The following is a 43,470-nucleotide window of genomic DNA, read 5'->3' as shown; positions in this document are numbered from 1 at the left end:
ATGCTTCAATCGCCTCAAGCATTTCCGCCGCATCGCCACACGCTTCGACAAGCTCGCACGCAACTACCTCTCCACCGTCGCCCTCGCCGCCATCCGGCTGTGGACACGGTTTGAGTCCAGGACCTAGGCTGATGCCGCCATGCCGCACATCGCCGTCGCCCGCCTGTGGTTCGAGGGGAACTCCTTCGCGCCCGTTCCCACGCCGCAATCCGCCTTCGAATCGCGCGAGTGGACCGCGGGGCCGGAGGCGCTGGCGCGCTACGCCGGCACGGCGACGGAGCTCGGCGCGGTCGCCGCCTTCCTCGCCGCGCGGCCGGGCTGGCGCGCGACCGTGCTGCGCTGCGCCGCCGCGCAGCCCGGGGGACCGATGGCGGATGCGGCAATGGCCGCCTGGCGGGCCGAGGTCGAGGCGGCGCTCCAGGCGGGGCGCTTCGACGGGATCTACCTCTCGCTGCACGGCGCCTGCGTGACCGAGAGCGACGCGGAGGCCGACCTCGCCACGCTCCGCCGCATCCGCTCCCTCGTCGGCAGGAACGTGCCGATCACCGCGAGCTTCGACTTCCACGCCAACATGGCGCCGGAGGCGGCGGAACTGCTCGACGGCGCCTCGGCCTACCGCACCTACCCGCACGTGGACATGGACCGCGCGGCGATGCGCGCCCTCGCCCTGCTCGAACGCGCCATCGGCGGCGCGCCGCGCGCCGCGGGGCACATCGCCAAGCGGCCGGTGGTGCTGCACAGCTTCCACATGCGCGACGAAAGCGGCCCGATGGCGGAGGTCTGGGCCGAGGCGGCGGCGGCGGAGCGGCCGCCGGTGCTGGACGCCTCGCTCTTCGGCGGCTTCGCCTGGGGCGACAGCCCCCATGCCGGCCCCGCCGCGATGGTCTGGGCGGAGGACGCCGGCGCCGCCCGCGCGCTGGCCGAGCGGCTGGCCGACTCGATCGCCGCGCGGCGCGCGCGCTTCGCCGTGACGCTGCCCGGCCCGGCGGCGGCGCTGCGCCAGGCGCTCGCCGCCCCGCCCGGCCTGGTGGCGCTGCTCGACCCGGCCGACAACCCGCTCTCCGGCGGCATCGCCGACACGCCGGGCCTGCTGCGCGCCCTGGTCGAGGCGCGGCTCGAGGTCCCGGCCGTGTTCGCCTTCCTGCACGACCCCGCCACCGTCGCCGCGGCGCGGGCGGCCGGCGTCGGCGCCCGCATCACCCGCCCGCTCGGCGGCCGGCTGACGGGGATGTTCGGCCCGCCCGTCGTCGTCGAGGCCGAGGTCGAGCGCCTCACCGACGGCCGCTTCGTCAACGAGGGCCCGATGGAGCGCGGCGCGCCGGTGGACCTCGGCGCGACCTGCGTGCTGCGCCTCGGCCCGGCACTCCGCGTCATCTGCACGGCGCGCAAGGAGGCGGCGGTGGATCCGGCCTTCTTCGCCCTGCACGGCATAGACCTCGGCGCGACGCGGCTGCTCGCCAACAAGGCGAAGAACCACTTCCGTGCCGCCTTCGCCGGGCGGTGCAGCGCGATCGTCGAGTGCGACTGCCCGGGGCCGGCCGCGCTCGACCTCGCCGCCCTGCCGTTCCGCCACGTGCCGCCCGCGTGGCGCCAGGCCTGAGCGGCCCCGCCGCGGCAGGGGCCGGCCGGCCGCTCAGGCCCCCTTGCGTGCCAGCTCCCGCAGCACGTGCTTCTGGATCTTGCCGGTCGAGGTCTTCGGCAGCTCCGTGAACACCACCGCGCGCGGCGCCTTGAAGTGCGCCATGCGCTCGCGGCAGAAGGCGATCAGCTCCTCGGCGGTGGCGCTGGCGCCCGGCTTCAGCTCGACGAAGGCGCAGGGCGTCTCGCCCCACTTCTCGTCCGGCTTCGCCACCACTGCGGCGAGCGCGACCGCCGGGTGCTTGAACAGCACCTCCTCGACCTCGATCGAGGAGATGTTCTCCCCGCCCGAGATGATGATGTCCTTGGAGCGGTCCTTGAGCTGGATGTAGCCGTCGGGGTGGCGCACCGCGAGGTCGCCGGTGTGGAACCAGCCGCCGGCGAAGGCGGCCTCGGTCGCGGCCGGGTCCTTGAGGTAGCCCTTCATCACCACGTTGCCGCGCATCATCACCTCGCCGAGGGTGGCGCCGTCCGCCGGCACGGGCCGCAGGGTCGCGGGGTCCATCACCTCCAGCCCCTCGAGGGCGAGGTAGCGCACGCCCTGGCGCGCCATCAGCGCGGCCTGCTCGGCGAGCGGCCGCGCCTCCCACTCGGCGTGCCACTCGTTCACCACGGCGGGGCCGTAGACCTCGGTCAGGCCGTAGACGTGGCAGACCGCGAAGCCCGCCGCGCGCATCGCCGCGAGCACGCTCTCGGGCGGCGGCGCGGCGGCGACGACGAACTGCACGGCGTGGGGGAGGGGGCGCTTCTCCGCCTCCGGCGTGTTGAGCAGCGTCGCCATGACGATCGGCGCGCCGCACATGTGGGTGACGCCGTGCTCCGCGATCAGCCGCCACATCTCGGGGCCCCGCACCGCGCGCAGGCAGACATGGGTGCCGGCGACGGCGGAGACGGTCCAGGGGAAGCACCAGCCGTTGCAGTGGAACATCGGCAGGGTCCAGAGATAGACGGGGTGCTTCCCCATCCCCGCCGACAGCACGTTGCCCACCGCCAGCAGGTGCGCCCCGCGGTGGTGATAGACCACGCCCTTCGGCCGCCCCGTGGTGCCGGAGGTGTAGTTCAGCGTGATGGCGTCCCACTCGTCGCGCGGCAGCGGCCAGGCGAAGGACGGATCGCCCTCGGCGAGCAGCGCCTCGTAGGGCACACCGCCCAGCGTCTCGGCCTGCGCGCCCTCCGGCGCCAGCGGGTCGTCCACCTCGATCACCATCGGGCGCGCCCGGCACTCCGCGAGCGCCGGGCGCAGCACCGGCATGAACTCCCTGTCCACCAGGACCGCCCGGGCCTCGCCGTGGTCGAGGATGTAGGCGATGGTGCCGGCGTCGAGCCGGGTGTTGATCGTGTTCAGCACCGCGCCCGCCATCGGCACGCCGTAGTGGCACTCCAGCATCGCGGGGATGTTGGGCAGCAGCGCCGCCACCGTGTCGCCGCGGCCGATGCCGCGCCGCGCGAGCGCATGGGCGAGGCGCACGCAGCGGTCGCGCAGCTCCCGGTAGGGCATGGCCCGTCCCGCATGCAGCACGGCAGTGTGGTCGGGGAAGACCTGCGCGGCGCGCTCGAGGAACAGCAGCGGGGTCAGCGGCTGGTGGTTGGCGGCGACCCGCGGCAGCGCGTCGTAGTCGGCGGCGGCCATGCTCAGCGGTCCTTCCACACCGGCTTGCGCTTGCCGAGGAAGGCGCCGATCCCCTCGGCGGCGTCCTCTGCCATCAGGTTCTCGACCATGGCGGCGGCGGAGCAGGCGTAGGCCTCCGCCAGCGGCCGGCCGAGCTGGCGGTAGAAGTTCCGCTTGCCGAGCCGGACCGTCAGCGCCGAGCGCGCGGCGATCCGCCGCGCGAGGTCGAGCGCCGTCGGCATCACCTCCGCGGGCGGCACCACGCGGTTGACCAGGTGGATGCGCCGCGCCTCCTCGGCCGGGATCATCTCGCCGAGCAGCAGCATCTCCATCGCCGGCTTCGGCGGCACGGCGCGCGAGAGGGCGACCGCCGGGGTCGAGCAGAACAGGCCGATGTCCACGCCGGGGGTGCAGAAGCGCGCCTCGGTCGAGGCCACCGCGAGGTCGCAGGTGGCGACGAGCTGGCAGCCGGCCGCGGTGGCCACGCCCTGGACGGCGGCGATCACGGGCTGGGGCAGCGCGGTGATGGCCTGCATCACCTCGGCGCAGCGCGTCATGGTGGTTTCGAAGAAGGCGCGGCCGCCGTCCGGGTCGGCGCGGCGGGCGGTGAGCTCGCGCAGGTCGTGGCCGGCGGAGAAGACCGGCCCCTCGGCGGCGAGCACCACGGCGCGCACCGCGGAGTCGGCGGCGATCTCCCCGAACGCCGCGGCGAGCGCGTCGAGCATGGCGAGCGAGAGGGCGTTGCGCGCCGCCGGCCGGTTGAGGGTGAGGACATGGACCCCGCCGCCCTCGTCGCGGCGCAGCAGGAGGGGCGGCGCGGCCGGACCGGCCTCGCCGGAGAGGGGCTGGAGCTGGGCCGACATGGGCATCTCCGCGTTGGGGACCGGCCGGCCCGGCGCCGGCGCGCCGGGCGGCCCGGTCGGATCGCCCCCTATATGCCGCCCCCGGGCCCGCCTTGTCAGCCTCGGCGGGGCGGCGCGGCGACGCCGGGATTGCGCCGGGGCCCGCGCCTGCGCTTCCCTAGCGGCGAGGCAGGAGCACGGCCGGCACCGGATCGTCCGGCCGGGGAGGAAGCGAGGAATGAGCCAGACCGTGGCGATGATCGTCAACGGCCGCCCCGTCTCGGTGACGGCCGATGATCCGCAGATGCCGCTGCTCTACGCGCTGCGCAACGATCTCGGCCTGACCGGGCCGCATTACGGCTGCGGCCTCGCCCAGTGCGGCGCCTGCACCGTGCATGTCGAGGGCGAAGCGGTGCGCTCCTGCTCGCTGCCGCTGGCGGCGGCCGCGGGCAAGCGGATCACCACCCTCGAGGGCCTCGGCACGCCGGAGCGGCCGCATCCCGTGCAGGCCGCGTTCATCGCCGAGCAGGCCGTGCAGTGCGGCTACTGCACCAACGGCATGATCATGGAGGCCGCCGCCTTCCTGGCGAAGAACCCCCGCCCGACGGAGGCGCAGGTCAGGCAGGCGCTGGCCGGCAACATCTGCCGCTGCGGCACCCATCCGCGCGTCGTCGCGGCGGTGCTGCGCGCCGCGACCCGGGGCTGAGGGAGGCGAGGATGGACGGGATGATCGAGCGGCGCGGCTTCCTCAAGGCGGCCGCCGCCGGCGGCGGGATGCTGGTCGCCTTCGCCCTCGGCGGCGCCCCGCGCGGCGCCCGCGCCTGGGCCGAGAAGCCGGTGGCGACCGACGAGGTGGACAGTTTCCTCGCCATCGACGGCGAGGGGCGGGTGACGGTCTATTCCGGCAAGGTCGACCTCGGCACCGGGGTGCGCACCGGCCTCGCCCAGATCGCCGCCGAGGAGCTGGACGTGCCGCTCGCCCGCGTCGCCGTGGTCGAGGGCGACACGGCGCTGACGCCGGACCAGGGACCCACCTACGGCTCGCTCTCGATCCAGAACGGCGGCGTCCAGCTCCGCCAGGCCGCCGCGACGGCGCGCCAGGCGCTGCTGCGCGAGGCGGCGCAGCGGCTCGGCGTCCCGGCCGAGGGCCTGCGCATCGAGGAGGGCGTCGTCATCGCCCCCGACGGGCGCCGCGCGAGCTATGGCGAGCTGGTCGGCGGCAAGGCGTTCCGCCTCAAGCTCGACGCCAACGCGCCGATCAAGCCGCCCGAGGCGCGGCGGATCGTCGGCCGCGCCGTGCCGCGGCTCGACATCCCGGACAAGGTGTTCGGCACCTTCCGCTACGTCCACGACTTCCGCCTCCCCGGCATGCTGCACGGCCGGCCGGTGCGCCCGCCGGCGCTCGGCGCGACCGCGCTCGCGGTGGACGAGGCGAGCGTGCGCGGCATCCCCGGCGTGGTGCGCGTCGTCCACCAGGGCGCCTTCGTCGGCGTGGTGGCCGAGACCGAGTGGGCGGCGATCCGCGCCGCGGGGGAGCTGCGCGTGCGCTGGTCCGACTGGGCCGGCCTGCCGGAGCAGGCGCGGCTCTGGGAGCATGTCCGCGCCACCCCTGTCGCCCAGCGCCAGGTGACGAGCGAGCGCGGCGACCCCGCCGCCGCCATCGCGGCGGCGCCGCGCAAGCTCTCGGCCACCTACGACTTCCCGATCCACACCCACGGCTCGATGGGCCCGTCCTGCGCGGTGGCGGAGTTCCGCGACGGCAGGCTCACCGTCTGGTCGGCGAGCCAGGCCACGCACAACCTGCGCAAGCAGCTCGCCCTGATGCTCGGCATGCCGGTCGAGCAGGTGCGCTGCATCTACATGGAGGGCTCCGGCTGCTACGGCCGCAACGGGCACGAGGACGCGGCGGCCGACGCCGCGCTTCTGGCGCGCGCCGTCGGGCGGCCGGTGCGCGTGCAGTGGATGCGCGCCGACGAGCATGGGTGGGACCCGAAGGGCCCGCCGACGCTGGTCGATCTGCGCGCCGGGCTGGACGCCGAGGGCCGGGTGGTCGGCTGGGAGAGCGAGGCCTTCATCCCCAAGGGCGCCGGCGGCAACGTCGATCTGGCGGCCGCCGAGCTGGCCGGCCTGCCGCGGGAGAGCCAGATCAACCCCGGCAACATCATCCACAACCTGGCCACGCCCTACGCCTTCCCGGCGGTGAGGACGGTCTGCCACCGGCTGGAGACGACGCCCTTCCGGCCGAGCTGGATCCGCACGCCGGGGCGGATGCAGAACACCTACGCCAACGAGGCCTTCCTCGACGAGCTGGCGGCCGCCGCGGGGGCGGACCCGATCGAGTACCGCCTCCGCTACCTGCCCGCCGACGACCGGCGCGGGCGGGAGGTGCTGGAGCGGGTGGCGCGGCTGGCCGGCTGGCAGACCCGCCCCTCGCCGCAGCGCGAGCGCGGCGGCGAGGTGCTGCGCGGCCGCGGCGTCAGCTACTGCAAGTACGAGCTGACGCGCACCTACGTCGCCGCGGTGGCCGAGGTGGAGGTCAACCGCCGCACCGGGGAGATCCGCGTCACCCGCTTCCTCTGCACCCACGACTGCGGACAGATCATCAATCCGGACGGGGTGAAGGCGCAGGTCGAAGGCAACGTCATCCACACGCTGAGCCGCACCCTGAAGGAGGAGCTGACCTTCGACCGCCGGGCGGTGACCAGCCTCGACTGGGCGAGCTACCCGGTGATCGGCTTCCCGGAGGTGCCGGAGATCGTCGTCGAGCTGATCGACCGGCCGAACGAGCGGCCCTGGGGGGCCGGCGAGCCGACGGCGGCGGTCGTGCCCTCGGCGGTGAGCAACGCGGTGTTCGACGCGACCGGGGTGCGGCTGCGCTCGGTTCCCTTCACGCCGGCGAAGTTCCGCGCCGCGGCGGCGGAACGGGGAGCCTGAGCGCCGGGATAGGCCGGCGGCGGGCCGGCGCCGGCGCGGCTCCGGCGCGCGGCTGGCCGGGCGGCAGGACCGGCGCGATGGGAAGCTTCTGCCGCGTGGGAAACGGGGCCTATCCCGCCGCTTCGCCCGGCGGGCGCCCGGCCCGTCGGGCGGCGCCGGAGGGATGGGGCATGCGGCGGTCGCCCGATCCCCTGCGGCCAGGTCGCCGAGGCTGGCGCCGCGCGCCCCCGCCCGGGCCCGCGGCCGTGCCTGCGGCTCCCCGCGGTGGGCGCGGACGGAGGCGCCGGCGACGCCTGCCGCCCTGGCCGGGGCGCGGCGCACCGGACTCCCGGCAGGGGGCGCGGGGGAAGCGCCGGTCGCGGCCTGGCGCGCGCCACCCCTGCCGCCCGGCGGGGCGCGGCGCCGGCGCGAGGGGCCTATCCGCGGCCGACGAAGGGCATCTTGGTCGCCATCACCGTCAGGAACAGGATGTTGGCGTCGAGCGGCAGCGAGGCCATGTGGACCACGGCATCCGCCACATGCCGCACGTCCATGGTCGGCTCGACCATCACCTCCCCGTTGGCCTGCTTCACGCCGCGCTGCATGCGCTCGGTCATCGGGGTGGCGGCGTTGCCGATGTCGATCTGGCCGCAGGCTATGTCGTACTTCCGCCCGTCGAGCGCGATGCTCTTGGTGAGGCCAGTGATGGCGTGCTTGGTCGCGGTGTAGGGCGCCGAGTCGGGGCGCGGGGCATGGGCGCTGATCGAGCCGTTGTTGATGATTCGCCCGCCTCGCGGGTTCTGCTCCTTCATCAGGCGGTACGCCGCCTGGGCGCAGAGGAAGGAGCCGGTGAGGTTGACCGCCACCACCCGGTTCCAGTCCTCGACCGCGAGGTCCTCGAAGGGCGTGCCGGGGACGTTCCCGCCGGCGTTGTTGAACAGCAGGTCGAGCCGCCCGAAGCGCTGCCGGATCGCGGCGAAGAGGGCGTTGACCGCGGCCGGGTCGGCCACGTCCGTCGGCACGACCAGGGTGCGGGCGCGGGCCTCCTCCGGGGCGAGGCCGACGGTCTCCTCCAGCGCCGCGCGGCGGCGGCCGGCGAGGGTGACCGTCCAGCCGGCGGCGAGCAGGCCGAGGGCGCAGGCGCGGCCGACCCCGGAGCCGGCGCCGGTGACGAGGGCGATCTTCTGGGCGGTGGCGGACATCGGGCGTTCGGCCTCCCTTGCTGCGCTGCGGATCGCCCGAGCATCCGCGCTGCCCGTTCCGAAGGCAACGCGGCGCGGCAGGGGGCAGGGATGGCGCGGCGCGAATCGGCGGAACCCGCCGCGGCACTGGCAGCGCACAGACCGTAGTGCTGCCAGGGACCCGCTTCCGGTGCATGGCGACGGGGCGCGGCCACGCGCAGACCGCTCGCCTCGGGGCCGAGCCCCGCTGTGGAAGCGGGACACAGGCTCCTGTCATGCAACCGCGCGGCGATGGCGATTTGGCCGGAAGGGGGAACTGTGGTGCCAACGGCGCGCTTGGTCGCACGAGTGCCACGGCGTTGTCGCATCGGCAACAACGTCGGTGGTATGATCAATGCAAGGGGGAGGCGATCGCGCGGCACGCCGCGGAAGGCGCGGCACCGCCGGGTCGGCCAGGGGAATGTCGGCCACGCGCAATTGACCCGGCGGACGCCAGCCAAGCAGTTCCGCGGGCGTTCCGGTGACGAACGCGCCGCCTCCGGAGGGCCGGTTGATGCTGACCATGTCCTATGCTGCGGACGACATCTTCGCGAGCTTCGCGCGCGGCTACGAGCAGAAGCGGGAGACCGAACTCTCCCTCGCCGAGTATCTCGAAGGCTGCCGTCGCGACCCGATGATGTACGCGAGCGCGGCCGAACGCATGCTCGCCGCGATCGGCGAGCCCGAGGTGGTGGACACCTCGAAGGACCCGCGGCTCGGGCGCATCTTCCTCAACCGCACGATCCGCCGCTACCCCGCCTTCTCCGAGTTCTACGGCATGGAGGAGACGATCGAGCGGATCGTCGGCTTCTTCCGCCACGCCGCCCAGGGGCTCGAGGAGCGCAAGCAGATCCTCTACCTCCTCGGCCCGGTCGGCGGCGGCAAGTCCTCGCTCGCCGAGCGCCTGAAGGCGCTGATGGAGGTCCATCCGATCTACGTGCTGAAGGCGGGCGACCAGCTTTCGCCCGTGTTCGAGAGCCCGCTCGGCCTGTTCGACCCGGAGCACATGGGCCCCGTGCTCGAGGACCGCTTCGGCATCCCGCGCCGGCGCCTGACCGGGCTGATGAGCCCCTGGGCGGTGAAGCGGCTCGACGAGTTCCGGGGCGACCTGTCGCTGTTCCGGGTGGTGAGGATCCACCCCTCGCGCCTGCGCCAGATCGCCGTCGCCAAGACCGAGCCGGGGGACGAGAACAACCAGGACATCTCCTCCCTCGTCGGCAAGGTGGACATCCGGAAGCTCGAGACCTATGCGCAGAACGATCCCGACGCCTACTCCTTCTCCGGCGGGCTGAACCGGGCGAACCAGGGCCTGCTCGAGTTCGTCGAGATGTTCAAGGCGCCGATCAAGATGCTGCACCCGCTGCTGACGGCGACGCAGGAGGGCAGCTACATCGGCACCGAGAACATCGGCGCCATCCCCTTCCAGGGCATCATCATGGCCCACTCCAACGAGGCGGAGTGGCAGACCTTCAAGAACAACCGCAACAACGAGGCCTTCATAGACCGCATCTACGTCATCAAGGTCCCCTACTGCCTGCGCGCCACCGAGGAGCGGAAGATCTACGAGAAGCTCGTGCGCGGCAGCGAGCTCGCCGGCGCCCCCTGCGCGCCCGGCACGCTCGAGATGCTCGCGCGCTTCTCCGTCCTCTCGCGCCTGCGCCGGCACGAGAACTCCAATCTGTTCGCCAAGATGCGGGTCTATGACGGCGAGAGCCTGAAGGAGACCGACCCGCGGGCGCGCTCGCTCCAGGAATACAAGGACGCCGCCGGGCCGGACGAGGGGATGGACGGCATCTCCACCCGCTTCGCCTTCAAGGTGCTCGCCGCCACCTTCAACCACGACACGCACGAGATCGCGGCCGATCCCGTGCACCTGATGTACGTGCTGGAGCAGCACATCCGCCGCGAGCAGTTCCCCGAGGAGGCCGAGAAGCGCTACCTCGAGTTCATCAAGGGCGAGCTCGCCCCGCGCTACGCCGAATTCATCGGCCACGAGATCCAGAAGGCCTACCTCGAGAGCTACCACGACTACGGCCAGAACCTGTTCGACCGCTACGTCGCCTACGCCGACGCGTGGATCGAGGACCAGGACTTCAAGGACCCCGACACCGGCCAGCTTCTCAACCGGGAGATGCTCAACCAGGAGCTGACGAAGATCGAGAAGCCCGCCGGGATTGCCAACCCGAAGGACTTCCGCAACGAAGTCGTGAAGTTCGCCCTGCGCGCGCGGGCCAACAATGCCGGGCGCAACCCCTCCTGGACCAGCTACGAGAAGATCCGGGAGGTGATCGAGCGGCGCATGTTCAGCCAGGTGGAGGAGCTGCTGCCGGTGATCTCCTTCGGGTCGAAGCGGGACAGCGAGACCGAGAAGAAGCACACCGAGTTCGTGCAGCGCATGGTCGCCCGCGGATACACTGAGCGCCAGGTGCGCCGCCTGGTGGAGTGGTACATGCGCGTGAAGCAGGCGGGCTGAGGCGCAGGCCGGCCGGAGGCCCACGCGGAGCGGAGTGGCGATGTACATCATCGATCGGCGCCTCAATCCGGGAGGAAAGAGCCTCGCCAACCGGCAGCGCTTCCTCCGCCGGGCCAAGGCGCTGGTGCGCGAGGCGGTGCGCGAGAGCGCGGGCAGCCGGAGCGTCAGGGACACCGAGCAGGGCGCCACCATCACGATCCCGGGTTCCGGCGTGCGCGAGCCGACCTTCCACCGCGCCCCGGGCGGGCGGCGCGAGCACGTCCTGCCCGGCAACAAGGAGTACATCGAGGGCCAGACCATCCCCCGGCCGCCCTCCGGCGGCGCCGGCGGCGGCCGCGAGGGCAGCCCCGACGGCGACGGCGAGGACGCCTTCCGCTTCGCCCTGACGCAGGAGGAGTTCCTCGACCTGTTCCTCGAGGACCTCGAGCTGCCCGACCTCGCCAAGCGCCGCTTCGTGGACGGAGAGGTGAAGTCCTGGCGGCGCGCCGGCTACTCGATCTCCGGCTCGCCGGCGAACCTCGCCCTGGTGCGGACCCTGCGCAACAGCCTCTCGCGCCGGATCGCGCTGCGCCGCCCGAAGCCCGAGGAGATCCTCCGCCTCCAGGCCGAGCGCGACGAAGCCGAGGCCGCGGGCGACCCCGAGCGGCTGGAGACCGCGCGCCGGCTGCTCGACGTCGCGCTGCGCCGCAGCCAGCGCATCCCCTACATCGACCCGATCGACGTCCGCTACCGCCAGTTCCAGCCGGAGCCGCGACCGATCGCCCAGGCGGTGATGTTCTGCCTGATGGACGTCTCGGGCTCGATGACCGAGCACATGAAGGACCTGGCGAAGCGGTTCTACCTGCTGCTCTACATCTTCCTGACGCGCCGCTACCGCCACGTGGACATCGTCTTCATCCGCCACACCCACGAGGCGAAGGAGGTGGACGAGGAGACCTTCTTCCGCAGCCCGGAGACGGGCGGCACGGTCGTATCGACGGCGCTCGAGGAGATGCTGAAGATCGTGGCGGCGCGGTACCGGCCGTCCGACTGGAACATCTACGCCGCGCAGGCCTCGGACGGCGACAACACCACCTCCGACAACGAGCGCACGGCGCGGCTGCTCGCCGACCAGATCCTCCCGATCTGCCAGTACTACGCCTATCTCGAGGTCGGGCGCGAAGACGGCCTCCACCCGGTCGGCTTCATCCCGCGCGAGAGCGACCTCTGGCGCACCTACAGCCTGCTGCGCAGGGAGGGCCATCCGCTCGCGATGCGCAAGGTCCGCCACCGGCGCGAGATCTACCCCGTGTTCCGCGACCTGTTCCGCAAGGACGCGGCGAAGGAGGCACAGGCCACGCCATGAGCGCCGACGGCGGGCCCGGCCGCCTGCTCTACCAGGGCGCCGACTGGGACTTCGCCACCATCCGGCGGGTCTATGACGCGGTCGAGGAGATCGCCCTCGGCGAACTCGGCCTCGACATCTACCCCAACCAGATCGAGGTGATCAGCGCCGAGCAGATGCTCGACGCCTACGCCTCGAACGGCATGCCGCTGCTCTACCGGCACTGGTCCTTCGGCAAGCGCTTCGCCCGGCACGAGGGCCTCTACCGCAAGGGCTTCCAGGGCCTCGCCTACGAGATCGTCATCAACTCCTCGCCTTGCATCTCCTACATCATGGAGGAGAACACGGCGACGATGCAGGCGCTGGTGATCGCCCACGCCGCGTTCGGCCACAACCACTTCTTCAAGAACAACTACCTGTTCCGCCAGTGGACCGACGCCGAGGGCATCCTGCCCTATCTCGACTTCGCCAAGAGCTACGTCGCGAAGTGCGAGGACCGCTACGGCCACGCTGCGGTCGAGCGGGTGCTCGACGCCGCGCATGCGCTGATGAGCCACGGCGTGCATCGCTACCCGCGCCGCAAGCGCCCCGACCTCCGCTCCGAGGAGCGGCGCGAGCGCGAGCGGCGCGAGCACGAGGAACGGGTGTTCAACGACCTCTGGCGCACCGTGCCGGGCAAGGGCGGCGGGGCCACGGCCCCCGCGCTCGACGAGGAGCGGCGGCGCGCCCTGCTCGAGCTGCCGCAGGAGAACATCCTCTACTTCCTCGAGAAGACCGCGCCCCGCCTCCAGCCCTGGCAGCGCGAGATCCTGCGCATCGTCCGCCACGTCGCCCAGTACTTCTACCCCCAGGCGCAGACGAAGCTGATGAACGAGGGCTGCGCCAGCTGGGTCCACTACCAGGTGATGCAGCGCCTGCACGAGCGCGGACGCATCTCGGACGGCCACTTCCTGGAGTTTCTCCACTCCCACACCAACGTCGTCTTCCAGCCGGAATTCGACGATCCGCGCTACTCCGGCATCAATCCCTACGCCCTCGGCTTCGCGATGATGGAGGACATCGCCCGCATCGCCACCGACCCGACCGCGGAGGACCGCGAGTGGTTCCCGGACTTCGCGGGTTGCGGCGACGCGCTCGGCGTGCTGCGCGACGCCTGGGCGAACTACCGCGACGAGAGCTTCGTCGCGCAATTCCTCAGCCCGGCCCTGATGCGCCGGCTGCGCCTGTTCCACCTGCTGGACGACCCGGAGGAGGACCACCTCCAGGTCGTCGCGATCCACGACGAGCGCGGCTTCCGCCGCCTGCGCCGCGCGCTGTCGCGCCAGTACGACATCGGCCACCAGGACCCCGACATCCAGGTGGTGGACGTGGATCTCGCCGGGGATCGCAGGCTGATCCTGCACCACCGCGCGCCCGACCGGCAGCTTCTGGACGCCGAGGACGCGCGCCTGGTGCTGCAGCACCTCGCCGACCTCTGGGGCTACGACGTGATGCTGAAGGAGATCGACCCGAAGACCGAGGCGGTGCTCAAGGAGCACCACGCCTCGGCGCGGCCGGGGATGTTCTGAGGGCCGCGTCCCGCCGCGCGGTCAGTAGGTCGCGCGGCCGCCGGTGATGTCGAACACCGCGCCCGTGGAGAAGGAACACTCCTCGGAGGCGAGCCAGCAGACCAGCGCCGCGATCTCCTCGACCCGCACGAAGCGGCCCATCGGGATCTTCGAGAGCATGTAGGCGATCTGCACCTCGCTCATCTGCCGGAAGATGTCGGTCTGCGCCGCGGCCGGCGTGATGCAGTTCACCAGCACGCCCGTGCCCACCAGCTCCTTGGCCAGGGACTTGGTCAGCCCGATCAGCCCGGCCTTGGAGGCGCTGTAGTGCGAGGCGTTCGGGTTCCCCTCCTTGCCCGCGACCGAGGCGATGTTCACCACGCGCCCGTAGCCGGCGCGGATCATCTCCGGCACGACGGCGCGGCTGACCAGGTAGGGCGCGACCAGGTTGACCTCGACCACACGCCGCCACTCGGCCGGCGCGATCTCCCAGGTCGGCGCGTTGCCGCCGGTGATGCCGGCGTTGTTCACCAGGATGTCTATCCGCCCGCCATGGGCGGCGAGGGTGGCGCGGGCCGCCGCCGCCACCGCCGCCTCGTCGGTCAGCTCGACCGCATGCGCGCTCACGCGCCCGGCCGGGGCGAGCGCCACGCGTGCCTCCTCGAGGCGCGCCGAATCGGCGTCCCACAGCGCGACCGCGGCACCCGAGGCGAGCGCCCGCTCCGCCACGGCGTAGCCGATCCCCCGCGCCCCGCCCGTCACCACCGCCACCCGGCCGGCGAGATCGATCCGGTTCATCCTGCCGCCCTCCGCTTCCTGCCGGCGCCGCCCCCGGCCGCACCGGGGCCGGAGCCCACCACGGCGCGCCGCCCCCGTCCAGCGCCGGCCCCGGGATACCGCTCGGCGCCGGCGCCTTCTATAGTCCGCCTGCCAGCCGGCGGAGACAGCCGGCGCCACCCGACGGACCCGATGGGAGGAACGTCCCGATGAACCGACGCGACCTGCTTGGCGGCATCGCCGCCGGCGCTGCCATCCTCTCCGCCCCCGCGGTTCTGCGCGCGCAGCAGGCCATCACCCTGAACGGCGCCAGCCAGTTCAACGACGAGCACGCCTTCACCCGCGCCATGGTGCGCTTCGAGGAGCTGGTGAAGCAGTACTACGGCAAGCCGGTCAACTTCGTCCTGCACAAGAACTCCAGCCTCGGGCTCGAGAAGCAGTACTTCGAGCGCATGGCCGAGGGCCGCGGCGCGGTGGACTACGCCATCGTCTCCCCCGCGCACATGTCCACCTTCTCCCGCGCCGCGCCCTTCATCGACGCGCCCTTCCTGTTCCGCGACCTCGCCCACTGGAACCAGGTCCTGGACCGCGACCTGCTCAAGCCGGTCGCGGAGGAGATCGAGCGCCGCGCCAACGTGATGCTGATCGGCTACGCCGGCGGCGGCGTGCGCAACATCTTCGCCAACAAGCGCGTCTCCAACATGGCCGAGATCCGCGGCCTCAAGATCCGCGTCCAGGGCGCGCCGATCTGGTCGCGCACCTTCCAGGCCGCGGGCATGTCGCCGACCGTCATCGCCTACAACGAGGTCTACAACGCGATCCAGAACAACGTCATCGAGGCCGGCGAGAACGAGGCCGCCGGCGTCGAGCAGATGCGCTTCTACGAGGTGGCGCCCAACCTCGCGATGACGCAGCACGCCATCACCATCCGCCCGCTCTGCTTCTCGAAGCGCAGCTTCGACCGGCTGCCCGCTGATCTGCAGGCCGCGATCCTCCGCGCCGGACGCGAGGCGGGCGCCTACGGCCGGCAGATCGAATCGAGCGAGGACGAGCAGAAGCTGGTCGCGCTCGAGCGCGCGGGGAAGCTGCGGCGCATCGAGTTCACCGACCGGGCCGAGATGAAGCGCGCCGTGGAGCCGGTAATGGCGGCCTATGCGCGCGAGATCGGCGCCGAGGCGATCTACAACCAGCCACCCCCGGGCCCCGTGGGCCCGGGCCGGGGGGGGGCCGCCCCCGCCCCGCGCCGCCGGCCGTGCCTTTCAGGAGCCTTCCCCATGACGTCGCAACCCGCCGCGCGGCGCGGCCTGCTCCGCCGCGCGGCGGCGGCCTGGAGCCGCCTGCTCTCCGCCCTGCTCGCGATCAGCGTCGCGATCCTGGTGCTGCCCGTCAGCCTGCAGATCTTCAGCCGCTACACCCACCTCATCCCCCACTACATCTGGACCGAGGAGATGGCGCGCTTCCTCCTCGTCTGGATGATCATGATCGGGGCGATGGTCGCGGTGCGCGAGGGATCGCACTTCACCGTGGACCTCTGGCCCCCGCTCCCGCCGCGTCCGGCGGCGCTGCTCGAGCTCCTCTCCGGCCTCGGCGTCCTCGCGCTCGCCGTGGTCTTCCTCTGGTGGGGCTGGGAGTTCACCGCCTTCGCCTTCCACCGCATCAGCGAGCTCGCCGAGTTGCCGCTCTGGCTGATCCACGTCGCCTGGCCGATCACCGGCCTCACCTGGCTGCTGTTCCAGGGCGAGCGCATGGCGGACGCCCTGCACACGCTGCGCACTGGCGAGCCGCGGCCGCTCGAGCACCACGAGGTCTCGGCGGCATGACCGGCGCCTCCGTCCTCTCGCCCGGTGCGGCCGCGGCGATCCTGTTCGGCCTGTTCTTCCTGCTGCTCGCGCTGCGCGTCCCCGTGGCCTTCGCGCTCGGCCTCGCCTGCCTGCCGATCATGCTGATCGAGCCGCGCCTCGCGCCGACCGACATCGTGCAGGAGACCTTCAACGCGTACAACTCCTTCATCCTGCTCGCGGTGCCGTTCTTCCTGCTGACCGCGAACCTGATGAACATCGGCGGCATCACGGAGCGGCTGGTGCGCCTCTCGCGCGCCATGGTCGGGCACTTCCCCGGCGGGCTGGCGCAGATCAACGTGGTGCTCTCGATCTTCTTCGCCGGCATCTCCGGCAGCTCCACGGCGGATGCGGCCTCGCAGTCCAAGATCTTCATCGAGGCGCAGCGCCGCGAGGGCTACGACGACAGCTTCTCGGTCGCGATCACGGCGGTCTCGGCGGTGCTCGCGGTGATCATCCCGCCCTCGATCCTGATGATCGTCTGGGGCGGCGTGCTGACGGTCTCGATCGGCGGGCTGTTCCTCGCCGGGATCGTGCCCGGGCTGCTGATCGGCCTGGTGCAGATGGCGACCGTGCACGCCTACGCCAAGGCGCGCGGCTACCCGACCTATCCCCGCGCCGGCTGGGGCGAGCTGTTCCAGGGCATCCTGGTCTCGCTGCCCGCGCTGTTCACGCCCTTCATCATCATCGGCGGCAAGATCTTCGGCTGGTTCACCGCGACCGAATCGGCCTGCATCGCGGTGCTCTACGCCGGCGTGCTCTCGCTCCTGGTCTATCGCGAGATGGACCTCAAGGGCCTCTGGCAGGCGCTCGGCGAGACCGGGCGGCTCTCCGCGGTGGCGCTGTTCTGCGTCGGCACCGCCTCCGCCTTCGGCTGGCTGCTCGCCTATTACCGGATCCCGGAGGCGCTGCTCTCCGGCGTGCAGTCCTGGGGCATGGGGCCGGTCGGCACCGGCTTCTTCATCGCCTTCGTCTTCCTCGTCGTCGGCTGCTTCCTCGATGCGATCCCCGCGATCATCATCGTCGGCGCGATCCTCCAGCCGATCGCGCAGTCGGCCGGGCTCGACCCGATCCACTTCGCCATGATCGGCATCGTCAGCCTGGCCTTCGGCCTGGTCACGCCGCCCTACGGCCTGTGCCTGATGATCGCCTGCCACGTCGCCGGGATGCGCGTCGGCGACGCCCTGAAGGACACGGTCATCATGCTGCTGCCGATGCTCGGCGTGCTGGCGCTGGTGATCGTCTGGCCCGAGCTGGTGCTGTTCCTGCCGCGCCTGATCTCGCCGGAGCTCCTGAACTAGCGCCGGTCGCGGTCGGCCGCGGCGGCCGGGAGCGGGGACCGGCCCCGGCGCGCGCCCCGCCGCGCCGCCGCCCGGCTCAGGCGAAGGCCGGGCGCCGGCCCAGCCGGCGCACGACCAGCCAGGCCGCGATCGCGATCGTCACCAGGTTCCACAGCAGCCCGTTGACGATCGCCGCCGCGTAGGATCCGGTGGCGTCGAAGATCGCGCCCGACAGCCAGCCGCCGAGCGCCATCCCGGCAAGCGTCGCCGCCATCACCAGCCCGATCCGCGTTCCCGCCTCGCGCGCGGGGAACAGGGTGCGCGCGATCATCGCGTAGCTCGGGACGATGCCGCCCTGGAAGAGCCCGAACAGGGCGGAGATCACGTAGAGCGAGACCAGCCCGTCGAAGGGCAGGAACAGCGCCAGCGCCGCCGCCTGCAGCGTCGCGCCGAGCAGCAGCGTCGCCGCCCCGCCGATGCGGTCCATGATCCAGCCGGAGGCGAGCCGGCTGACCACGCCGAAGGCCAGCATCAGCGCCAGCATCTCCGCCCCCCGCGCCGCGCCGTAGCCGAGGTCCACGCAATAGGCGACGATGTGCACCTGCGGCATGGACATCGCCACGCAGCACGACACCCCCGCCAGCATCAGCAGCCCTTGCAGCGTGTCGGGGCGGATCTCCGCCGGCGCCTCCCCCCTCCGCCCGGCGGGCGGCGGCTCCCGCGCCGCCTCGCCCCGCGCCGCGGGCGCCGGCACCGGGCGGCGCAGCGCGATCAGGGCGAGCGGCAGCATGGTCGCGAGACAGAACAGCCCGACGCCGAGATGCGTCGGGCGCCACCCCGCGGTGGCGACGAAGTGCTGCAGCACCGGCGGCCAGATCGCCCCGGCCAGGTAGTTCCCGCTGGCGCAGAGCGCGACCGCCAGGCCGCGCCGCCGGTCGAACCAGTGCGAGACATCGGCGATCAGCGGCCCGAACATGGCCGAGGTGCCGAGCAGCCCGATCAGCACGCCGTAGGCCACGGCGAAGCTCGTCAGGCTCCCGGCGAGCGAGACGGCGATGTAGCCGAGGCCGAGCGACAGCGTGCCGAGGACCACCGGCACCCGGATGCCGAACCGGTCGGCGAGCCGCCCCATCAGGACGCCGCCGACCACCAGCCCGAGCGCGACCAGCGTGTAGGGCAGCGCGGCGCCGGCCCGTGCCACGCCGAACTCCGCCTGCACGGCCGGCAGCACGACGACCATGGACCACATCCCGACGCCGCCGATGGCGCCGAGCGCCATGGCGGCGGCGAGGCGGAGCCAGGCATGGAAGGATTCGACGTCGCCTCCTTCCCGAGGCGCTCGCCGCGGCAGCACGGCGCCGGCTTGGCGGGACACGGTCGGCCTGCGCTCCTCGCTCTCGCGGTTGCCGATCGCCCGCCCGCGGCGCGGGACGATCGGCGCGAGCCTAGGGGGCGGCCCCCGGAGCCGGCAACGTTGCGCGCCGCATTGCTGGCCGGCGGCTGGCGCGGCCCATGCCGCCGGGCGGCAGCGCACCCCCCGGCGCGGCGGGCCGGACGGAACGACACGCCAAATCTTTCCCCTTCTCGCCTCCAATCTAGCCGGCTGGAGATTATCACGCTATCAAGACCCGCAAAAAGCGGAGGAATTCCCCCTTGGCTGCACCGACCGCTCTCGACCACACCGACCGCGTCATCCTGCGCCTGCTCCAGCAGGACGCCTCCCGCTCGCTCGCCGAGATCGCGGCCGAGGTCGGGCTGACCCCGACCCCGTGCTGGAAGCGCATCCGCCGCATGGAGCAGGCCGGCATCATCACCGGCCGCGTCGCGCTGGTGGACCCCGCCCGCGTCGGCCTGCCGATCTCGGTCTTCGTCGCGCTCGAGACCGGCGACCACTCCGCCGCCTGGATCGCCCGCTTCGCCGAGGCGGTGGAGCGGATGCCCGAGGTCGTCGAGTGCTGGCGCCTGGGCGGCGACGTGGACTACCTGCTGCGCGTCGTAGTGCCCGACATGGCTGCCTTCGACGCCTTCTACCGCCGGCTGACGGCGGAGGTGCCGTCGCTGCGCAAGGTCACCTCGCGCTTCGCGATGGAGCGGGTGAAGGCGACCACCGCGCTGCCGATCTGAGCGCCGGGCCGGCGCAGCGCCCGCGGCGCGGCCGGGCCGGGCCGGCGCCGTCCGTCGCGGGCACGAAACGAGGAACGGGACCCGGGGCACGGTTGTCCGGACGGGGGCATTGCGGCAGAACCATGACGTGGCCCGCTCTGCCGTCCGCATCGCCCCCTCGCTCCTCGCCGCCGACTTCGCCCGCCTGGGCGAGGAGGTGCGCGCCATCGCCGCCGCCGGGGCGGACTGGCTGCACCTCGACGTCATGGACGGGCATTTCGTCCCGAACCTCAGCTTCGGTCCGGCGGTGGTGCGGGCGCTGCGGCCGCTCGCCGCCATCCCCTTCGACGTGCATCTGATGATCGCCCCGGCCGATCCCTACCTCGCCGCCTTCGCCGAGGCCGGGGCCGACCTGATCTCGGTGCATCCCGAGGCGGGGCCGCACCTCCATCGCACCCTCCAGACCATCCGCGGGCTCGGCAAGCGGGCCGGGGTGGTCCTCAACCCGGCGACGCCCGTGCAGGCGGTGGAACATGTCCTCGATCTCGCCGACCTGATCCTGGTGATGACGGTGAACCCGGGCTTCGGCGGCCAGTCCTTCCTCGAGAGCCAACTGCCGAAGATCGCCACCCTGCGCCGCATGATCGACGCGACGGGGCGCGCGATCGCGCTGCAGGTGGACGGCGGCATCACGCCGGCCACCGCGCCGCGCTGCATCGCCGCCGGGGCCGACGTGCTCGTCGCCGGCACGGCGGTGTTCGGCGCCCCCGACTACGCCGCCGCGATCGCGGCGCTGCGGGGCGGCGAGAGCGCGCCGCCCCGCGCGCGGGAGGCATCCTGATGGACGGCCTGTTCCGTTCCGCCCGCCGCCGCCTCGCCCAGCTTCGGCCGGTGCGCGCCCCGGAGGCGCCGGCGCGCGCCTTCCGCGACCTCTGGCCCGGCGACGCCACGCGCGGCGCCCGCCTGCTGCGCGGCGAGTTCGAGGTCGCCGGCACCGCGCGCCGCCTCGTCCCGGCTGCCGAGGACGGTGGCGCCGGCGGCGCGGTCTGGGACGAGCGCGGCGGCCCGCCGCTCTGGCGCGCCGCGGCGCACGGCTTCGCCTGGCTGCGCGACCTGCGCGCCCTCGGCACCGACACGGCCCGCCTGCGCGCCCGGGCGCTGACCGCGGACTGGCTCGCCCGCGGCGCGCGCGAGCGCCTGGCCGCGGCGCCCGAGGTCGCCGGGGCGCGGATCTCGGCCTGGCTCGGCCACTGGGACTTCCTCGCCGCGACCGCGGAGGACTCCTTCCGCCGCCAGCTCATGCTCCGCATGGCCCAGGACGCGCGCGACGTGGTCGCGGCGCTGCCGGACGAGGCGGCGCACCGCGGGGCGCTGGTCGCGCTCAAGGGGGCGATGGCCGCCGCCGTCGCGCTGGAGGAGGAGGCCTGGCTCGCCCGCTGCCTCCGCTTCCTGCCGGCCGAGCTGGAGCGGCAGTTCCATCTCGACGGCGGCCATGTCGAGCGCTCGCCGGGCCAGCAGCTGCTCGCGCTGCAGGACCTGATCGAGATCCGCAACCTGCTGCACGGGGCGGGGGTGGAGGCGCCCGTCCATCTCGGCCTGGCGCTGGACCGGGCGGCGCCGGCGCTGCGGCTGTTCCGGCACGGCGACGGCGGCCTCGCGCTGTTCAACGGCACGCGCGAGGAAGGCTCGGCGCTGCTCGACGTGGTGCTCACCCAGGGCCAGGCGCGCGGGCGGGCGCCCGCGGCGCTGCCGGACACCGGCTTCCACCGCCTCCAGGCCGGGCGGACGGCGGTGATCGTGGACTGCGGCACGCCGCCGCCGGGCCGCGCCGGCGGGCCCGGGCCGGACGGCCTGCCGCGCGGGGCCGACCGCCTCGCCCATGCCGGCACGCTCTCCTTCGAGATGTCGGTCGGGCGCGACCGGCTGATCGTCAATTGCGGCGCCGCGCCCTGCGCCGAGCAGGCCTGGCGCGACGCCCTGCGCGCCACCGCCGCCCATTCCACCCTCGTGCTCGCCGACACCAACAGCGCCGAGCTGCGCGAGGAGGGCCTCGGCCGCCGTCCCGAGCGGGTCGAGGCCGACCGGCAGGAGGCGAACGGCGCGCAGTGGCTGGAGGCGAGCCACGACGGCTGGCGCCGCCCCTTCGCCGCGATCCACCGCCGCCGCCTCTACCTCAGCGAGTCCGGCGACGACCTGCGCGGCGAGGACGTGGTGGAGGCGGCCGACCCGCCGGCCTTCGCGCTGCGCTTCCACTTGCACCCGGGCGTGGCGGCCAGCCTCCAGCAGGACGCGAGCGCGGTGCTGCTGCGCCTGCCGAGCGGCGCCGGCTGGCGGCTGCGCGCCAAGGGCGGCCGCGTCGCGCTCGAGGAGAGCGTCTATCTCGCCGGCGAGCCGCGGCGGACGACCCAGGTGGTGGTCCACGCCGAGGCCGGGACGGGCGCGGTGCAGTGGGCGATCTCGCGCGTCAGCCTGCCGGCGCCGGGGGGCGGCGGGGGAGGGGCGGGCGAGCGGTAGCCCGGCCGGTCCGCGTCGCGTGAAGATCGCCCAGGTCACCAATGTGGACTTCTCGCTGCGGCACTTCCTGCTGCCGCTGATGCGCGGGGCGCGTGCGCGCGGGCACGAGGTGGTCGGGATCTGCGCGGACGGTCCGCTGCTCGACCTGCCGCGCGCGGAGGGTTTCCGGATCCTGCCGGTGCCGATGGCGCGCAGCCTGAACCCGCTCGCCCAGGCGCGCGCCTTCGCCGCGCTCCTCGCCCTCTTCCGTGCCGAGCGCTTCGACCTCGTGCACGCGCACATGCCGATCTCGGGCCTGCTCGCCCGCGCCGCGGCGCGGGCGGCCGGTGTGCCGCGCATCGCCTACACCTGCCATGGCTTCCTGTTCAACCAGCCCGGCCCCTGGTGGCGCCGGGCGCTGTCGCTGCGGCTCGAGCGCCTCGGCGGGCGGATCACCGACGTCTTCCTCACCGTCTCGGCGGAGGAAGCGGCGGATGCCCGCCGCCTCGGCATCCATCCGCGCGCGGTCGCGGTGGGCAACGGCCGCGATCCTGCGGTCTTCCGCCCCGACCCGGCGGCGCGCGCGGCGCTGCGCGCGGAACTCGGCGCGCGCGAGGGGGATTGCGTCGTCGTCGTCGTCTCGCGCCTGGTGCGCCACAAGGGCCACCCCGAGCTGCTGCGGGCGATGGAGCGCGCGCCGCCCAACGCCGTGCTCTGGGTGGTCGGCGAGCGCCTGCCCACCGACCACGGCGAGGACCTCGAGCCGCACTTCGCCCGCGCCGCCGCCGCGCTCGGGCCGCGCCTCAAGCGCCTCGGCTACCGGCACGACGTCGCGCGCCTGCTCGCCGCGGCCGACGTCTTCGCCCTGCCGAGCCATTTCGAGGGCCTGCCCATGTCGGTCATCGAGGCGATGCTGACCGGCCTGCCGGTGGTCGCGACCGACATCCGCGGCCCGCGCGAGCAGGTCGTGCCGGGCGAGACCGGCTTCCTCGTCCCGCCGGGCGCGGTCGCGCCGCTGGCCGAGGCGATCACGCGTCTCGCCGCCGACCCGGCGCTGCGCGCCCGGATGGGCGCGGCCGGCCGCGCCCGCGCGCTCGCGCGCTTCACCGAAGCGGCGGTGGTCGCGCGCACGCTCGATCTGCTGGGGCTGTAGAGGCCGGGGCGGGAGGGAAAGGGCGCCGGCGCCGCGCGCGACGGTCGCGGACCCGCCCCCCGAGGCGCCGTCCGCCCCCTGCCGGCGGCCGGTTCCGCCGTCCGGCGCCGCGCGGCCGCTTCGCCCTGCCGGCCCTAGGCCGCGGCGACGCGCCCGGCGGTGGGGTCGAGGCGGTAGCCGCCGCCCTCGGTGAGGAGGAGGCGGGCGTTGGCGGGGTCGGGCTCGATCTTCTGGCGCAGGCGGTAGATGTGGGTCTCGAGGGTGTGGGTGGTGACGGCGCTGTTGTAGCCCCAGACCTCGTTGAGCAGGACCTGGCGGGCGACCGGGCGGCCGCCGGCGCGGTAGAGGAACTTGAGGATCGCCGCCTCCTTCTCGGTCAGGCGGATCTTGCGGTTGCGCGCCGGCTCGAGCAGCAGCTTGGCGGCCGGGCGGAAGGTGTAGGGACCGATGGTGAAGACCGCGTCCTCGGAGTTGTCGAACACCCGGAGCTGGGCGCGGATGCGGGCGAGCAGCTCGTTGAGGCGGAACGGCTTGGCGATGTAGTCGTTGGCCCCGGCGTCGAGGCCCTTGACCACGTCGGCCTCGGCGTCGGCGCCGGTCAGCATGATGATCGGCATGCGCAGGCCGCGCCGGCGCAGCCGCGCGCACAGCTCGCGCCCGTCGCCGTCGGGCAGGCCGATGTCGAGCAGCACCAGGTCGAAGCGCGCCTCCTCGGCGGTCAGCCGCGCCTCCGCCTCGGCCAGCGTCGCCGCCTCCGCCGGCACGAACTCGCCCCCCACCGCCAGCTGCTCCGCCAGCGTCGCGCGCAGCGCCTCGTCGTCGTCCACGATCAGGATCGGGCGCGGTCCGGGCATCCCACCCCCCACCTGGGTGCCCTCCTCGCGAAGCTGTGTTGCCGCCTCGCGGGAAGATCGCAGGGTCACATCATCGGACATGGGGAACATGTTGCCACCCCCTCGGATCGGCGAGCAACCCTCGCCGGACGATCATCAAAGCGCCCGATCACGCTTCCGGTTTCCGAACATTCCGACGCCTCCGGCGGGGAACCGCGCCCCCCGCGCGACGGCCACGACATTGTGAACGCGGGCTTCCGGGCCGATGCGGCGGGCCAAACCGGTGCCACATTCGCTCCCTGGAATGCGCTGCCCCCTCCCTCTCGCCCGTTGCAGGAACCCGACCGCATGAGCCTCTCCTCCCGCGGCGACGCCGCCTCCGAACACCGCGCCGCCGGCGGCGGACGCTGCGGGTCCGACCGGCCGCGCGGCAGCGCCGTGGCCGCGCCGCCCGAGGCGGAGGAAGACCCGGGAGCACGGATCGCCCGCCGGTTGCGCGCGGTGCATCGCGCGGTGGGCGAGCTTCGCCGGGGCACGCCTGTGCTGCTGCGCGCGCCGGAAGGCCCCCTCTGCGTCGTGGCGGCGGAAACGGCGGGCGCGCGCGGCCTCGGCGCGCTTGCCGCCGCCGCCCTCGCGCCGCCGCTGCTGCTGCTCGCCCCGGCGCGGGCCGCCGCCGCGCTGCATCGGCCGGTGCCGCAGGGGGGAGGCGGGAGGGAGCCGCCCCCCGCGCCGTCGGCCGGGGAGCCGGCCGGCGTGGTGGCGCTGCGCCTTCCGCCCGCCCTCCTGTCGCCCGAGGCGCTGCGCGGCCTGGCCGACCCGACCGCCGAGGCGTTGCTGCCGCCCCAGGGAGCGCCGGCATCCGCCGGCAGCGCGCCGGCAGGAGCCCTGGCCGCCCCCGAGCTCGCCCCCGGCGCTCCGCCGCTCGCCGGGGCGGCGCTCGCCTTGGCCAAGCTCGCGCGGCTGCTGCCCGCCCTGCTCGCCGCCCCGGCCGCCGAGGCGAGCGCGGACCGGCTCGATCTGCTCGCGGTGCCCGCCGCCTGGGTGCTCGACTACCCGGCCACGGCGGCGACCAGCCTCGCCCGTGTCGCCGAGGCGGCGGTGCCGCTCGAGGACGCGCCGGAGGCGCGCCTCGTCGCCTTCCGCGCCGCCGATGGCGGCGTCGAGCACCTCGCGATCCTGGTCGGCCGGCCGGAGGAGCTGGCGGCGCAGGGCGAGGCGCCGCTGGTGCGGGTGCACTCCGAGTGCTTCACGGGCGACCTCCTCGGCTCGCTGCGCTGCGACTGCGGCCCGCAGCTCCGCGGCGCGATCCGCCGCATGGCCGCGGAGGGGGCGGGCGTGCTGCTCTACCTCGCCCAGGAGGGGCGCGGCATCGGCCTCGTGAACAAGCTGCGCGCCTACCGGCTGCAGGATGCGGGCCTCGACACGCTCGACGCCAACCGGGCGCTCGGCTACGGCGCCGACGAGCGCGACTTCCTGGTCGCCGCGACCATGCTGCGCGCCCTCGGCATCGCGCGGGTGCGGCTGATGACCAACAATCCGGACAAGCTCGCCGGCCTCGCCGCCTGCGGCATCGAGGTGGCGGGACGCGAGGCGCTCCGCTTCGAGGCCAACGGCGTGAACGACCGCTACCTCGCCACCAAGGCGCGGCGCTTCGGCCACCTCCTGGCCTGAGCGCCGCCGGCATGCGTCCGCCCGCCCCGCCGGGGGCGCGCCGCCCCGCGCCGGCACGGCCCGTCTCGACGCCGGACGCGCGCCGGGGCATCTGATCCGTCCGCGCCGCGCCACGCCCCGCTTGGAAGCCACGCCCCGATGCTGCAACGCCTCTACGCCCGGACCCTCGCCCTGGCCGGTCACTCGCGCGCCTCCGCCTGGCTCGCCGGCGTCAGCTTCGCCGAGAGCAGCGTCTTCCCGATCCCGCCCGACGCGCTGCTGGTGCCGCTCGCCCTCGCCCGTCCGGACCGCGCCTGGCGGCTCGCCTGGATCTGCACCGTGGCGTCGGTGCTCGGCGGCGCGCTCGGCTACGCGATCGGCTTCTTCCTCTTCGAGGCGGTGGCGATGCCGATCCTCTCCGCCTACGGCTACGCCGACGCGATGCACCGCTTCGAGGAGTGGTTCCAGCGCTGGGGCGCGGCGGTGGTGCTGATCAAGGGCCTGACGCCGATCCCCTACAAGATCGTCACCATCGCCGCCGGCGCGGCGAAGATGGACTTCGCCGTGTTCCTGCTGACCAGCATGGCGAGCCGCGGCATGCGCTTCTTCCTGCTCGCCTTCCTGATCCGCCGCTTCGGCCCGGCGGTGCGCGCCTTCATCGAGCGGCGGCTGACGCTGGTCACCACCTCCGCCGCGGTGGCGCTGGTGCTCGGCTTCGTCGCGCTGCGCTACCTGTGAGGGGGGAGCCGCCCGTGACCGTCGCGCGGGTCTTTCCCGACGGGCGGCTGGCGCTCGAGGGCGTGGGCGTGTTCCGCTGCGCCCTCGGCCGCGGCGGCGTGCGCGATCCGCGCGCGAAGCGCGAGGGCGACGGCGCCACGCCGGCGGCGCTGCTGCCGCTGCGCCGCGTGCTGTGGCGCGCCGACCGCGTCGCCAAGCCGCGCTGCGCCGTGCCGGCCGAGCCGATCGCGCCGGAGGACGGCTGGTGCGACGCCCCCCGGCATCCGGACTACAACCGGCCGGTGCGGCTGCCGCATCCGGCACGGTGCGAACGGCTGTGGCGCGCGGATGCGGTGTACGACATCCTGGGCGTGCTCGGCTGGAACGACGCGCCGGTGGAGCCCGGCCGCGGCAGCGCGATCTTCCTGCACCTCGCCCGTCCCGACTACGCGCCGACCGAGGGCTGCGTGGCGCTCGCCGAGCGCGACCTGCGCGCGGTGCTGGCGGCGGGCCTGACCGGGCTCGAGGTGGCAGGGCGGGTATAGCCGCGCCGGAGCGGGGCGGCGCCGGCGCGGCGGGCGCGGGGCCTGGACCCCGCGCCCGCGCAAGGCTCCGGAAGGAGGCGGACCGCCAGGGCCGCCTCCGGCCGTCCGCGATCGGCTCTACGCGATGCGCTCCCCGTGCAGCGCCACGTCCAGGCCCTCGCGTTCCTCCTCCTCGCTCACGCGCAGGCCGACCACGGCGTCGGTCAGCTTGAGCAGCACGAAGGTCGCGGCGGCGCTGAAGGCGAACACCGCCGCCACCGCCCCGGCCTGCACCAGGAGGGTGGCGAGCCCGCCCGCGGTGCCCTCCGGCGCCGCGCCGGTGGCGGAGAGCGGGCCATGGGCGAACAGGCCGGTCAGCAGCGCGCCGACGATGCCGCAGATGCCATGCACGCCGAACACGTCGAGGCTGTCGTCGTAGCCGAGCCGGCCCTTCAGCACCGTCGCGCCCCAGAACCCCGCCACCCCGGCCGCCGCGCCGATCACGAGCGCCGCGCCGGGGAGCACGAAGCCGGAAGCCGGCGTGATCGCCACCAGTCCCGCCACCGCGCCGGAAATCGCGCCGAGCACCGAGGGCTTGCCCTTGACCAGCCACTCTGCGAACACCCAGGCGAGGGTCGCCGTCGCCGCCGCCACCTGGGTCACCAGCATCGCCATGCCGGCGCGCCCGCCGGCGGCGACCGCCGAGCCGGCGTTGAAGCCGAACCAGCCGACCCACAGCAGCCCGGCGCCGATCACGGCGAGGGCGAGGTTGTGCGGCGCCATGTTGTCGTGTCCGTAGCCCATGCGCCGGCCGAGCACGAGCGCGCAGACCAGCCCCGCCACCCCGGCGTTGATGTGCACCACCGTGCCGCCGGCGAAGTCGAGCGCGCCGAGGGCGAAGATCCAGCCGTTCGGGTGCCACACCCAGTGCGCGACCGGCGCGTAGACCAGCAGCGACCACAGCGTCATGAACACTAGCAGCGCCGAGAACCGCATGCGGTCGGCGAAGGCGCCGGTGATCAGCGCCGGGGTGATGATGGCGAAGGTCATCTGGAACATCAGGAAGACGCTCTCGGGCACCGTCGTCGCGGTCGCGCCCTCGGTGCCGGCGCCGAGGGTGAAGGGCTTGTCCCAGCCCGCCTCCAGCCCGCCGAGCAGCAGCCGCGAGAGGTCGCCGATCCAGGCGTTGCCGTTGCCGAAGGCGAGGCTGTAGCCCGCCACCATCCACAGCACCGAGACCAGGGCGCAGATCGAGAAGCTCTGCATCATGGTGGCGAGGATGTTCTTCTTGCGCACCATGCCGGCGTAGAACAGGGCGAGGCCGGGCACCGTCATCATCAGCACCAGCGCGGTGCTGGTCAGCATCCAGGCGGTGTCGCCGGCCTCGATCCTGGCCTCCGCCGCCGGCGCGGCCTGCGCCGCCGCGCTCTGCGGCAGCGCGCCGACCGCGGCGAGCAGCAGCGCGACCGGGACCAGCGCGGCAAGCAGCGCCGGTAGGGGCGCGCGGAGCCGCGCCGGCAGGCCCGGCGCGGCGCGGGCGGGCAGGGTGCTCATGTCGTGGGTGTCCATGCTGTCTCGCGTCTGCGATGGTGGGTTGCGGGGGAGAGGCGCGGCGCCGGGCTACAGCGCCGCCACGTCGGTCTCGCCGGTGCGGATGCGCAGCGCGCGCTCGAGGTCGAGGACGAAGATCTTGCCGTCGCCGATCTTGCCGGTGCGCGCGGCGCCGGCGATCGCCTCGACCACGCGCTCGACGAGTTCGGCGGGCACGGCAACCTCGATCTTCACCTTCGGCAGGAAGCTCACCTGGTATTCGGCGCCGCGGTAGATCTCGGTCTGGCCCTTCTGCCGGCCGAAGCCCTTCACCTCGGTCACGGTCAGCCCCTGCACGCCGAGCGGGGTGAGCGCCTCGCGCACCTCCTCGAGCTTGAAGGGCTTGATGATCGCCATCACCAGCTTCATGGGATCGCATCTCCTGCGGCGCGCGCCGCCCTGACGCGCGCACTCCCGGCCGGGGACATCCAAGAGCCGTGCCAGGAGGGGGCGCGGGGCGGGCGGAGGGTCAGAAGGCGCGACTGACGCTGAACACGACGCGGCCGGCGCAGACCTTCTGGCCGCCGAAGCAGTCGGCGCGCGAGAGGGTCGTGTCGTACCAGCCGAGCGCGAGGGTGAAGCCGCCGGGGACGGGCCGCGACACGCCGACCGAGTACCAGAGGTAGTCCGGCGTGCCGAAGCGCGGGTTGCGGTCGATCCACTGGTAGGCGAGGCGGCCCGAGGCGGTGAATTCGAGGGGCAGGCTCACGTCCACGCCGCCCTCGAGGTAGAATCCGTTGCCCGACTGCGCCTGGAAGTTCGGCGACCAGTGGAAGGCGCCCAGCAGCTTGACCGGGCCGAACTCGCGGCTGGCACGCAGCGCGGCCTCGAAATACTCCAGGCGGAACTGGCCGGGGCCAGGGTCGTAGCCCGGGTAGTTGTAGAGGATGCCGCCGAGGTCCCAGGCGATCCCGAGCGCCTCGAAGCGATAGCCGGCGAAGGCGTCCACCTCCTGCCGGGCATTGGTGCCCTGGAAGGCGACATTGCTGGCGAAGGCGCCGAGATAGAGCCCGCTCTCGTGGGCGATCTCGGCCGTGCCCTGGATGGCGGGGCGGCTGCGGGTCTGGCTGATGCCGCGGAAGACGTAGTCGGTGACGAGGGCCGGCGTGGCGGTAAGGGTCAGTCCGGTCTCGCCGAGCGCGATCTGCGCCGCCGCCGGCGGGGCGGCGGCCGTCGCCAGGACGGCCGCGCCGAGCAGGGCCAGGGCCCTGGCCGGACGGGAGCTGCGGCGGTCGCGGCGGCAGGGGCGGATGGTCATGAAGGGGTCTCCTCGCGAAGGCAACGGCGTGGCGAGGGACCGGGAGCAATCGCCGTTCCAATGGGGCTGTCGCGCGCGAGCGCCGCCCGGCAAGGCAAGGCGCGCGATTCGCCCGCAAGTGGATGCCCGATGGGGCGGCGAATGCCTATGACGCGAACATCGTGCGTGATTTGCACATGTTCAGGTCATATGCGCGGTTCATGATCATCTGGTGCCGGCATCCCCGGCAGGACCCATGACGCGTGCGGCACCGCACTCGCCCCCTCCGCCCGCACCGCGGACCCGATCGCGACAAGCCGCCCGTTGCGGCGCATCATGCGCGCCATGACCAGCCCTCCCGACGATCTCGCGGTCTGCATCCTCGGCGCCGGGCCCGTCGGCGCCACGCTCGCCGCGACCCTCGCCGCCGCCGGCGTCCCGACCGCGGTGATCGACCGTCAGCCCCTGCCGCCGATGGAACTGCCCGCCTTCGACGGCCGGGCCTACGCCATCGCCCTTGCGTCCCGTCATGTCCTCGATGCCGCCGGGGTGTGGGAGCGCCTGCCCACGCCGCCCTGTCCGATCGCGGAGATCCGCGTCGCCGACGGCCGCCCGGGCGAGCCGGCCTCGCGCCTGACGCTGCACTTCACCGCCGCCGAGCTCGGCGTCCCCGCCTTCGGCTGGATGATCGAGGCCCGCGCGCTCCGCGTTGCCCTCAACGCCCGCCTGCCGCTGCTGCCCAATCTCCGCGTCTTCGCCCCTGCCGAGGCGACGGTCGAGCGCAACGCGCAAGGGGCGACCATCCGCCTCGCCGGCGGCGAGCGCCTCACCGCCCGCCTGGTGGTCGGCGCCGAGGGGCGCGACAGCCCGCTGCGCCGGCAGGCCCGCATCCCCGCGGCGCGCTACGACTACGGCCAGATCGGCCTGGTCGGCGCCATCGCGCACGAGAAGCCGCACCGCAATGTGGCGCTGGAGCAGTTCCTCCCCAGCGGGCCCTTCGCCCAGCTCCCGCTGAGCGGTCCCGGCTCCTTCGGCACCGCCGCCTTCCCCCACGCCTCGGCGATCGTCTGGTCGGAGCGCCGGGCGCTGGCCGAACGCTTCCTCGCCATGGACGACGCGGCCTATGGGCGGGAGATCGCCCGCCGGCTCGGCGACCATCTCGGCGCGGTACGGCCGATCGGCCGGCGCTGGTCCTATCCGCTCTCGGCGCTGCACGCCGCGCGCTACGTGGATACCCGCCTCGCCCTGGTCGGCGACGCGGCGCACGGCATCCACCCGATCGCGGGGCAGGGGCTCAACCTCGGCTTCCGCGACGTCGCCGCCCTGGCGGAGCTGGTCATCGCGGCGGTGCGCGCCGGGCACGACCCCGGCGCGCCGGCGCTGCTCGCGCGCTACCAGGCGATGCGGCGGCCGGACTCGCTCCTGATGCTCGGCGCCACCCACGCGCTGGAGCGGCTGTTCGGCAACGACATCGGCCCGCTCCGGCTGGTGCGCGATCTCGGCATCGCCGCCGTGGACCGCATCGGTCCCCTCAAGCGCTTCTTCGCCCGCCGGGCGATGGGGCTCGGGGTGACGGGCGGGCTGCTCGCCCCGGGCGGCGCCTGAGGCCGGCCGCCGGCGGCGCCGCCGCGTCCCGGGCCGGGCCCTGGGGCCGCTTTCGCCCCGCCGCGCCAGCCCTCGCGCGTCGTCTGTCGCGCCGCTTCGCGCTTCCGGCCGTCCGCGACCGGCTACCGGCTCTCTAGGGCGGGCGCGCCGGGCCGGCCGGTGCCCCGCCGGCGCCGCCTCCCTCCGCCCAGGCGAGCGGCGGGAAGCGCAGCAGTTGCAGCCGTCCGCCGAGCGTCAGGGTGCGCTCCTCGAGCGTCAGCGGCAGCTCGACCCGGGCCGGTCCGCCCTCCGGCGGGGTGCGCGCCAGCAGGCCGAGCACCGTCCGCGCGGTGAGGGCGCCGCGCGGCGTGACCATGCCGCCGGCTGCCAGCGCCTCGATCGCCGGGCCGATGCCGGAGAGCCGGATCGTCCCGGCGCCCATCGGCTGCAGCGCCTCGTCGAGGGTCAGCGTCGCCTGCGCCGCCGCCTCGACCGGCCCCCAGCGCAGCGTCAGGCCGCGGAGCTCGAGCGTGCCGCCCGCCTCGCGCCAGGCCTCGGCGCGCGCGGCCGGCTCCCGCCCGGCGGGGACGGGGCCGGTCAGCACCAGTTCCGCCGCCAGGCTCTCGGCACGGCGCGGCAGGGGGGTGCCGGCGGGCGGGGCGGCGCTCCCGGGCGGCGGGGGCGGCACGGCGATTCCTTCGGCCGCGAGGGTGAGCCGCACGGCCGGCTCGCCTTCGATCGCGGTGGTGCTGGTCTCGACCCGCGCCGCGGCCCGCTCGACCTCGACGGCGCCGGCGGCGGTGCCGGCGCGCAGCCGCAGCCGCTCGGCGTGCAGGTCGGCCTCGCGCGGCAGCACGCCGGATTCGAGCGGCAACGCGGCCTCCAGCCGGTCGGCGGCGAAGGGGATCTCGACCACGCCGAGGCGCAGCCGCTGCGCGCCGCCCGCCTCCACCAGCAGCCGGTCGAAACGCGGCAGGGCGACCCGCAGCACGACCGCCTCGGCCTGCCATTCCATGCCGCCGGGGAGGGTCGCGCCGCCGCCGGCGAGCCGGAACGCCGGGAGGCGCAGCGTGGCGGCGAGCGGCCATCCCCCGCGCTCGGGGGGGCCGTGCTGCACCTGCCAGCCGGCGGCGCGCCGGGCCTGGGCCCAGGCCGCGAACCCCTCCTCCACCCGGTTGCCGGCCCAGCGCCAGAGCAGCGCGTGGCCCGCCAGCAGCGCGGCCAGGCCGGCGAGGAGCACGCCGAGCAGCGGGATCGGGGAGGCGCGCGAGCCGGGTCTGGCAGCGCTGCGCCGCGTCGGCTTCACCGGCATCGTGGGCGCCTGTATAGCCGCACCTGCCGCGCCCTGCGCAACACCGCCCCGCCTCGCCGAAGCCCGCCCGCCGCCGCATCACCACCGCCGAGCACGTCCCGTTCCCCGCCGCGATGCCGTCGCGCCAGACCCTGCCGCTCGATCCCGACGGCGATCTCTACGTCTTCGCCTACGGGTCGCTGATGTGGCGGCCGGGCTTCACCCCGGCCTCCACGCATCCGGCCCTGTTGCGCGGCTTCCATCGCCGGTTCTGCCTGTGGAGCCACCGCTACCGCGGCACGCCGGAGGCTCCGGGCCTGGTGCTCGGCCTCGACCGCGGCGGCGCCTGCCGCGGCCTCGCCTTCCGGGTGCCGGGCGCGGAGGCGCCGGAGGTGCTCGCCTATCTCGACAACCGGGAACTGCCGGACGGGGCGGAGACGGTCTATCACCGTCGGCTGGTCCCCGTGCGGCTGCTCGATTCGGGGCGGTCCGTGCGCGCGGTGGCCTATGTGGCGAACCGGCAGTGCCGGCTCTACTGCGGCCGCCTCGCGCCCGAGGAGGCGGCGGCGGCGATCGCGCGCGGCCACGGGCAGATGGGGCCGAACCGCGAGTATCTGCTGAACACGGTGGCACATCTGCGGGCGCTCGGCGTGCGCGACGCCGGGCTCGACCGGATCGCGGCGCTGGTCTGGCCGGACGAGGCGCCGCAGGGCGCCGGGCCGGCAGCAGCGCGCCGCCTCCCCTGCGGCGCGCCGGAGAGGGCGGATCTGGCGGAGGCGATGCCGCCTCCGGCCCCGCTCCGCTGAGTCCGCCGCGTCACTCATCCACAGGGCGCGGGGGCGGGGCGACCGGCTCCGGGCGCATTCGCAGGCGCAGCATCGCACAGCCGGGCGCAGGGGGTGCGGCGGCACGCCGCACGCCGCGGCGGATGGGGAAAAACCGCGATCCGTCCGTGACTTGGCTGCGCACGCGGCCCGGACGCGCCGGCGGCGGGGAGAGGCGCAGCACGGCAAATTCGCATTCCGGCAAGTGACTTGGCGGTTAATGCTTCCTGATCACGCGAAGCGGTCACGCCGTACCATCCACCGCTTCATCCACAGCCCTCGCGCGACGGCGTCGCCGGCGCGAGGAGCCGCGCCGCCTCGCCCTCGATCGCCGCCTCCAGCCGCGCCATCAGCTCCGCCCGCGGCAGGCCGCCCGGCAGGGGCGGAAGGATCGCGACGGTCAGCGTGCCCGGCCGCTTGCGGAAGGCGCGGCGGCCCCAGAACCGGCCGCTGTCGGTCGCCGCCGGCAGCACCGGCACCGCGGGTCCGGCTGCCGCGGCGAGGGCGGCGACCCCCGGCTGGTAGGGCACGCGCTCGCCCGGCGCCGTGCGCGTGCCTTCGGGAAAGATCACCACCTGCGCGCCGCGCCCGAGCGCCGCCGCCGCCTCGCGCACCATGCGGCGCAGCGCCGCCCCGCCCGCGGCGCGATCCACCGCGACGTGCCCGCAATGCGCGGCGATCCAGCCCCAGAACGGAATCCGCAGCAGCTCGCGCTTCAGCACGTAGACGGGCCGCTCGAGCAGCACGAGCCAGACGATGGTGTCGAAGGCCGACTGGTGCTTGGCGGCGATGATCGCCGGACCGCCGCGCGGCAGGTGCTCCCTCCCGGTGACGCGCAGGCGGAGGCCGACAACGGTGCGCAGCAGCCACAGCACGCCGCGCGCCCAGCACCGCACGGCGCCCGCGGCGAAGCGCGGCGGCGCGGCGAGCAGCGGCAGCGCGAGCAGGGCCATCGTCGCCGTGAGGGCGAAGAAGGCCAGGTTGAAGAGCGCCGAGCGCAGCAGGACGAGGGTTTCGCTCATCGCCCGCCCGCCTCCCGCGGCGCCCCGGCGCGCGGCCCCGGCCGCGCCTCGCCGGCCGCGGCGCCGTCGCCGCCGTCGCGCGCCACCGCGAAGCGCGACAGGCCGGCGCCGGCGAGCAGGAATTTGGCGTACTCGCCGAGCAGCAGCGACCAGGTGCGCAGCCGCGCCGCCGCGCTCACGCCGCGCAGCGCGGGCGGCGTGACCGGATGCGGCACCAGCTCCACCCCGGGGAGGGCGCGGCGCAGCTCGAGCAGCGCGCGCGGCATGTGATAGCCCGCGGTCACCACGCGGAGCGAGCGGACCGTGCCCTCCGGCTGCGCCCGCACCCAGGCGGCGATCTCGGCGGCATTGCCGCGGGTGGTGGCGGCCGCGCGACCGACCGTGATCCGCCCGGCGAGGGGGGCGGGATCGAGGCCGGCGGCGCGCGCCAGGTCGGCGAGCCGGGCATCGCGGTGCACGCCGCTGATGACCATCCGCCGCGCGTGGCCGGCGGCGAGCAGGCGCAGCCCCGTCTCCACCCGCTCCCGCCCGCCGGTGAGCACGGCGATGGCGTCGGTCTGGCGGAACGGCGGGGGCTCGGGCGCGCGCAGCGTCTGGTTGACGAACCAGGCGAAGCCGCCGCCGAAGGCCCCCAGACTCATGAGCAAAAGCAGGGCGAGGCGGCGCAGCCAGGGACGGGCGGCAGCGGGGCGAAGGGGGAGCCCGGCGGCCGGCGGCGCGGCGTGCGCGGCCGCGGGCGATGCCGCCTCCGTGGGCGAGGCGGGTGCGTGCGAGGGATCGCGCGGCACCGGGTCGCCGGGCGCGGCCGTCACGGCAGCGTCCGCAGCCATCGCCGGACCGTGATCTGGGCCGTCGTCCAGCCGATAGCCCAGGCGAGCGCAGGAACCGCGAGAAGCGGGAGCCACGGCAGATCGGCGACGGCGAGCATGCCCGGCGCCGCCGCCAGCCCGGGCACCGCCGCGTCCCCGTCCCCGTCGGCGGCGAGCAGCGACGCCCCGAGCCCGCGCAGCAGCATCAGCACCGGCACCGCGGCGGCGGCCCCGAGCAGCCCGCCGGCCGCCGCAAGCCGGGCCGCGCGGCGGGCGAACTGCGCGGCGATCCAGCCGTCGCCGGCACCGAGCCCGTGCACCACCAGCACCGAGTCCCGCCGTGCCGCGAGCCCGGCGCGCACCGCGACCCCGACCGCCGCCGCGGCGACGCCGGCGACGAGCGCCAGGACGGCGAGCGCCACGCCGCGCACCGCCGCGGCCAGCCGGGCGAGGCGCGCGACCCACAGGCCGTGCGCCTCGACCTCGATGCCCGGCGCCGCCGTGCCGAGGCGCTCGGCCAGGGCGGCGGCCTCGGCCGCGGGCGCCCGCGCCAGGCGGGCGGCGGCCTCGGGGGTGAGGTGCAGCTCGATCAGCACGGGCAGGGGCAGGACCGTCTGCATCCCGGCGGCGGCCTCGCCGAGCCAGGGGCGCAGCAGGGCCTGGAGCCGCGCCGGATCCACCACCCGTGCCGCGGCGACGTCGGGCAGGGCGGCGAGGGCGGCGCGCACGGTTTCGGCGGCGTCGGCGCGGGCCGGCGGCAGCTGCACCGTCACCGCGGCGGCCGCCCCCGCTTGCCACCGCGCGGCGAGACCGGCCGCGGCGTCGCCGCCGGCGGCGGCGAGCGTGGCGAGCAGCGCCATGGCGGCGACCAGGCCGGGCAGCAGCCGGTCCGCCAGGGCGCGCCGCAGGCCGAGCGGATCGCGGCTGCGGCGCGGGCCGCGCCGCCGTCGCCAGGGCGTGGCGCGGCGTGCGGCAGGCGCCGCCGGCGCCGTGACCGGATCAGGGTCGCGCATGGCCCCTCCCGGTCGGCGCCGGGGCGGACGGGTGCCGCTCGCGCGGCGGAGGGCGCGCGCGATCGCCGCCGATCCGCCCCGGTGCCGGCTCAGGCGCCCGCATGGCGGAACCCGCTTACCCGGGCGGCCGGGGCGCGGGCGTCGTCCGGCGGTGCCCCGGCCGGTGCCGGCGCCGGCGCGTCCCGGCCGGGCTCCCCGCCCGGTGCCTCCGCCGGTCGGGGCTCCGCGCCGGCTGCCCCGACCAGCCGCCCTGCCTCGAGCCGCAGCACCGGGGCAGGATGGCGCAGGAGGAGCTCCTCGTTGTGGGTGGCGACGACGACTGTCGTGCCGATGCGGTTCAGCTCGATCAGCAGGGCGAGCAGCCGGCGCGCCTGCGCCGCGTCGAGATTGCCGGTCGGCTCGTCCGCGACCAGCAGGGCCGGGCGGGCGATCACGGCGCGCGCGATGGCGACGCGCTGCTGCTCCCCGCCGGAGAGCTCCGCGGGCAGGGCGTGCTGCTTGCCGGCCAGCCCGACCCAGGCGAGCAGCTCGGCGACCTCGGCGCGCAGGACGCTCTCGCTGCGTCCGGCAAGGCGCAGCGGCAGGGCGACGTTGTCGAAGGCGGAGAGATGCGGCAGCAGGCGGAAATCCTGGTGCACCGCGCCGATGCGCCGGCGCAGCAGGGCGAGGTCGCGGCGGCGCGCGCGCGAGACCGCGACGCCGAGCACCTCCACCTCGCCGCGCGTCGGCCGCAGCACGCACTGCATCAGCCGCAGCACGGAGGTCTTGCCCGCGCCGGAGGGCCCGAGCAGCCAAGTGAAGCTGCCCTCCGACAGGGTGAAGGTGAGATCGCGCAGCGTCTCGGGCGCCGCTCCGCCTGCGAAGCCCGGACCGGACCCCCTGGCGGGCGCGCCGTAGCGCAGCCCGACTCCGGTGAAGCGCAGCATGGCGGAGCGAAGGTCTGCCACGCCGGGGCGGCGGACGCCAAGCCTCGCGGCCGGCGGGGCGCGATTCCGCCCGCGCGCCCTATTGCGCCGCGCGCGGCTTGCGCCGACCTTGCAACGGAGCGTCAGGCCGGCCCGGATCCCCTCTCGCATGCGACTTACCTGCCCGAACTGTGCGGCCTCCTACGACGTGCCGGACCATCTGCTCGCCGGTGCGGTGCGGCGTCCGGTGCGCTGCACGCGTTGCGACGCGGTCTGGACCCCTTCCGCGACGGAGACCGAGGCGCCGGCCCCCGCCGCGCCCGCGCCCGAGCCGAGGCAAGCCGCGCCCGGCGGATCGGCCGGCATCCCGTCGGCGGCGGCCGGAGGCGCCGCCGTCGCCGGCGAGATGCCGTCAAGCCGGCCGCCCTGGCGCCTCGAGCTGTCGCCGGCCGCGCCCGAGGAAGCGCAGACGGCCGGCGGCGGTGCCCGGCTCGCGCTCGCCGCCGCCTGGCTGGCCTCGCTGGCGCTGGTCGCGGGCGGGGCGGCGGCGCTCTGGGCGTGGCGCGACGAGGTGGGCGCGCTCTGGCCGCCGGCGCGGCGCCTGTTCTCCTGGCTCGGCGGGTAGCGGCGCGGCGGCCCGGCGTCGTGCCGGGCGGCGAGGGCGCGGCCCCCGCGGGGCGCGGCGTCGCCGGGCCGGTCCGGCCCCGTCGCGCCTGGAGCCGTTCCCGCCCGGCGGTGCGCGCGGCCACGGCTCCGGCCTGTCGTCTGCCGCGCGGATTCACGCTCCCGGTCGTTTCCGGTCGTCCGCGATCCGCCTTAGCGGTCGCGGCGGGGGAAGCGTGACTGATGGTCCGCCGGCACCGGGCGGGGCCGCTGCCGCGAACCGGGGCGAGCGGGGACGGCGCCGGCGGTTGCGCGCGGGCCCGGCTCAGAACTGCTTCAGCAGGCGGTCTATGTATTCCAGCTCCGTCGGGGGACGCTCCTTCTGCGCGCCGCGGCGGCGCAGCTCCTCCTGGATGCGCCGGGCGCGCAGCAGCTCGGCCTCGTCCGGGACGCGGATGTCGGAGCCCTCGTCGAGGCCGCCCGGCCCCTCGCGGGTGCGGCGGCCGAGCGGGTCGCGGCCCGGCCCCTGCTGCCGCGCCTGGTCCCGGCCCTCGCCGCCGGGCAGGTTGTCGCCGGCCATGTCCTGCGCCTCGCCGTCCTCGTCGCCCTCCAGGGACATGCCGAACTGGCGCTGCATCTGCTGCGCCATCTGCCGGCCGCCTTCCTGCAGCTCGCGGATCGCGCGCTGCTGGTGCGGGCGCGCGTCGCGGCCGGCGCGCAGCGCCTCGTCGGCCTCGCGCATCGCCTGGTCGGCGCGGCCGAGGCTTTCCGGCACCTCGCCGGTGAGGTCGCCGAATTGCTGCATCAGCTCGCCGAGGGCGCGGCGCAGCGCGCGCTGGATGCGGGCGTCGCGCTGCGCCTCGGCCTGCTCCGCCTGGCGCTCGGCCTCCGCCTGGGGCGAGGACGGCCGCTGCGGCTGCTGGCGGCCGTAGGGCTGCGGGGAGAGGCGGGGGGAGAAGGGGTTGGCGCGGCGCTCCTGGGCGCGGCGCTCCTCCTCGGCCTCGGTGCGCCGCTCGCTGCGGTCGAGCATCTCGGCCTCGCGCCGCACCAGGTCCTGCACCACGCCCATCTGCTGCCGGCCGCGCTGGCGCTGGCGCTGCCGGTTCGGGTCCTGCTGGCCGGAGACGCGGCCCTCCTCGAGCGCGCGCAGCATCTCCTCGAGCTCCGCCAGCTCGCGCTCGACCTCCTCGGTGCGGCCCTCGCGCGCGGCGTCGCGCATGCGCTCGGTGCGGCGGTCCATGTCGCGCTGGTCCATCAGGCGCTGCTGCGGGTCGAAGGGCAGCGCCTCGTCGTTCTCGCGCTGCAGCCGCTCGGCCAGCGCCTCGAGGTGGCGGCGGATCGCCTCGCGCAGCGCCTGGATGCGGCGGTCGAGCTCGGCGCGGCGCTCCTGGTCGGCGCGGCGCTGCTCCTCGGTCTCGGGCTCGCCGCGCCGGGCGCGCTCCTCGGCCTCGCGGCGCTCGCGCTCGGCCTGCTCGAGCGCCTGGCGCAGCGCCTCGCGCGCCTGGGCCAGGGCGCGCGCGGTGCGGTCGGCGCGGCCTTCCTCGAGGGCGAGCGCCACCTCCCAGAGGATGGCCTGCACCTCGTCCACCGCCTCCGGCCGCGTGTCGCGCGCCAGGCGGTGGCGGGCGGCGCGCAGGGTGAGGAAGGTGGCGGCGTCGTCCTCGAACCGCTCCGGCGCGGCGGTGATGCGGTCGAGCCCGTCGCGCGCCGGGCCGCGCGCGGTGGGGTCGAGCGAGAGCCCCTTGCGCAGCGCGATCAGTTCGCGCGCGACGGGGTGGTTGAAGCTGCGCTCCGGCACGGTGGCGCGCGCGGTCTCGCTTGCCCCCTCCTGGCCGGCGCCGTCGCGGGCGACGAGGCGGAGCTCGACCTCCAGCCCGGCCCAGGGATGGGCGGAGAGGTCGGGCGCGACGGCGCCGCGCGCCTCCTTCACGCTGGCCCCGGGCAGGGCGAGCCCGATCACGTGCGGCGGCGCCTCGGGGCGGGCCCGGAGGCGCAGCTCGGCGCGCAGCGCGACCACGCCCCAGTCGTCCTCGGCCTGCCAGGGGATGCGCAGGCCGAGGCCGCGGCGGGCGCGCCCGGGCGGCTCGGGGAAGGCGGCGCGGGGCGGCGCATCGGCCTGCACCGCGAGCGACCAGGCGGCGACCAGGCGCCCGTCGCGCCGCACGCCGATCCGGCCGCCCGAATCGAGCGTCGTCTCGGCCGCGAAGCTGCTGCGGCCGGCGTCGAGGGCGTGGAACGGCTCCGCGGCGCCCGCGTCGCGCACCAGCTCCGGCACGCCGCCGCCCGCCGGGCCGCCGGAGAGCGCGACCTGCAGCCGGCTGCCCGCGGGCACCGTGGCCGCGCCGCCGGCGGGATCGAGGAAGACCGGCGGGGCGCCGGTGTAGCCGGGCGGGGTGATCCAGGCCTCCAACCGCAAGGCCGGCGGCGGGGGGGCCTTGGCGGCGAGGCTCGGCGCGACGGCGCGGCGCAGCCGCTCCGGCGCCTCCTCGCCGGCGATGGCGACGGCGGCGAGCAGGGCGAGCAGCAGCGCCGCGCGCAGGGCGCGGGGATCGCGCGCGGCGAGGCCGGGACGCGGCGGGCCGACCCTGAGCCCGCGCAGCGCCGCGGCCGCGCGCGCCTGGTGCGCCCGCCACAGGGCGAGCGCGGCGGGATCGCCCGCCCCGCCTGCCGGGCGGTCGGCGAGGGCGGCGAGCGGACGGTGGCGGAGGCCGGACTGGCGCTCCAGCCGCCGCTCCGCCTGCGCGGCATCGGGGGCGCGGAAGCCGCGGAAGCCGCGCCAGGCGGCCCCGCCGAGCGCGCCGAGGAACAGGAGCAGCGCGCCGAGATGCCACGGCCCCGGCAGCAGCGACAGCCAGCCGGTGAGCGCCACCACCAGCCCGAGGCCGAGCACACCGAGCGGCGGCCACAGGGCCGGCCACAGCGCCTCCCACCACAGCGCCGCGAGGGCGAGCCGGCGGCGGCGGGCGAGCCGACGACGCAGGTCCGGCGCGCCCGGCGGCGTGGCGGAGGCGGGGGCGGTCACGACCCCGGCTCCCGGCCGAGCCAGGGCGGCAGGCGCTGGCCGGCGAGCAGGGCGTCGTAGCCCTGGCGGTCGCGCACCACGGCGAAGCGGGCGCCGTCCACCAGAACCTCGGCCGCGAGCGGCCGCGCGTTGTAGGTGCTGCTCATCGCCGCTCCGTAGGCTCCCGCATCGAGGAACGCCACCAGCGCCCCGGGGCGCAACGCCGGCAACGCGCGAGCCCGGGCGAAGGTGTCGCCGCTCTCGCAGACCGGACCGACAACCCCGGCCGGGGAGAGCGGCGCCACCAGCGCCTCCGGCGCGACCGGCAGTATACCATGCCAGGCCTCGTACATCGCCGGGCGCACGAGATCGTTCATGCCGGCGTCCACCACCACGAAGCGGTGCGTGGCGCCGCGCTTCTCGCGCACGACGGAGGCGAGCAGCACCCCGGCCGGTCCGGCGATCCAGCGCCCGGGCTCGAGCATCACGGGCAGGCCGAGATCGCCGAGGGCGCCGCGGATCGCCCCGGCCAGCGCCTCCGGCAGCGGCGCCGGCTCGTCGCGGTAGGGGATGCCGAGGCCGCCGCCGCAGTCCACCCGCGCGACCGGCAGGCCGGCGGCGCGCAGCTCGCGCACCAGGGCGGCGACCCTGGCGTAGGCCGCGCGGTAGGGGGCCATGCCGGCGGTGATCTGGCTGCCGATGTGCACCGCGATGCCGACCGGCTCGATCCCGGGCAGCGCCGCCATGCGGGCGTAGAGCGCGGCGGCGTCGCTGATCGCGACGCCGAACTTGTTCTCGCTCCGGCCGGTGGTGATCTTGGCGTGGGTGCGCGCGTCCACGTCCGGGTTGACGCGGAGCGCGACCCGCGCGGTGCGGCCGAGCGCGGCGGCGAGGGCGGAGATCTCCTCGACCTCCTCCGCGCTCTCGGCGTTGATCTGCAGGATGTCCTCGGCCAGGGCGAGGCGGATCTCGCGCTCCGTCTTGCCGACGCCGGAGAAGACGATGGCGGAGGGGGGGATGCCGGCGGCGCGCGCGGCGCGCAGCTCGCCCTCGCTCACCACGTCGGCGCCGGCGCCCGCGTCGGCGAGGACGCGCAGCACGGCGAGGTTGGGGTTGGCCTTGACCGCGAAATGGACGGTCGCGGCGAGGTTCGCCTCCGCCAGCGCGCGGCGCAGCAGGCCGAGGCGGCGGCGCAGTGCGCCGGCGGAATAGACCCAGGTCGGGGTGCCCGCCGCCTCGGCGATGCGGGCGAGCGGCACCTCCTCCATCACCAGCCCGTCGAGGGCATGGCGCGAGAGGTGCGGACGCCGGGCGATCAGTTCGGCGAAGCAGGGGTCGTCGCCGCTCGCGGCGGGAAGGGGGGCGGCCATTCCGGCAAGATGGGGCGGCCCGGCCCGTGCCGGCAAGCGGCGGGCGGAGCCGCGCCCGGGCGCACGATCCGGCGCCTCCGGGCCGCCGCGGCGCGGCGCCCCACTTGGCCTGGCCGGGCATCCGGCCCGCTGCGGAACGGAAGGGGGTGCCGCGGACCTCGCCGGTCTCGGTCCGGGCGCCCTCCCGCTCCGCCGCTTCGGCAACCGCGGCCTGGGAGCCGGCCGAGGAGGGCGACGTCGCCGGCGGCGGGCGCGCGAGGCTCCGCGCAGGGGAAGGGCGAGAAGACCCGGCTTCCGCCGCGGAGGCCGCAACGGCCGGCGCCGCGGCGTTCGGGTCCTCCGGGAACCGGCGCGGCCCCGGCGGCGCCGCTCGGCACTTGCGCCGCCCGGCCCGCGCGCGGAAGCTTGCGCCGAACGGAAGGAGGGGCGAGCGCGCATGCCCCGGCCGGAGACCCGCTACGCGCGCAGTTCCGACGGCGCCCACATCGCCTGGCAGACGCACGGCGCCGGGCCTCTCGACCTCGTCTTCGTGCACGGCTTCGTCTCGAACCTGGAGCTGCACTGGGAGGAGCCGGGCCTCGCCCGCTTCCTCGCGCGCCTCGGCGGCTTCGCCCGCGTCGTCCGGTTCGCCAAGCGCGGCACCGGGCTTTCCGATCCGGTCGCGGACCTCCCGTCGCTCGAGACGCGCATGGACGACGTGCGCGCGGTGGCGGACGCCGCCGGGGTGGAGCGCGCGGTGCTGCTCGGCGGCTCGGAGGGCGGGCCGATGTCCATGCCGTTCGCCGCCGCCTGGCCGGAGCGCGTGCGCGCGCTGGTCCTCTACGGGTCCTACGCGCATTTCCACCCGGCGGTGCTGCCGCCCGACCGGCTGGAGGCCTTCGTGCCCGTCTCGACGCCGAGTGGGGCAGCGGCGCCTCGCTGCGCTATTTCTCGCCGGGACGGCTGGACGATCCCGCCTGCCGCGCCTGGTGGGCGCGCTTCGAGCGGCTCGGCGCCAGCCCGCGCGCCGCCGTCGCGCTGGCCCGCATGAGCGCGCTGACCGAGGTGCGCCACGTGCTGCCCGCGATCCGCGTGCCGACCCCGGTGATCCACCGCACGGGCGACGTGCGGGTAAAGATCGGGGCCGGGCGCGCGCCGGCCGCCGCCATCCCGGGCGCGCGCTAGGTCCTGAACCCAAACTGCTGGACGCGACGGGCTGGGATCTGATTCAAGTTCCCTGCTGGACGGGAGCTTGGCATGTCGCGGTTCGATCTGAGTGAGGCGGAATGGCGGATCATCGAGCCTCTG

General features: G+C 75.3%; 36 protein-coding genes. 20 read left to right on the top strand and 16 right to left on the bottom strand.

The window, feature by feature from the left end:
• Positions 1 to 139: 139 nt before the first annotated feature.
• Entirely contained in the window at positions 140 to 1,600 is a 1,461-nt protein-coding gene (locus K1J50_RS11720; protein ID WP_220117896.1) for a M81 family metallopeptidase, read from the top strand.
• 33 nt (positions 1,601 to 1,633) lie between these two features.
• Here the strand turns inward: K1J50_RS11720 and K1J50_RS11715 are convergent, their stop codons facing one another.
• Both K1J50_RS11715 and K1J50_RS11710 read right to left on the bottom strand, forming a co-directional pair.
• Positions 1,634 to 3,268, bottom strand: coding sequence for an acyl-CoA synthetase (locus K1J50_RS11715; protein WP_220117895.1), 1,635 nt, complete (start codon positions 3,266 to 3,268; stop codon positions 1,634 to 1,636).
• A gap of 2 nt (positions 3,269 to 3,270) precedes the next feature.
• Positions 3,271 to 4,110, bottom strand: coding sequence for an enoyl-CoA hydratase (locus K1J50_RS11710; RefSeq protein ID WP_220117894.1), 840 nt, complete (start codon positions 4,108 to 4,110; stop codon positions 3,271 to 3,273).
• A gap of 217 nt (positions 4,111 to 4,327) precedes the next feature.
• Here K1J50_RS11710 and K1J50_RS11705 point away from each other — a divergent pair, with 217 nt between their 5' ends.
• Together K1J50_RS11705 and K1J50_RS11700 are read left to right on the top strand one after the other, a co-directional pair.
• Complete coding sequence (locus K1J50_RS11705; RefSeq protein ID WP_220117893.1) at positions 4,328 to 4,795, top strand: (2Fe-2S)-binding protein; 468 nt, start codon at positions 4,328 to 4,330, stop codon at positions 4,793 to 4,795.
• 11 nt (positions 4,796 to 4,806) lie between these two features.
• Complete coding sequence (locus K1J50_RS11700) at positions 4,807 to 7,023, top strand: xanthine dehydrogenase family protein molybdopterin-binding subunit (RefSeq protein ID WP_220117892.1); 2,217 nt, start codon at positions 4,807 to 4,809, stop codon at positions 7,021 to 7,023.
• A gap of 416 nt (positions 7,024 to 7,439) precedes the next feature.
• Here K1J50_RS11700 and K1J50_RS11695 read toward each other — a convergent pair whose 3' ends face one another.
• Complete coding sequence (locus K1J50_RS11695) at positions 7,440 to 8,204, bottom strand: SDR family oxidoreductase (RefSeq protein WP_220117891.1); 765 nt, start codon at positions 8,202 to 8,204, stop codon at positions 7,440 to 7,442.
• Positions 8,205 to 8,736: 532 nt separating this feature from the next.
• Between K1J50_RS11695 and K1J50_RS11690 the strand changes: the two genes are divergently transcribed.
• Genes K1J50_RS11690 through K1J50_RS11680 form a run of 3 tightly spaced genes read left to right on the top strand, consistent with a single transcriptional unit; the run spans position 8,737 to position 13,587 of the window.
• Positions 8,737 to 10,695, top strand: coding sequence for a PrkA family serine protein kinase (locus K1J50_RS11690; RefSeq protein ID WP_408869371.1), 1,959 nt, complete (start codon positions 8,737 to 8,739; stop codon positions 10,693 to 10,695).
• 40 nt (positions 10,696 to 10,735) lie between these two features.
• Entirely contained in the window at positions 10,736 to 12,040 is a 1,305-nt protein-coding gene (locus tag K1J50_RS11685; RefSeq protein WP_220117890.1) for a YeaH/YhbH family protein, read from the top strand.
• Positions 12,037 to 13,587 carry a SpoVR family protein gene (locus tag K1J50_RS11680; RefSeq protein ID WP_220117889.1) on the top strand — a complete coding sequence of 517 codons (1,551 nt, stop codon included), beginning with the start codon at positions 12,037 to 12,039 and terminating at the stop codon, positions 13,585 to 13,587. The genes K1J50_RS11685 and K1J50_RS11680 overlap by 4 nt, the downstream gene beginning before the upstream one ends.
• 21 nt (positions 13,588 to 13,608) lie before the next feature.
• Here K1J50_RS11680 and K1J50_RS11675 read toward each other — a convergent pair whose 3' ends face one another.
• On the bottom strand, positions 13,609 to 14,364 hold the full coding sequence (locus tag K1J50_RS11675) for an SDR family oxidoreductase (RefSeq protein ID WP_220117888.1): 756 nt from the start codon (positions 14,362 to 14,364) through the stop codon (positions 13,609 to 13,611).
• A 188-nt stretch (positions 14,365 to 14,552) separates the two neighbouring features.
• Between K1J50_RS11675 and dctP the strand changes: the two genes are divergently transcribed.
• On the top strand, positions 14,553 to 16,163 hold the full coding sequence (gene dctP / locus K1J50_RS19140) for a TRAP transporter substrate-binding protein DctP (protein ID WP_255575220.1): 1,611 nt from the start codon (positions 14,553 to 14,555) through the stop codon (positions 16,161 to 16,163).
• Entirely contained in the window at positions 16,160 to 17,482 is a 1,323-nt protein-coding gene (locus K1J50_RS11660; protein WP_220117887.1) for a TRAP transporter large permease, read from the top strand. Before dctP ends, K1J50_RS11660 begins: the two co-directional genes overlap by 4 nt.
• 76 nt (positions 17,483 to 17,558) lie before the next feature.
• Here the strand turns inward: K1J50_RS11660 and K1J50_RS11655 are convergent, their stop codons facing one another.
• Positions 17,559 to 18,836, bottom strand: coding sequence for an MFS transporter (locus tag K1J50_RS11655; protein WP_369413581.1), 1,278 nt, complete (start codon positions 18,834 to 18,836; stop codon positions 17,559 to 17,561).
• Positions 18,837 to 19,114: 278 nt separating this feature from the next.
• Between K1J50_RS11655 and K1J50_RS11650 the strand changes: the two genes are divergently transcribed.
• The 4 genes from K1J50_RS11650 (at position 19,115) to K1J50_RS11635 (ending at position 23,210) form a co-directional block, all read left to right on the top strand.
• Positions 19,115 to 19,585 (top strand): Lrp/AsnC family transcriptional regulator, encoded by a 471-nt coding sequence (locus K1J50_RS11650; RefSeq protein WP_220117886.1) that lies wholly within the window; start codon positions 19,115 to 19,117, stop codon positions 19,583 to 19,585.
• A gap of 127 nt (positions 19,586 to 19,712) precedes the next feature.
• On the top strand, positions 19,713 to 20,405 hold the full coding sequence (gene rpe, locus K1J50_RS11645) for a ribulose-phosphate 3-epimerase (RefSeq protein ID WP_220117885.1): 693 nt from the start codon (positions 19,713 to 19,715) through the stop codon (positions 20,403 to 20,405).
• Entirely contained in the window at positions 20,405 to 22,078 is a 1,674-nt protein-coding gene (locus K1J50_RS11640) for a heparinase II/III family protein (RefSeq protein ID WP_220117884.1), read from the top strand. The genes rpe and K1J50_RS11640 overlap by 1 nt, the downstream gene beginning before the upstream one ends.
• A gap of 19 nt (positions 22,079 to 22,097) precedes the next feature.
• The gene (locus K1J50_RS11635; RefSeq protein ID WP_220117883.1) at positions 22,098 to 23,210 is read left to right on the top strand and encodes a glycosyltransferase family 4 protein; all 1,113 of its coding nucleotides are present in this window, start codon (positions 22,098 to 22,100) and stop codon (positions 23,208 to 23,210) included.
• Between the two features lie 134 nt (positions 23,211 to 23,344).
• On the opposite strand, the gene K1J50_RS11630 is transcribed toward K1J50_RS11635, so the two are convergent.
• Positions 23,345 to 24,064, bottom strand: coding sequence for a response regulator transcription factor (locus K1J50_RS11630; RefSeq protein ID WP_220117882.1), 720 nt, complete (start codon positions 24,062 to 24,064; stop codon positions 23,345 to 23,347).
• A 327-nt stretch (positions 24,065 to 24,391) separates the two neighbouring features.
• On the opposite strand from K1J50_RS11630, the gene ribA reads away from it, so the two are divergent.
• From ribA to K1J50_RS11615, 3 genes are all read left to right on the top strand, one after another.
• Positions 24,392 to 25,714 carry a GTP cyclohydrolase II gene (ribA, locus tag K1J50_RS11625; protein ID WP_220117881.1) on the top strand — a complete coding sequence of 441 codons (1,323 nt, stop codon included), beginning with the start codon at positions 24,392 to 24,394 and terminating at the stop codon, positions 25,712 to 25,714.
• A gap of 138 nt (positions 25,715 to 25,852) precedes the next feature.
• A complete protein-coding gene (locus K1J50_RS11620) occupies positions 25,853 to 26,431 on the top strand; it encodes a YqaA family protein (RefSeq protein WP_220117880.1) in 579 nt (192 codons plus the stop codon).
• A gap of 14 nt (positions 26,432 to 26,445) precedes the next feature.
• The gene (locus tag K1J50_RS11615; protein ID WP_220117879.1) at positions 26,446 to 26,955 is read left to right on the top strand and encodes a L,D-transpeptidase family protein; all 510 of its coding nucleotides are present in this window, start codon (positions 26,446 to 26,448) and stop codon (positions 26,953 to 26,955) included.
• A gap of 117 nt (positions 26,956 to 27,072) precedes the next feature.
• On the opposite strand, the gene K1J50_RS11610 is transcribed toward K1J50_RS11615, so the two are convergent.
• The 3 genes from K1J50_RS11610 to K1J50_RS11600 form a co-directional block, all read right to left on the bottom strand.
• The gene (locus K1J50_RS11610) at positions 27,073 to 28,488 is read right to left on the bottom strand and encodes an ammonium transporter (RefSeq protein ID WP_255575219.1); all 1,416 of its coding nucleotides are present in this window, start codon (positions 28,486 to 28,488) and stop codon (positions 27,073 to 27,075) included.
• Positions 28,489 to 28,554: 66 nt separating this feature from the next.
• Positions 28,555 to 28,893: a P-II family nitrogen regulator gene (locus tag K1J50_RS11605; protein ID WP_220117878.1), complete on the bottom strand. Its 339-nt coding sequence runs from the start codon at positions 28,891 to 28,893 to the stop codon at positions 28,555 to 28,557.
• A gap of 100 nt (positions 28,894 to 28,993) precedes the next feature.
• Positions 28,994 to 29,782: a TorF family putative porin gene (locus tag K1J50_RS11600; protein WP_220117877.1), complete on the bottom strand. Its 789-nt coding sequence runs from the start codon at positions 29,780 to 29,782 to the stop codon at positions 28,994 to 28,996.
• 315 nt (positions 29,783 to 30,097) lie between these two features.
• Between K1J50_RS11600 and K1J50_RS11595 the strand changes: the two genes are divergently transcribed.
• Positions 30,098 to 31,366, top strand: a complete 1,269-nt coding sequence (locus tag K1J50_RS11595) for a UbiH/UbiF/VisC/COQ6 family ubiquinone biosynthesis hydroxylase (protein ID WP_220117876.1) — start codon at positions 30,098 to 30,100, stop codon at positions 31,364 to 31,366.
• Positions 31,367 to 31,499: 133 nt separating this feature from the next.
• Here K1J50_RS11595 and K1J50_RS11590 read toward each other — a convergent pair whose 3' ends face one another.
• Positions 31,500 to 32,657 (bottom strand): DUF2125 domain-containing protein, encoded by a 1,158-nt coding sequence (locus tag K1J50_RS11590; RefSeq protein ID WP_220117875.1) that lies wholly within the window; start codon positions 32,655 to 32,657, stop codon positions 31,500 to 31,502.
• Between the two features lie 113 nt (positions 32,658 to 32,770).
• On the opposite strand from K1J50_RS11590, the gene K1J50_RS11585 reads away from it, so the two are divergent.
• Complete coding sequence (locus K1J50_RS11585; protein WP_220117874.1) at positions 32,771 to 33,442, top strand: gamma-glutamylcyclotransferase; 672 nt, start codon at positions 32,771 to 32,773, stop codon at positions 33,440 to 33,442.
• Between the two features lie 284 nt (positions 33,443 to 33,726).
• Here the strand turns inward: K1J50_RS11585 and K1J50_RS11580 are convergent, their stop codons facing one another.
• From K1J50_RS11580 to K1J50_RS11565, 4 genes are all read right to left on the bottom strand, one after another.
• Positions 33,727 to 34,482, bottom strand: coding sequence for a lysophospholipid acyltransferase family protein (locus K1J50_RS11580; protein ID WP_220117873.1), 756 nt, complete (start codon positions 34,480 to 34,482; stop codon positions 33,727 to 33,729).
• Complete coding sequence (locus K1J50_RS11575; RefSeq protein WP_220117872.1) at positions 34,479 to 35,123, bottom strand: YdcF family protein; 645 nt, start codon at positions 35,121 to 35,123, stop codon at positions 34,479 to 34,481. Before K1J50_RS11575 ends, K1J50_RS11580 begins: the two co-directional genes overlap by 4 nt.
• A 167-nt stretch (positions 35,124 to 35,290) precedes the next feature.
• A complete protein-coding gene (locus K1J50_RS11570; RefSeq protein WP_255575217.1) occupies positions 35,291 to 36,304 on the bottom strand; it encodes a cell division FtsX domain-containing protein in 1,014 nt (337 codons plus the stop codon).
• Positions 36,305 to 36,393: 89 nt separating this feature from the next.
• A complete protein-coding gene (locus K1J50_RS11565) occupies positions 36,394 to 37,230 on the bottom strand; it encodes a cell division ATP-binding protein FtsE (protein ID WP_220117871.1) in 837 nt (278 codons plus the stop codon).
• Between the two features lie 148 nt (positions 37,231 to 37,378).
• On the opposite strand from K1J50_RS11565, the gene K1J50_RS11560 reads away from it, so the two are divergent.
• Positions 37,379 to 37,834 carry a zinc-ribbon domain-containing protein gene (locus tag K1J50_RS11560; RefSeq protein WP_220117870.1) on the top strand — a complete coding sequence of 152 codons (456 nt, stop codon included), beginning with the start codon at positions 37,379 to 37,381 and terminating at the stop codon, positions 37,832 to 37,834.
• 303 nt (positions 37,835 to 38,137) lie between these two features.
• On the opposite strand, the gene K1J50_RS11555 is transcribed toward K1J50_RS11560, so the two are convergent.
• Positions 38,138 to 40,834 (bottom strand): DUF4175 domain-containing protein, encoded by a 2,697-nt coding sequence (locus tag K1J50_RS11555; protein WP_220117869.1) that lies wholly within the window; start codon positions 40,832 to 40,834, stop codon positions 38,138 to 38,140.
• Positions 40,831 to 42,183 carry a diaminopimelate decarboxylase gene (gene lysA / locus K1J50_RS11550; protein WP_220117868.1) on the bottom strand — a complete coding sequence of 451 codons (1,353 nt, stop codon included), beginning with the start codon at positions 42,181 to 42,183 and terminating at the stop codon, positions 40,831 to 40,833. The genes K1J50_RS11555 and lysA overlap by 4 nt, the downstream gene beginning before the upstream one ends.
• A gap of 436 nt (positions 42,184 to 42,619) precedes the next feature.
• Here lysA and K1J50_RS11545 point away from each other — a divergent pair, with 436 nt between their 5' ends.
• On the top strand, positions 42,620 to 43,213 hold the full coding sequence (locus K1J50_RS11545; RefSeq protein WP_220117867.1) for an alpha/beta fold hydrolase: 594 nt from the start codon (positions 42,620 to 42,622) through the stop codon (positions 43,211 to 43,213).
• Positions 43,210 to 43,347: a hypothetical protein gene (locus K1J50_RS11540; protein WP_220117866.1), complete on the top strand. Its 138-nt coding sequence runs from the start codon at positions 43,210 to 43,212 to the stop codon at positions 43,345 to 43,347. Before K1J50_RS11545 ends, K1J50_RS11540 begins: the two co-directional genes overlap by 4 nt.
• Positions 43,348 to 43,470 lie beyond the last annotated feature (123 nt).

Source organism: Caldovatus aquaticus (genome assembly GCF_019458025.1).
Taxonomy (GTDB): Bacteria; Pseudomonadota; Alphaproteobacteria; order Acetobacterales; family Acetobacteraceae; genus Caldovatus; species Caldovatus aquaticus.
Note: the sequence above shows the minus strand (reverse complement) of the source record. Positions and strands in the feature narration are given on the sequence as shown.

Bases quoted from the DNA above. Each gene is read 5' to 3' on its own strand.
- K1J50_RS11575 (WP_220117872.1), bottom strand. From the start codon at position 35,123: ATGAGTCTGGGGGCCTTCGGCGGCGGCTTCGCCTGGTTCGTCAACCAG.
- K1J50_RS11595 (WP_220117876.1), top strand. From the start codon at position 30,098: ATGCGCGCCATGACCAGCCCTCCCGACGATCTCGCGGTCTGCATCCTC.
- K1J50_RS11685 (WP_220117890.1), top strand. From the start codon at position 10,736: ATGTACATCATCGATCGGCGCCTCAATCCGGGAGGAAAGAGCCTCGCC.
- dctP (WP_255575220.1), top strand. From the start codon at position 14,553: ATGAACCGACGCGACCTGCTTGGCGGCATCGCCGCCGGCGCTGCCATC.
- K1J50_RS11580 (WP_220117873.1), bottom strand. From the start codon at position 34,482: ATGAGCGAAACCCTCGTCCTGCTGCGCTCGGCGCTCTTCAACCTGGCC.
- K1J50_RS11640 (WP_220117884.1), top strand. From the start codon at position 20,405: ATGGACGGCCTGTTCCGTTCCGCCCGCCGCCGCCTCGCCCAGCTTCGG.
- K1J50_RS11690 (WP_408869371.1), top strand. From the start codon at position 8,737: ATGCTGACCATGTCCTATGCTGCGGACGACATCTTCGCGAGCTTCGCG.
- K1J50_RS11610 (WP_255575219.1), bottom strand. From the start codon at position 28,488: ATGAGCACCCTGCCCGCCCGCGCCGCGCCGGGCCTGCCGGCGCGGCTC.
- K1J50_RS11570 (WP_255575217.1), bottom strand. From the start codon at position 36,304: ATGCGCGACCCTGATCCGGTCACGGCGCCGGCGGCGCCTGCCGCACGC.
- K1J50_RS11600 (WP_220117877.1), bottom strand. From the start codon at position 29,782: ATGACCATCCGCCCCTGCCGCCGCGACCGCCGCAGCTCCCGTCCGGCC.
- ribA (WP_220117881.1), top strand. From the start codon at position 24,392: ATGAGCCTCTCCTCCCGCGGCGACGCCGCCTCCGAACACCGCGCCGCC.
- K1J50_RS11545 (WP_220117867.1), top strand. From the start codon at position 42,620: ATGCCCCGGCCGGAGACCCGCTACGCGCGCAGTTCCGACGGCGCCCAC.
- K1J50_RS11560 (WP_220117870.1), top strand. From the start codon at position 37,379: ATGCGACTTACCTGCCCGAACTGTGCGGCCTCCTACGACGTGCCGGAC.
- K1J50_RS11565 (WP_220117871.1), bottom strand. From the start codon at position 37,230: ATGCTGCGCTTCACCGGAGTCGGGCTGCGCTACGGCGCGCCCGCCAGG.
- K1J50_RS11700 (WP_220117892.1), top strand. From the start codon at position 4,807: ATGGACGGGATGATCGAGCGGCGCGGCTTCCTCAAGGCGGCCGCCGCC.
- K1J50_RS11605 (WP_220117878.1), bottom strand. From the start codon at position 28,893: ATGAAGCTGGTGATGGCGATCATCAAGCCCTTCAAGCTCGAGGAGGTG.
- K1J50_RS11720 (WP_220117896.1), top strand. From the start codon at position 140: ATGCCGCACATCGCCGTCGCCCGCCTGTGGTTCGAGGGGAACTCCTTC.
- K1J50_RS11715 (WP_220117895.1), bottom strand. From the start codon at position 3,268: ATGGCCGCCGCCGACTACGACGCGCTGCCGCGGGTCGCCGCCAACCAC.
- K1J50_RS11620 (WP_220117880.1), top strand. From the start codon at position 25,853: ATGCTGCAACGCCTCTACGCCCGGACCCTCGCCCTGGCCGGTCACTCG.
- K1J50_RS11675 (WP_220117888.1), bottom strand. From the start codon at position 14,364: ATGAACCGGATCGATCTCGCCGGCCGGGTGGCGGTGGTGACGGGCGGG.
- K1J50_RS11695 (WP_220117891.1), bottom strand. From the start codon at position 8,204: ATGTCCGCCACCGCCCAGAAGATCGCCCTCGTCACCGGCGCCGGCTCC.
- K1J50_RS11590 (WP_220117875.1), bottom strand. From the start codon at position 32,657: ATGCCGGTGAAGCCGACGCGGCGCAGCGCTGCCAGACCCGGCTCGCGC.
- K1J50_RS11585 (WP_220117874.1), top strand. From the start codon at position 32,771: ATGCCGTCGCGCCAGACCCTGCCGCTCGATCCCGACGGCGATCTCTAC.
- K1J50_RS11630 (WP_220117882.1), bottom strand. From the start codon at position 24,064: ATGCCCGGACCGCGCCCGATCCTGATCGTGGACGACGACGAGGCGCTG.
- K1J50_RS11660 (WP_220117887.1), top strand. From the start codon at position 16,160: ATGACCGGCGCCTCCGTCCTCTCGCCCGGTGCGGCCGCGGCGATCCTG.
- K1J50_RS11710 (WP_220117894.1), bottom strand. From the start codon at position 4,110: ATGTCGGCCCAGCTCCAGCCCCTCTCCGGCGAGGCCGGTCCGGCCGCG.
- K1J50_RS11705 (WP_220117893.1), top strand. From the start codon at position 4,328: ATGAGCCAGACCGTGGCGATGATCGTCAACGGCCGCCCCGTCTCGGTG.
- lysA (WP_220117868.1), bottom strand. From the start codon at position 42,183: ATGGCCGCCCCCCTTCCCGCCGCGAGCGGCGACGACCCCTGCTTCGCC.
- K1J50_RS11540 (WP_220117866.1), top strand. From the start codon at position 43,210: ATGAGCGCGCTGACCGAGGTGCGCCACGTGCTGCCCGCGATCCGCGTG.
- K1J50_RS11680 (WP_220117889.1), top strand. From the start codon at position 12,037: ATGAGCGCCGACGGCGGGCCCGGCCGCCTGCTCTACCAGGGCGCCGAC.